This is a genomic window from Aedoeadaptatus ivorii (assembly GCF_900638585.1).
Taxonomy (GTDB): domain Bacteria; phylum Bacillota; class Clostridia; order Tissierellales; family Peptoniphilaceae; genus Aedoeadaptatus; species Aedoeadaptatus ivorii.
In genome coordinates, this window is the sequence record NZ_LR134523.1 from 1,380,235 (window position 1) to 1,437,905 (window position 57,671).

43 protein-coding genes and 1 pseudogene (2 of these 44 only partly in view) are annotated in these 57,671 nt (G+C 51.1%); 11 read left to right on the plus strand and 33 right to left on the minus strand.

The features are described from left to right. From EL294_RS06895 to EL294_RS06905, 3 genes are all read left to right on the plus strand, one after another. A protein-coding gene (locus tag EL294_RS06895) for a MetQ/NlpA family ABC transporter substrate-binding protein (protein WP_126466101.1) crosses the window boundary here: on the plus strand, positions 1-344 show its 3' portion. The gene continues 523 nt to the left of window position 1, outside the view; 344 of the gene's 867 nt are visible here — the last part of the coding sequence; the start codon falls outside the window, past its left edge; the stop codon is at positions 342-344. Between the two features lie 387 nt (positions 345-731). Then, entirely contained in the window at positions 732-1,574 is an 843-nt protein-coding gene (locus EL294_RS06900) for a hydrolase (protein WP_232006467.1), read from the plus strand. Next, the gene (locus EL294_RS06905) at positions 1,561-2,661 is read left to right on the plus strand and encodes an AI-2E family transporter (RefSeq protein ID WP_126466102.1); all 1,101 of its coding nucleotides are present in this window, start codon (positions 1,561-1,563) and stop codon (positions 2,659-2,661) included. Before EL294_RS06900 ends, EL294_RS06905 begins: the two co-directional genes overlap by 14 nt. 88 nt (positions 2,662-2,749) lie before the next feature. Here EL294_RS06905 and gltX read toward each other — a convergent pair whose 3' ends face one another. The 11 genes from gltX to EL294_RS06955 all read right to left on the minus strand — a co-directional run bounded on the left by gltX (position 2,750) and on the right by EL294_RS06955 (position 15,074). Continuing rightward, on the minus strand, positions 2,750-4,225 hold the full coding sequence (gene gltX / locus EL294_RS06910) for a glutamate--tRNA ligase (RefSeq protein ID WP_126466103.1): 1,476 nt from the start codon (positions 4,223-4,225) through the stop codon (positions 2,750-2,752). A gap of 9 nt (positions 4,226-4,234) precedes the next feature. Continuing rightward, positions 4,235-4,954 carry a PHP domain-containing protein gene (locus tag EL294_RS06915; RefSeq protein WP_126466104.1) on the minus strand — a complete coding sequence of 240 codons (720 nt, stop codon included), beginning with the start codon at positions 4,952-4,954 and terminating at the stop codon, positions 4,235-4,237. Between the two features lie 1,175 nt (positions 4,955-6,129). Further along, complete coding sequence (locus tag EL294_RS06920; RefSeq protein WP_126466105.1) at positions 6,130-7,677, minus strand: S-layer homology domain-containing protein; 1,548 nt, start codon at positions 7,675-7,677, stop codon at positions 6,130-6,132. A 113-nt stretch (positions 7,678-7,790) separates the two neighbouring features. Then, on the minus strand, positions 7,791-9,461 hold the full coding sequence (locus EL294_RS06925) for a proline--tRNA ligase (protein WP_126466106.1): 1,671 nt from the start codon (positions 9,459-9,461) through the stop codon (positions 7,791-7,793). 37 nt (positions 9,462-9,498) lie between these two features. Beyond that, on the minus strand, positions 9,499-9,903 hold the full coding sequence (locus EL294_RS06930; RefSeq protein WP_126466107.1) for an FMN-binding protein: 405 nt from the start codon (positions 9,901-9,903) through the stop codon (positions 9,499-9,501). 129 nt (positions 9,904-10,032) lie between these two features. Then, entirely contained in the window at positions 10,033-11,058 is a 1,026-nt protein-coding gene (locus EL294_RS06935) for a LacI family DNA-binding transcriptional regulator (protein ID WP_126466108.1), read from the minus strand. A gap of 11 nt (positions 11,059-11,069) precedes the next feature. Beyond that, positions 11,070-11,957 (minus strand): diacylglycerol/lipid kinase family protein, encoded by an 888-nt coding sequence (locus EL294_RS06940; protein ID WP_126466109.1) that lies wholly within the window; start codon positions 11,955-11,957, stop codon positions 11,070-11,072. Between the two features lie 356 nt (positions 11,958-12,313). Next, positions 12,314-13,660, minus strand: coding sequence for an S-layer homology domain-containing protein (locus tag EL294_RS06945; protein WP_126466110.1), 1,347 nt, complete (start codon positions 13,658-13,660; stop codon positions 12,314-12,316). A 14-nt stretch (positions 13,661-13,674) separates the two neighbouring features. Beyond that, on the minus strand, positions 13,675-13,830 hold the full coding sequence (locus tag EL294_RS07900) for a hypothetical protein (protein WP_164715254.1): 156 nt from the start codon (positions 13,828-13,830) through the stop codon (positions 13,675-13,677). 174 nt (positions 13,831-14,004) lie between these two features. Further along, positions 14,005-14,499, minus strand: a complete 495-nt coding sequence (locus tag EL294_RS06950; protein WP_126466111.1) for a hypothetical protein — start codon at positions 14,497-14,499, stop codon at positions 14,005-14,007. A 14-nt stretch (positions 14,500-14,513) separates the two neighbouring features. Continuing rightward, a complete protein-coding gene (locus EL294_RS06955; RefSeq protein WP_164715255.1) occupies positions 14,514-15,074 on the minus strand; it encodes a YtxH domain-containing protein in 561 nt (186 codons plus the stop codon). A 129-nt stretch (positions 15,075-15,203) separates the two neighbouring features. Between EL294_RS06955 and EL294_RS06960 the strand changes: the two genes are divergently transcribed. The 5 genes from EL294_RS06960 (at position 15,204) to EL294_RS06980 (ending at position 22,261) form a co-directional block, all read left to right on the plus strand. After that, positions 15,204-16,004 (plus strand): histidinol-phosphatase HisJ family protein, encoded by an 801-nt coding sequence (locus EL294_RS06960; RefSeq protein ID WP_126466113.1) that lies wholly within the window; start codon positions 15,204-15,206, stop codon positions 16,002-16,004. A gap of 124 nt (positions 16,005-16,128) precedes the next feature. Next, the gene (locus tag EL294_RS06965; protein ID WP_126466114.1) at positions 16,129-17,742 is read left to right on the plus strand and encodes an alkaline phosphatase; all 1,614 of its coding nucleotides are present in this window, start codon (positions 16,129-16,131) and stop codon (positions 17,740-17,742) included. A 235-nt stretch (positions 17,743-17,977) separates the two neighbouring features. Beyond that, positions 17,978-19,906: an aconitate hydratase gene (locus EL294_RS06970; protein ID WP_126466327.1), complete on the plus strand. Its 1,929-nt coding sequence runs from the start codon at positions 17,978-17,980 to the stop codon at positions 19,904-19,906. Then, complete coding sequence (locus EL294_RS06975) at positions 19,903-20,895, plus strand: isocitrate/isopropylmalate dehydrogenase family protein (RefSeq protein ID WP_126466115.1); 993 nt, start codon at positions 19,903-19,905, stop codon at positions 20,893-20,895. Before EL294_RS06970 ends, EL294_RS06975 begins: the two co-directional genes overlap by 4 nt. Before the next feature lie 7 nt (positions 20,896-20,902). Then, positions 20,903-22,261 (plus strand): citrate synthase, encoded by a 1,359-nt coding sequence (locus EL294_RS06980; RefSeq protein WP_126466116.1) that lies wholly within the window; start codon positions 20,903-20,905, stop codon positions 22,259-22,261. A 2,329-nt stretch (positions 22,262-24,590) separates the two neighbouring features. On the opposite strand, the gene EL294_RS06985 is transcribed toward EL294_RS06980, so the two are convergent. The 6 genes from EL294_RS06985 to EL294_RS07010 all read right to left on the minus strand — a co-directional run bounded on the left by EL294_RS06985 (position 24,591) and on the right by EL294_RS07010 (position 28,942). Then, positions 24,591-25,064, minus strand: a complete 474-nt coding sequence (locus tag EL294_RS06985) for a peptidoglycan recognition protein family protein (protein ID WP_126466117.1) — start codon at positions 25,062-25,064, stop codon at positions 24,591-24,593. 18 nt (positions 25,065-25,082) lie between these two features. Next, positions 25,083-25,610: a sigma-70 family RNA polymerase sigma factor gene (locus EL294_RS06990; RefSeq protein ID WP_126466118.1), complete on the minus strand. Its 528-nt coding sequence runs from the start codon at positions 25,608-25,610 to the stop codon at positions 25,083-25,085. 92 nt (positions 25,611-25,702) lie between these two features. Continuing rightward, positions 25,703-25,855 carry a YvrJ family protein gene (locus tag EL294_RS06995; protein WP_126466119.1) on the minus strand — a complete coding sequence of 51 codons (153 nt, stop codon included), beginning with the start codon at positions 25,853-25,855 and terminating at the stop codon, positions 25,703-25,705. 1 nt (position 25,856) lies between these two features. Then, complete coding sequence (locus EL294_RS07000) at positions 25,857-26,084, minus strand: DUF2922 domain-containing protein (protein WP_126466120.1); 228 nt, start codon at positions 26,082-26,084, stop codon at positions 25,857-25,859. Between the two features lie 11 nt (positions 26,085-26,095). Then, positions 26,096-26,302, minus strand: coding sequence for a DUF1659 domain-containing protein (locus tag EL294_RS07005; RefSeq protein WP_126466121.1), 207 nt, complete (start codon positions 26,300-26,302; stop codon positions 26,096-26,098). A 225-nt stretch (positions 26,303-26,527) separates the two neighbouring features. Beyond that, the gene (locus EL294_RS07010; RefSeq protein ID WP_126466122.1) at positions 26,528-28,942 is read right to left on the minus strand and encodes an S-layer homology domain-containing protein; all 2,415 of its coding nucleotides are present in this window, start codon (positions 28,940-28,942) and stop codon (positions 26,528-26,530) included. Positions 28,943-29,570: 628 nt separating this feature from the next. On the opposite strand from EL294_RS07010, the gene EL294_RS07015 reads away from it, so the two are divergent. Next, positions 29,571-29,858, plus strand: coding sequence for a GIY-YIG nuclease family protein (locus tag EL294_RS07015; RefSeq protein WP_126466123.1), 288 nt, complete (start codon positions 29,571-29,573; stop codon positions 29,856-29,858). 1,452 nt (positions 29,859-31,310) lie between these two features. On the opposite strand, the gene EL294_RS07020 is transcribed toward EL294_RS07015, so the two are convergent. The 16 genes and pseudogenes from EL294_RS07020 to rlmD form a co-directional block, all read right to left on the minus strand. After that, the gene (locus EL294_RS07020) at positions 31,311-31,793 is read right to left on the minus strand and encodes a shikimate kinase (RefSeq protein WP_126466124.1); all 483 of its coding nucleotides are present in this window, start codon (positions 31,791-31,793) and stop codon (positions 31,311-31,313) included. Beyond that, positions 31,790-32,758, minus strand: a complete 969-nt coding sequence (locus tag EL294_RS07025; RefSeq protein ID WP_197721089.1) for a chorismate synthase — start codon at positions 32,756-32,758, stop codon at positions 31,790-31,792. The genes EL294_RS07020 and EL294_RS07025 overlap by 4 nt, the downstream gene beginning before the upstream one ends. 8 nt (positions 32,759-32,766) lie before the next feature. Further along, complete coding sequence (locus EL294_RS07030) at positions 32,767-33,951, minus strand: 3-phosphoshikimate 1-carboxyvinyltransferase (RefSeq protein ID WP_164715256.1); 1,185 nt, start codon at positions 33,949-33,951, stop codon at positions 32,767-32,769. Between the two features lie 355 nt (positions 33,952-34,306). Beyond that, the gene (locus EL294_RS07035) at positions 34,307-34,777 is read right to left on the minus strand and encodes a DNA-deoxyinosine glycosylase (RefSeq protein ID WP_232006468.1); all 471 of its coding nucleotides are present in this window, start codon (positions 34,775-34,777) and stop codon (positions 34,307-34,309) included. Positions 34,778-34,875: 98 nt separating this feature from the next. Further along, on the minus strand, positions 34,876-36,048 hold the full coding sequence (gene chrA, locus EL294_RS07040) for a chromate efflux transporter (protein ID WP_126466128.1): 1,173 nt from the start codon (positions 36,046-36,048) through the stop codon (positions 34,876-34,878). A gap of 129 nt (positions 36,049-36,177) precedes the next feature. Next, positions 36,178-37,755, minus strand: coding sequence for a ribosomal protection-like ABC-F family protein (gene abc-f, locus EL294_RS07045; protein WP_126466129.1), 1,578 nt, complete (start codon positions 37,753-37,755; stop codon positions 36,178-36,180). A gap of 184 nt (positions 37,756-37,939) precedes the next feature. Continuing rightward, positions 37,940-38,227: a signal peptidase I gene (gene lepB, locus EL294_RS07050; RefSeq protein WP_126466130.1), complete on the minus strand. Its 288-nt coding sequence runs from the start codon at positions 38,225-38,227 to the stop codon at positions 37,940-37,942. Then, positions 38,218-38,487 (minus strand): signal peptidase I, encoded by a 270-nt coding sequence (lepB, locus tag EL294_RS08190; RefSeq protein ID WP_126466131.1) that lies wholly within the window; start codon positions 38,485-38,487, stop codon positions 38,218-38,220. Before lepB (EL294_RS08190) ends, lepB (EL294_RS07050) begins: the two co-directional genes overlap by 10 nt. A gap of 451 nt (positions 38,488-38,938) precedes the next feature. Further along, positions 38,939-39,364 carry a hypothetical protein gene (locus tag EL294_RS07060; RefSeq protein WP_232006469.1) on the minus strand — a complete coding sequence of 142 codons (426 nt, stop codon included), beginning with the start codon at positions 39,362-39,364 and terminating at the stop codon, positions 38,939-38,941. 106 nt (positions 39,365-39,470) lie between these two features. After that, positions 39,471-39,689: pseudogene (locus EL294_RS07065) on the minus strand (response regulator); the annotation flags it as partial. A 1,117-nt stretch (positions 39,690-40,806) separates the two neighbouring features. Continuing rightward, positions 40,807-49,707 (minus strand): MiiA motif-containing surface protein, encoded by an 8,901-nt coding sequence (locus EL294_RS07070; protein ID WP_126466132.1) that lies wholly within the window; start codon positions 49,705-49,707, stop codon positions 40,807-40,809. A gap of 325 nt (positions 49,708-50,032) precedes the next feature. Beyond that, entirely contained in the window at positions 50,033-50,689 is a 657-nt protein-coding gene (locus EL294_RS07075; protein ID WP_126466133.1) for an amino acid ABC transporter ATP-binding protein, read from the minus strand. Continuing rightward, on the minus strand, positions 50,686-51,018 hold the full coding sequence (locus EL294_RS07080) for an ABC transporter permease subunit (protein ID WP_126466328.1): 333 nt from the start codon (positions 51,016-51,018) through the stop codon (positions 50,686-50,688). Before EL294_RS07080 ends, EL294_RS07075 begins: the two co-directional genes overlap by 4 nt. A gap of 401 nt (positions 51,019-51,419) precedes the next feature. Beyond that, positions 51,420-52,025, minus strand: coding sequence for a CadD family cadmium resistance transporter (locus EL294_RS07085; RefSeq protein WP_126466134.1), 606 nt, complete (start codon positions 52,023-52,025; stop codon positions 51,420-51,422). Positions 52,026-52,310: 285 nt separating this feature from the next. Further along, positions 52,311-52,556, minus strand: a complete 246-nt coding sequence (locus EL294_RS08065) for a hypothetical protein (protein ID WP_232006471.1) — start codon at positions 52,554-52,556, stop codon at positions 52,311-52,313. Between the two features lie 431 nt (positions 52,557-52,987). Beyond that, the gene (gene rlmD / locus EL294_RS07095) at positions 52,988-54,316 is read right to left on the minus strand and encodes a 23S rRNA (uracil(1939)-C(5))-methyltransferase RlmD (RefSeq protein ID WP_126466135.1); all 1,329 of its coding nucleotides are present in this window, start codon (positions 54,314-54,316) and stop codon (positions 52,988-52,990) included. Between the two features lie 73 nt (positions 54,317-54,389). On the opposite strand from rlmD, the gene EL294_RS07100 reads away from it, so the two are divergent. Together EL294_RS07100 and EL294_RS07105 are read left to right on the plus strand one after the other, a co-directional pair. Then, entirely contained in the window at positions 54,390-55,796 is a 1,407-nt protein-coding gene (locus tag EL294_RS07100; RefSeq protein WP_126466136.1) for a protein adenylyltransferase SelO, read from the plus strand. Between the two features lie 349 nt (positions 55,797-56,145). Continuing rightward, on the plus strand, positions 56,146-57,671 hold the 5' portion of the coding sequence (locus tag EL294_RS07105) for a peptide ABC transporter substrate-binding protein (protein WP_126466137.1). It continues 154 nt past the right edge of the window; 1,526 of the gene's 1,680 nt are visible here — the first part of the coding sequence; the start codon lies at positions 56,146-56,148; the stop codon falls past the right edge of the window.

Consider the following 57,671-nt stretch of genomic DNA (forward strand, 5'->3'; position numbering starts at 1 on the left):
CCATCGACGAACTCGACGCCACCCAGGTGGCGCGCGCCCTCCCCGATGTGGATGCGGCGGTGATCAACACCAATCTCGCCATCGACGCGGGGCTTACTCCCAAAGACGACGCGATCTTTATGGAGCCCGCCGACGAAAAGTCCGCGCCCTATATCAACTACGTCGTCGCCCGGCCGGAAGACAGGGACAATGCACTCTACAAAAAAGTCGTCGGCTACTACCAAACCGAAGCAGTGGCGGAATTGAACGACGCCCTCTACGAAAAGAGCCAGCTTATGGCCTGGAAGCTCGACATCCCCGACGCAACGGACACCACCGACCCGAACTATCGGCCCGGACAGTGATTTTACAAAACGCAAAAATCCTCCCCATCGCGCATTGCGGCGGGGAGGATTTCTTCTTATTTTTTGGCGATCTTTGCCAAATAGTATACGACCAAGACCATAAAGACCAGCTTTGCGAGAATCCAAATCGTCGAAAACGCGCCGCCGAACATCACCGATTCCATGTGTTTCACCTCCCGCAGAATCGTATACCTATCTCGTCCTTGCCCTGTTTCTATAATAAAAATTATACCCATATAGACCGAAAATGCACGCGTTTTTTATAGAAAACCCGCGGACCTTCGCCGGAAAACTTCCCGCTCCCTTTGCCCGCGGGTGCAAAAGGCGGCGGTGCAGTGATATAATATAGGCGACTTTATACTATTTCACAGGAAAGTAGGAGATGCTATGTCGATCACGAAAAAATCGAAATTGCCCAAGGGCGAATTCAGAGTCATCAAAGAAAAATACGTTCCGGAAATCGAATCGGGGCTCCGGAAAAAACCGGTCCTTATGCCCCCGGCGATCTACAACTGTTCGGGGATCCGCATTCAGGGCATTCGCCTCAAGTCCCTGATTTTTTCCACGGACATCGCCATTATCCGAAACTGTAACGCCCAGGCGGTATTCGCCGTCTATCCCTTTACGCCGCAACTGGCGATCATTCAGTCTATCATTCAGGGCTGTTCGATCCCCGTATTCGCAGGCGTCGGCGGCGGCACCACCACCGGGGCGCGTTCGGTGTCCATCGCGCTGGAATCCGAACTCCTGGGCGCCTACGGCGTGGTCGTAAACGCCCCCATGGAAAACGAAGTGATCGCCGAAATGTATTCGGTGCTGGACATCCCCATTATCGCCACCGTGGTCTCCAAGCACGACGACTTCGTCGGAAAGATCAACGCCGGCGCGCGGATTCTCAATATCTCGGGCGGCAAGAAAACCGCCGAGTTGGTGCAGTACGTCCGCAGCATGGTGGGGAGCGAATTTCCCATTATCGCCACCGGCGGCGACAACGAGGACCACATTCGCGCCACCATCGACGCCGGCGCAAACTCCATCACCTACACGCCGCCGTCGAATTCCGAGCTGTTTAAGGCGATGATGGAAGACTACCGCAACAAGAGCGTGGACCACTCCTTCAAGAACGATCCCCGCGAACTCCACGTACGCGAATACCAGCAAGACCTCGTCTTCCCGCCGGGCACCTTCGAACTGTTGGACAAAGAGGCCGAAGACAATGGCGAAAAATAATGCCACGGGCATCCTGGTAAACATCGCGCTGGTGCTGTTGATTATCTATCTCTTCAGCATCACGCAAAAGTTCTTGGGGCCCGTCTACGATATTTTTATTTTTCTCGCCACGCCTTTGATCCTCTCGATCTACCTGTTCTACGCCTTTCGGCCCGTACGGGATTGGCTCGCCAAAAAAACCAAACGCCCCGATCTTTCGGCGGTGCTCACCTTTTTGCTCTTTATCGCCTGCACCATCGGCCTGTTTACCGTCACCATCAGCATGATCTACAACCAGGCGCAGAGTTTCGTCTCGAATCTCGATATGCAGGCGCTGATTCGCTACTCCGATACCGAGATCTTTCAACAGATCAACCGCTACGTGCCCCTAAACCGCTACATCGCCCAGTTCGAGAGCTGGCTGCAGAGCTCCGCCTCCAACATTCCCAATGTATTGGGGGGGCTCCTGAGCAATATCGGCACCTTCGGATCGCTGATCCTCTTGATCCTCTTGGGGCTGTTCTATCTCCTAAAGGACGAAGAACAAGCGGTCGCTACCATCCACTATCTCGCCCGCGGCAAATACTACAGCCGCATTATGGACATCCTGGGGCAGATTCACCGCACCCTCGAGACCTATATCTCGGGCCAGATTTTGGTGGCGGGGATTCTCGGCGTCCTCATGTTTATCGGCTATACCATCATCGGCCTGCCGTATAAATTGTCCCTCGCCGCCATCGCCCTGATCTTCAACTTTATCCCCTTTATCGGGCCCTTCTTGGGGGCGGCGCCGGCGGTATTGGTGGCGCTTACCATCGACTTCGCCATGGTGGTCAAAGTGATCGTGGTCAGCACCATCGTCCAACAGCTAGAGGGCAATGTCATCACCCCGAATATTATGGGGAGCCGACTGGACATCCACCCCTTTGTCGTCATCATCGCCGTCATGGTCTGCGCCAATCTATTCGGCGTCCTCGGCGCCTTGATCGCCTCTCCTCTCTATATGGTCTTAAAGATCATCATCCACGGCATCCGCGCGGAGCGCTACCACAAAGGCGCCCAGTGCCCCATCCCCGAAGAGGGCAGTCCGAATGCGAATGACCTCTAAAGTCACAAGATCCCCTGCGCCGGGGATCTTTTTTGTGCCGAAAATCGAATTTGCGCGCAAAAAAACCCCTCGCGAGGAGGGGATTCTCTTACATATATGCTTTTGCCTTCTCGAGGCGGTCGAGGATTTCGTCTTTGCCCAAAAGATAAATGATATTACTGAGTTCTGGGCCGTGTACGTTTCCGGTCATGGCCGCGCGGGCGGGCATATAGAGGTTCTTGCCCTTGACGCCGCTCGCCTTTTGGACCTTTTTCATCAGACCCTGCGCGTCTTCGAAGGTGATTTCGTCCATCCCCTCGAGGATCTCTTTCAGCGCGTCTACCACCGCGGGGGCGCTTTCGGATTTCAGCTGCTCCAGCGCCGCCTCTTCTTCTACTTTGTATTCGCCATAGAGGAAGTCGCAGGCTTCGGGCACTTGCTCCAGTCGGTCGAGCCCTTCCTGAATGGTATCCATCAGGATCAGATAGCGCTCGGGGTCTTTCTTCGCCTCTTCTTCGGTCAAAAGGCCCGCTTCCGCAAGATACGGCAGCGCCATCTCGAGCAGTTCCTCGCGAGAGAGCTCTTTCATATAGTGGCTGTTCACCCAGTCGAGTTTTTTGACGTCGAAGACGCCGCCAGTGCGGGCGATTCTCGAGGTGTCGAAGGCCTCGATCAGCTCGTCCATCGAAAAGATCTCCTGATTGTCCTCGGGGGACCAGCCCACCAGTGCCAGGTAGTTCACCAGACCCTCGGGCAAATAGCCGTGGCCGCGAAAGTCCTCGACGGACACGTCGCCTTGGCGCTTGGAGAGCTTTTTGTGGTCTTTGTTCAAAACGCCCGGCAGGTGGATATAGGTGGGCGGCTCCCAGCCAAACGCCTCGTAGAGATAGACGTGTTTGGGCGTAGAAGGCAGCCACTCTTCCCCGCGGATAACGTGGGTGATGTCCATCAAGTGGTCGTCCACCACCACCGCCAGGTGATAGGTGGGAAAGCCGTCGCTCTTCATGAGCACCTGGTCGTCCATTTCGTTGGTATTGATGGTAATGGTGCCCCGCGCCTCGTCTTCAAAACTGATGTCCCGGTCGTGGGGCAGCTTGAGGCGAATGACGTATTCTTCTCCGGCGTCGATGCGCTTTTGCGCCTCTTCGGGAGAAATCGAGCGGCACAGGCCGTCGTAGCGCGGCACCTGTCCCTTAATCTTTTGTTCTTCGCGCAGCGCGTCCAACCGCTCCTTGCTGCAGAAACAGTGGTAGGCGTGGCCGGATTCGATCAGTTGATCCACGTATTTGCGGTAGATCTCCAGCCGCTCGGACTGGATATAGGGCCCCTTATCGCCCACTTGCGCCACTTCGCCGTCTCGCAAAACGACCCCTTCGTCGATTTCGATCCCCGACCAGTTGAGCGAGCGGATCAGGTTTTCGATCGCCCCTTCCACAAAGCGGGTGCGGTCCGTATCCTCGATACGGAGCAAAAACTTGCCGTCGTGTTGTCTGGCGTAAAGATAGTTGTATACGGCGGTTCTGAGTCCCCCGATATGCAAATATCCCGTGGGAGACGGCGCAAACCGTACTCTTACGTCCTTCATGATTCCTCCTTATTTGTCCATCAGGGGAAATTCCGCGAGGATCGCTTCGGTATCCCAGGTGTTGACGATCAACTCTTCGGGATAGTCCATGCGGATCAGAAGCGATTCCGCCAAATCGAAATTTCCTACGTCCACGTCCATATGGGCGTCACTGCCCACGATCACGCGCATGCCCTTTTTCTTGCCGAACTTGAGCAAGGTCTCCAAATTCTTCTCGGCGCCCGATCGGGGGCCGTGGGGTTTTAACGAAGAATTGTTGACCTCGCAAAACAGACTCTTTCCGGTGATAAAATCCGACAAGCGCTCGTAATCCAGCGGATAGCGGTCGTCGTCGGGATGGCCGATAATCTTGATCGCCGGGTGGGTGCAAGCCTTGATCAGCGCGTCGGTATTGCCCTTTTCATCCGAGGGGGCGATACACTGCTTGTGCAAACTAACGATGGCATAATCCACCGGCCTGAGGTTCAGGTCTATATCGATTCTGCCGAAAACATCCCGTACATTGGCCTCAACGCCGCAGAGCACCGGTATGCCTTCGATAAAGCGCGGAATCCCCCGAAAGTTTGCAAAGGCGGCGTTGGTGCCCACGCCCTTCATATCCTTCGAGTGATCGCTGGTGCCGAAAATGCGCAGCCCGCGCTTTTTTGCTACGGTAATATTTTCCCGCAAGGTCGAGTATGCGTGACCGGAGGCGATTGTATGCGTGTGCAAATCTACATCTAAATGCATAAGTCCTCCTTTTCATCCTTTCCATTATAGCACATTCGTTCGAATGCGGAGAAAGGCGTGGAAAAAAAGAAGCCGATGCCGAAACGCACGGCAATCACTTCTGTGGCAGGCAATATGACGCGCAATAAGTACTATGCAAGCAGTCGACCCCCCTTTGTCATTCTGAGCGAGGAACTCCGTTCCGAGTCGAAGAATCTCGTTCCCTACATAACGTCAGCAAAGAAGCCCGTGCCGAAACGCACGACATACTCTTTTCTTGAACAACAAGACACGCAATAAGTACCGTGCAAGCAGTCAACCCGCAATAGCTAACTCGAGATCCTTCGACTCCGCTTCGCTCCGCTCAGGATGACAGGGTTGGGGGTGCAATAGCCAACGTAGCGGCCGACTCCGCTCACGATGACAAGGCAGAGAGTCGCAATAGCACCCGCCGGAACGCACAACCACCCCCTATTGTCATTTGAGCGAGGAATTTATTCCGAGTCGAAGAATCTCGTTCCCTATGTGAAGTCCGCGGAGAAGCCGATGCCGAAACTCACGACATACTCTTTTCTTGAACAACAAGACACGCAATAAGTACCGTGCAAGCAGTCAACCCGCAATAGCTAACTCGAGATCCTTCGACTCCGCTTCGCTCCGCTCAGGATGACAGGGTTGGGGGTGCAATAGCCAACGTAGCGGCCGACTCCGCTCACGATGACAAGGCAGAGAGTCGCAATAGCACCCGCCGGAGCGCGCGACCACCCCCTATTGTCATTCTGAGCGAGGAACTCGTTCCGAATCGAAGAATCTCGTTCCCTACATAACGTCAGCAAAGAAGCCGATGCCGAAACGCACGACCGCCCCTTCTGTGCCAGGCAATATGACACAGAATAGATACCGCGCAACCCTTCGACCTGCAATAGCATACGGAGATGCATTCATGACCTAACAGAAATCTTCGATTTCGTCGTAGGTCAGATGCCGCGCAGTCCAAATCTTCGATTTGGCTAACGGAGCGGCCGACTCCGCTGCGCTCCGCTCAGGATGACAGGGTTGGGGGTGCAATAGCCAACGGAGCGTCCCGAATCCGCTTCGCTCGGGATGACAATATTTTTATCACACCACCCCCTTCTGTGGCAGGCAAGCAGTCATTTTCCCCACAAAAAAAAGAAGCCCTCGAGCTTCCTTTTCGTCTATTTCGTCGGCTGTCCCGTGGCTTCTAAGATCTGGTAGTAGCTCCAGGCACTTGATTTTACGTCGCTAAAGGGATTTTTGGCGTAGGTGTCCAAAAAGGCCTTATCGGGCGTGCGCTGCATCGCCTTGTTCATCGCCGTCACCACTTCTTGGCGGGTGATTTCGGCGGTGGGGTCGAACTTGCCTTCGCGTCGTCCGCTCATATAGCCGCGATCGGCGACGACGGCGATATAGCCCTCCGCCCAGTGTCCGCCCTTTACGTCCGAAAACCGGGCGCTTCCGCCGGGGGTAAGGCCCGCGTAGCCGGCGAGGATCTTCGCAAATTCCGCCCGGGTGATGGATTTGTTAGGCTTAAAGCTGCCGTCGCTGTAACCGCCGATGATGCCGCGCTTTTCCATAAAGCCCACCGAAGCGGCGTACCACTTGCCTTCATCCACGTCTTTGAAAGACGAAAAGCCGCTTGCGGGCTTGCCGTGGTTTAAGATCTTGGTAAAGACCGCCGCCACTTCGCCGCGGGTCATGGGCTTTCGGGGGCCGAAGGTGTTGTTCGGGTACCCCGTCACATAGGCGGGCCGCGCCACGGCGAGGGCACCCTTTACATCGCCGAGTACCGCCTTCAGTTCCGAATCGGGCACATCGCTTTTGGCGAGGGTGTAGCGGGCGCGGGCGATGCCGGCGTCGATTTGGAGCTTTTGCACCTCGTCGAGATTGTCCCGGTTTGCCCCTTCCAAGACCCGCAGAAAGTCCGCCAGCTCCTTGTGCGCGGGGCTTGTCTCTCCCGTGCCTTCTGCCGCGCCGACGACGACCGCGATCTTCTTTTCGCCGCCGGATGTCGCAAAGCGAAACTCGAGCTTGGCGCCTTCCGGTTGGGGATTGATGACAATGGCAAAATTGCCCTTCGAATCGGCAGCGCCCGCCCCGATCCGCGTATTGCTCCGAAAGACCTGGATCTTGGTCCCCGGCGCCGCCTTGCCCTTTAAGGTATTTTCACCCACCATTACGGGCTCCACCGACTCCGTGCCGCCGGGGGCCGGCGTGGGAGCGGGAGCGGGGGCGGCGTTCTCGTCGCTCTTTACGGTCTTTTGTACCGTCTGCGCCTTGCCCGCAGAACTTATAGTACTCATTACATAAGTATTGGTGACGGCGCGCAAGTCCTTCACGCCGCTTTTGATCACTGTATCGATCGTAAGCGAAACATCCGGTCCCTTCAGCTTGCCCACATCGTCGATCAACAGCGTCACGATCTCGCGTCCCGATTCGGTCGACGAGTGCATCACCCGGTAGGCGCTCTTGTCGGCGGATGCGGTGACGCTCGATTTCTTGTACGACAGCGACCGATCCATTAAAAATGAGAGCGTAAAGCTCTTATACGTATTCCGGTACCCGCCGGGCAGCGCGAGTTTCAGCTCCATGGTATAGGGTGCGCCCGCCTTGAGCCCGGCTGTGGATCCTTGCACCAGGCTCGACTGTATGTCCTCTACGGCATAGACCCCCACAGATACACATACAAACAACAAGGTGAGCAGCACCAATACGCGTTTTCTCATGTTATTCCTCCTTACTTATATTATACGGAAAGGAAATCGTAACAATGATTACATCTTGATGACAGCCGGCGGGCACAAAAAAAGACCCGACATAATATCGAGCCTTACGCGTCTTATGCTTCTTTGCAGACAGAAATCGCACGCGATACGGCCGCCTCTGCGTCGATCTCTTCCATCTCGCCGCCGCGGCGCTTGTATTCCACCACGTCTTCCGCTGCGCGTTTGCCGACGCTGATCTGGAGCGGAATGCCGATCAGGTCGCGGTCGTTGAATTTCACGCCGGCGCGTTCCGCCCGGTCGTCCAAGAGCACGCGCACGCCTTCCGCCCGTAGTTTCTCGTAGAGGGCCTCGGCCAATTCGTTCTGCTCCGCTTTTTTGGTGTTCACCACCGTGATCACCGCGTCGTAGGCGCCCATCCCCACGGGAAAGGCGATGCCCTTTTCGTCGCTGTGGTTTTCGAGGAGTGCGGCAAACAGAGCGGTAGTGTCCCAGCAAATGCCCGAGGCGACAAAGGGCGCTTCTTTGCCGCTTTGGTCGATATAGCTCACGTTCATGGCCTGGCCATAGAACGAAGAGGGTTTGCGCACCGTAGCGATCAAAAAGCCCGTGCCGAAGGAAAGCGGCTCGCCACCGGGGGTCGCGTCGCCTTCTTCGACCGTAAGGAGGTCGTCGGCCACCTCGCCGCCGAAATCGCGGCCGTAGTTTACGTTTTGTATGTGGTGGTCGAATTTGTTCGCCCCCACCACCAGATTGGCGATGCCCGTCAACGAGCGATCGACGATGATCCGCGCTTCGTCGGAAAGGCCGATGGGCCCGGTAAAGCCGGGGAAGGATCCCATCTTTTCGATGGTCTCTTCGTCGAGCATGTCGATGTCCGCTTCGTCCACTTCGAGATAGCGCGCGAGCTTTTTCATATTGAGGCCGCGATCGCCAGGCACAAATGCGAACACGGGTTTTCCCGCCACCGAAAGGTCCACCGCCTTGGCACAGCGGGCGGGCTCGATGCCGATCATTTCGCTCAGATCCCGAATCGTCGCCGCGCCGGGGGTGTGGATCTCTTCCGCCTCCTGCGCGTCCTGCGCCGCGGGTGCGGGATATGTCACCGGCGCCAGCTCGCGAAAATAGGCGTCCTTCTCGGTCCAGGCGAGGGCCTCTTCGTAGCCCTCCGCCATGGCGTAGAACGAATACGCCTCGTCGGTTTCGATGCAATGGTAGCGAACGCCCTCTTCGGCGAGAAAGTCTTCGGCACGCGCGCGCATATCCTCGGAAAATGCCGCCGCCTCTTGGGCATCGGCGAAATAGCTGTATCCGTCCAGCACCCGGCGCTCCCGCGCATCGGCAAAGCCGTATTTGGGTTTTTTGACGTCTTGAAAGCGCTTTTCCTCCTCGTAAAAAAATGCCGGCAGCTGCTTATAGCTCTTCAATTCCCCCGAAACCAGGGCGAGAAACGCCTCTTCCGATTCGGCGGCGAGGACGGACTGGCGGTTGTAGCGATCGGCGACCTTAAACATATCCGATCCGTAGCGCGCCCAGCGCCCGCTCTGTTCCCAAATCGCGCGGTCCTGTAACGACGCCGCGGATACCTTCAGTCCTTCGGCAAAAAATTTCGCCTCCAGCTCCTCGGCAAGGCGCGATACCGTCTCCTCTCCCAAAGGCAGCAGGCTAAATACGCCCACCCCCGCGCTTCTCGCCATGGCGCTTCGTAACACCAGCGTATGGGCTTTGGTGACGGCTTCCGCCGGCGCTTCGCGGAGCGTCGGCAAATAATATTTCGACAGTTTCATACGTAACCCCTCTTATTCCTATGGCGAACGGTTCCCCTTATTCCGCCTGGCGCAGGCAATTTCTGACCGCCTCCAAATAGCCGTAGCTCGCTTCGGTGGCGCCGCTCACGACGTCGACTTCGGCGGATTGCTTGTCCAATACTTCCTGTTCCAATCGATCAAAGGCGTCTTCTACGACGCCGACATTTTCAACGTGTTCCAGTACGCGAACGGCGTCCACATAGCCGTCGCGCACCCGCACCTCTACGCGGATATCTCCCTGCATTCCCCGCCCTTCGGAGACGTAGATCCCGTCCGTATACAGACGCCTGCCGTCGGCGCGATCCCGAACCACCGCCGGCTTGTTGTCCTCGCGGACGGGCTCCTCTGCACTGTAGCTGACAGAGGACTGACATCCCGTCAGGGCGATACATGCACACAAGCCCAGTAGGAGTTTTTTCAATGCGTATGCTCCTTTATCTATGTGAAAATAATAAAAATCTACCTCATTAAATTATATACGAGACACAGGCGGGAATCAATGCTCCCGAAAAAAGAAAAGGGGGCTTTCGCCCCCTTTCAAATCGCCTGATTACTCGGTTTCCCGCCGATCGATGACACTCTGTCTTTTGATAATTTCTACCGGAAGGAGGATCATTTCCTCGCCCCGCTCGGGGGACTTTTCGTCGATAATCTTAAATAGCTTGCGGATGGCGACGGCGCCGATGTCGTAATAGGGCTCTTTGACCGTCGTCAGCTTGGGCCGGTAAATCTCCGATAAGAAACTGCCGCCAAAGCCCGCGAAGGACATATCCTCGGGGATCCGCATGCCGTGGTCGCGCATCACATTCATCAGGTGAATGGCGATGAGATCCTGGCTGCAAAACAGCACCGAGTACTTGCCGCTTCGAATGTCGTCCTCGTGGTCCTCGAATAGCTCCAGCGCGTCTTTTTCTGTGGCGCCTTCGGCATAGAGGATCTGCGGTTTTAAGCCGCCGCTCTTCATGGCGTCGCGATAGCCACGAATCTTAAACTTCTCGTTGGTGCGGTCCATATCCTTGCGCATGGCGACATAGCCGATGGACTTATGCCCCAACATCATAAGGTAATCGGTCATATTGAACGACGCCGCCTTGTTGTTGATCGTAACCGTGGGCGCATCGTCGATATTGTAGAAGCGGTTGATGACCACACAGGGAATCTTAAACTCGTCGAGCTTGTAGAGGAGCTTTTGATTCAAAATCTCCGAGATAATGATAATCCCCTCTACCTGCTTTTGGCTGAACAGCTTGGCAAACTTGATCTCGACCTCGGGATCGTCATAGGACGACGAGAGCAGAATGTCGTAATTATACATGCGCCCGATCTCCTCGACCCCGCGCAGTACCTGCGAAACATACTGGTTCCCCACATCGGACACGATGACGCCGATCAGATTGCTCTTTTTGGTCACCAGACTCCGCGCCACTTCGTTGGGCTTATAGTCCAGCACGTCGATGGCGTGGAGCACCCGGCGCCGCGCCTCGGGACTTACCGGTTTCGAATCGTTGATAACGCGCGATACGGTAGATATGGACACATCCGCCATTTTCGCCACGTCTTTAATCGTAGATGCCAATGCAATTCCTCCTAATTTATAATCATGGGAACGCCCCCCGCCACCACTTCCACGGTCTGGGGCAAGTGCGGTCCCGGTTCTCCGTCTATGTCGATTCTCAGCGCACGATCCGCCGAAATCGTCACCTTGTCGGTCTTAAAGTACAAAAAGTGTTCGTGTTCCGTATGTTTTCCCACGCCGATGGCGGTGATCAGCTCGATCATCTTGGGAAAGGGCATCTCTTCGATGGCGATGACCTCCAGCAGGCCGTCTTTGATACTCGCCGCGGGGCTGATCCTCGAAAAGCCGCCGATGCTCGAAGAATTCGAGACCATCACCAACATCACCTTTTTCTCGACGGTGCCGTCTGCGGTCTCGAGCCGCACGCGAAAATACTCCCGGGACAGATCCTTGACCCGAAAGGAGCGAATGCCCTCTAAATAGTATGCGAGCCTGCCCATAGAGCTCTTCGACGCATCCGAGACGCTGTATCCCAGTTCCGTAAAGAGCCCGGCGGCACACACATTGATAAATGCCCGGTCGCCGCACAACCCCAAATCCACCGGCACCACGTGGCCGCGTTCGACCATCGAGACAAACTCGATCGGATCCTTGGGGATCTTCAAATACTCCGCAAAGTCGTTTACCGTACCGGCCGGATACACCGCCAAGGGCACATTGCGCTTCTCTGCATAGAGGCCGTTTACCACCTGGTTTACCGTGCCGTCGCCGCCCATGGCGATAATGCAGTCCTCCCCGTCGTCGCGGGCGGCAAAGGCCTCGGCGTCTCCGTGATGGCGGGTAAATTCCAACAACAAAGACGCCCCCATGCGGGAAAAGGGCGCGATCAGCTTTTTCAGAATATCCACGGCCCCTTCTCGGCCGCTGGACGGATTGGCGATGATTTTTATGCGTTTCATACACACCTCCGGACGCTACTTTTATTATACGATAAGTACAACGATTCCACAAAAGAAAAATCGCGATTTTCCCGCTTCTCCGAAATTTTCGGGCAAGTCGGCGGGAAAACAACGGCTTCCTGTGCATTGCCGAGAATTTGTATATTCTCGGGTGCGTACAGAGCGACTCGGAAATTTGTATGTATAATTACGATCTTTATACAAAACTCACCGGTCCTTTTCCGGCCTTTTCCCGGTATATTTCTATATGAGTGTACCTTGTATGCAACCGTTCTATCGCCGTTTTCCCGCATTTTCCGCGCGATTTGATCCGCAATAAAAAACGCCCCCGCTATGCGGGGACGTCTTGTATTCCGTCAGTTCTTAAGGCGCGTCCATGCTTCCGAACCGTCGTTCAGGCGATTGTAGAAGTGTCCGTTGGCGGCCTCGGCGATGTCGTAGTAGTGCCATTGGCCGATGTGCACGTCGGTAAAGTTGCGCAGTCCGTATTCGCTTTCTCCGATAAAGTTTTTATCCGCCCGGCGATCGAGCATTTTATTCACGGCCGTAACCGCTTCGGCGCGGGTGATGGGGGCATCGGGGCGGAGGGTGCCGTCGCCGTAGCCGCTAAACCAGCCTTCTGCGATCACTTCTTCTATGCTGCCTCTCGCCCAGTGGTCGTTGGCGACGTCCGTAAAGCCGCCTACCCGCTTCTTGCCGGTGGTGAATTTGGAGGCCACGGCGGCAAATTCACCCCGCGTTACCGGCGCATTCGGGCGGAAGGTGCCGTCGGGATAGCCGGCGATCACGCCCAGCTGCGTCAGTCTGTGGATGTAGCCGGTGTACCAGTCGGCGGCGTATACGTCGCGAAATGCCGCGCCCGGCGCGCCGGTGTGGATGTGCTCGTCGAGCAGGCGTGCAAAGAGCGCGCTCATTTCGCCGCGGGTGATGGTAAAATTCGGGCGGAAGGTGCCGTCGGGATAGCCGATCATATAGGCAAAGTGGAAGCCCGTTTCTTTTTTGAGTTTGGGGGCATCGGGCGCTTTTTCTTCCGGTGCCGTAATGGTATTGGTGATGTAGTTGTTGATGATGGGCGCTACGTTTACATTCTGTTGCTGTTGTTGCGATTGTTGCGGTTGGACGGGTGCCTCCGGCTCTAGGGGGCAGGTGCCGTCGGGGCACTCCGTGGGCACGCAGTCGTTATAGACGGTAATGCCGCTTAAAACTTCGAGGATCGGCAAATCGAAGCGGGCGATATTGTCGGGACCGATATCCGCACAGAACTTGCCCTCGCCTATAGAGCCCGGACCGGGCGGCCCCGGCAAAAATTGTCCCACCGGCGGCGCAATAATCTCAGAAGAAGCGGAAAGCGCGGGCTCCGCCGTCTCTGTCTGCTTTTCTGCGGCATCAAACGAGTCGCCGTCGGGGAGGGATTCCGGCATGGCGCCGCTCACCAAAACGGGATAATCGTTGAGCGGGGCGGGTTGTCGCCATGTAGTAGGTTCAAAACATACGCGGCAGTGTTCTTTGCCGGTCAGGATTTCCTCCAATACATAGCGTTGCGGCGTCTCTACCATTACCGATGTCGACGGCACTGGAGAGTTAAGTGGATCCAGTTGCACCGTCTTTTTCTCGCCGTCTTTTAACTTGAAGCTCTTCACGATCGTATCGTCGGGTTTTCGTACGATCTGAAAATTATATACTCGGTCGGGGTCCTTTTTCATGCCCTCGCGCCAGATTACTTTTTTTCGATGATGATCTTTTGCGGTCCCGGTTGATACGAGGAGGCAAAGGCCTTCTCTTTACAGATCCCTTCGCCCAATGCAAAGCTCGCGGCGAGGACCAGTACAAATACGAGAACGCGCATCGTCGTTCTTTGAATTCGTCGTACCATAATTTCCTCCTTTTTCGGGCCACGCTGCCCTTATGTATTCCTTTACTATTGTATAGTGATATATAGCATTCTTTCACATAAAAATCGGATCGATTGTCCATTCTCTAACAAACCCTTTTGCGGCTTTTTCAAAAAAGCACAAAAAAAGACACGGTATGCCGTGCCTTTCTTCTCTTAGCGCGTGCGCAATACGTCCCGCAACGCTTCCAATACTTCCCGGAGGATGTAGAAATAGTCGACGATATTGTTAGCGTTGAAAGAAATCGTCTTCGCCGTGTCGGATATCGAATCCGATACCACATTGGCGGTATTGGAAAGCCGTATCGACGTCTCGTCGACGGTGCGCACCACATTGTCCACCGTGCCGGTTACGCCGCCTACGGTCACGGCGATCTTTTCCACCTCGGGCTTTACGATCTCGACCATCTCGGTGGCGTCGGTGGACAATCGAGACACATTGGTGGTAATCACCGTGGCGTTGTCGGTGATCGTCGGCAGCTTTTGGAAGGTGTCGTCGATCACCGCTTCGTGGGCGTCGAGTTTTCCCTTTACCAGCTTCAAGATGCCGGCGACGTTTTTAAGGACCAGCAGGAGATAGACCAGAGCGCCGATCCCCGCCAGATAGAGTAAAAATCGTAAGAGGTCGTGCAAGGTGATCATCGTATCCATCGAGACCTCCCGCCTTACGCCTGAGACTTCTTGTTTTTGTCGTTTTTCTTGGCGGCCTTTTCTGCCGCATCGGCGATCTTTTCGGAGCTTTCGGCGATTTGGTCCTTGGTGGATTCCGCCTGTTCCTTGACTTCGCCGCCGACTTCCTTGGCGGCATCGGCTACGGCGTCTTTGCTCTTGTCGAGCTCGCCCTTTACATTGGCGCCCTCTTCGCGCACGATGTCGCCGATGGCGCGTGCCTTTGCCTTGGCGATTTCGGCTTCGTCGCGCATTTCGTCGGCTTTGATGGCCGCGCGGAGCTTCAGGTCATCATAGGTGTTTTGTACCGCCTGTTGAGCTTCGTATGCCTTGTAGCTCAATTCATCGGCGGTTTCCAATGCGCCTTCCTTGGCGTTTTCGGCAAATTCGCGGGAGCGATCGGCGATTTCCTGGCGGGTTTCTTCGCCGCTTTTGGGGGCGAACAAAATACCTGCCGCCGCACCTACCAGCGCGCCCAGGGCAAACTTACGGGCTCTCTCTTCTCGCAAATATCTTTCTCTTTCCCGTCTGCGAATGTCGAACAAATCAAAAATCATACTCATACCTCCATTTTAGTTCGTTACCACCTGTATACCCGCTGATCGAAATTTTAATGCAAATAACTCAAATCTTTCACAAATTTCACATCGGAACGGTATACTTCATAGTGACACAAAGGAGGTCTTATGATCGACATACACACCCACTCCCGCTTTTCCATGGATTCCATCGCCGATCCCGAAAAGAACGTCGTAAACGCCATCGAAAGGGGCATCGAAGTCCTGGCCTTTACCGACCATATCGATCGCACGATAGAGAACGAATCCATCGACTATACCTTTAACTTTAACGAATATATAGAAGTCCTCGACTTTATCCGCCACCGTTATGCCGAGCGGATCGAAGTGCTGATCGGACTCGAAATCGGCTTGAATCTGAATGTCAAGACCATGATGGAAGAGCTGATGGAAAATTTGGACTTCGACTTTTTTATCGGCTCCATCCACTCCCTCGACGAGAAGGACATCGCCACGGTTCTGCGCCGCAGCACCCCCGATATCGAATCCTACTACACCCACTATTACGAGACCATGCTCGAAAATATCGAGACCACCCGGGGCTTTCAGGTCGTCGGGCATATCGACTATATCGACCGCTATATCGAAGACAAATCCGCCATTCCGCCCTTTTCGGCCTATCGCGATATCGTGGCGGCGATCCTCGAGGCGGCGATTCAAAAAGACCTCGCCATCGAATACAACACCGCCGGCCGGTATAAGGGCCTCGACCACGCCAACCCGAAGGACGAAATCCTTTCCTTATATAGGGACTTGGGCGGAGACAACGTCACGCTCTCCTCAGATGCGCACAAAAGCGTGCACATCGGCCGCGGCATCGCCGCCGGGGCGGCCCATCTCGAGGCCTTGGGATTTGAAGAGGTGGTCTATTACCGAAAGAAAAAACCCGTAAGGCGCAGATTAAGATAAGGGGAAGGTGTTTTTACACATTCTTTACACAATTTAATCAGATCCCCATCATAACTCTATATGAAAACGATAAAGCTTCGGTATACTCCCATTGCAATATAAAATATGATTGGGAGGAAAAGAAATGAAAAAAACTTTACGCGTAGCGGCCCTCGCCCTCGCCCTGACCACCACCTTGGCTAGTGCGATGCCCGCCCATGCGGCTCTGAAGGAAGACTACGGCAAGGCAAAGAATGTGATCGTCATGATCCCCGACGGATCCAGCGTAGAAGCTGTTACTTATGCCCGTTGGATCGACGAAGACAATACCCTGAATATCGACGATATGGCGACGGGCCTGATTCGCACCAACAACGCCCCCACCCCCATCGCCGACTCCGCACCGGCGGGAACGGCTATGGCCACCGGCGTAAAGTCAGAATCCCCCTTCGTCGGCAGCTACCCCTCCAAGGCGGGTATGCCCGGCAGCGAAGGCTTTGACGCAAAGCGCGCCAAGATGCCCATCGCAAACCACATCGAAGCGGCGGAACGCCAAGGCAAATCCACCGGTATCGTGTCCACCTCCAATGTGCAACACGCCACCCCGGCGGACTTCTCCGCACACCACCCCAACCGCAACAACTACGACGCTCTGGCGGAACAACAAGTATTCCAAGGCATGGAAGTCGTGCTCGGCGCCGGCTCCAAGAGCCTCGAAGCCGAAAACCGCGGCGACAAGGAAGACTTGATCACAGAAATCAAGGCACAAGGCTACGACTACTTCACCACCCCCGATGCCATGAAGGCGTCCACCGCCGATAAGATTTGGGGCATGTTCGATCCTTCCGCACTGGCAAACGACTGGGACAGAGACCCCGCCAAGGAACCTTCCCTCGCAGAAATGACCGACAAGGCGATCCAAGTGCTCTCTAAAAACGACAAGGGCTTCTTCCTCATGGTAGAAGGCTCCAAGCCCGACTGGTCCGCACATGCCAACGACCCGATGGGCATCGCTTCCGAAATCCTCGCCTTCGACAACGCCGTGGGCGTCGCCAAGAAGTTCGCGAAGGAACACCCCGGCACCGTCGTAATCTCCGCCACCGACCACGGCACCGGCGGTTTCACCATCGGCAACGACAAGACCACCAAGGGCTATGACCGCTTCGACATCGACCACTTTACCAAGATCGTTAAGAACTCCAAGCTCACCGGCGAAGGCGCGGCGGCCCTCTTAAACGAAGACCGCTCCAACGCGGCCGAAGTCGCCAAACAAGCTTTCGGCATCGACCTCACCGCCGAAGAAATCGAATACATCAAAAACACCAAGGCGGCAGACACCGCATTCGGCCATGTCGTCAGCAAGCGCAGCGGCCTGGGTTGGACTACCAACGGCCACGTGGGCGGCGATGTGGGACTGTATGTATACGCCAACGGCGCAGACGTCCTTTCCGGCACCGTACACAACCACGAAATCGGACGCTATATCGAAAAGATCATGGGCACCGACCTCGACGCGCTCACCGACCAACTCTTTATCTACTCCAGAGACGCGTTTACCGCCAAGGGCGCGGAAGTCAATTTTAACCGCAACGGCGGCAACCCGATCCTCGAAATCAAAAAAGACGGCAAGCTCTACCAATTCCCCACCTACCGCAACTACGCCATCGTTGACGGCGAAAAGGTAGACATCGGCGGACTCACCGTATTCAACGACGAAAAGATCTACGTGCCCCAAGGCGCTTTGGATCTCGTAAAATAACGACAGCCACTTCCTATACCTCTTTTATAAAGACGACGCTTCGGCGTCGTTTTTTGTTTGCGGTCGCAAATATTACCGCCGCTTTGCAAAAATATACAATCGAATTTTAGGAAAACCCTATCTTTTCTCGCCAAGAACTAGTATACTATGCCTTGTAAACGATCATATGAATTATATAACGATAATGTCGTTTTCTTTACCCGGCTATCGCCCTACTAAAGTCGACACAGGAGGTATTATGGCATCACTGGCATACAAACTGCTTCGTTCCCATCTCTTAGACGGAGAACTGAAGCGCGGCGAAGAAATCCGCATCAAGATCGACCAAACCCTGACCCAAGACTCCACCGGCACCATGGTCTATCTCCAGCTGGAGGCCATGGACATCGACGAGATTCAGACGGAGCTTTCGGTCGCCTATATCGACCACAATATGCTCCAAGCGAGCTTTGAAAATCCCGACGACCACCAGTTTATCCAATCCGCCGCCGAAAAATACGGCCTCATCTTCTCGAAGCCCGGCGGCGGCATCTGCCACCAAGTGCATTTGGAACAGTTCGCGCGCCCCGGAAAGACGCTGTTGGGCAGCGACTCCCACACCCCCACGGCGGGCGGTCTGGGTTCCCTCGCCATCGGCGCCGGCGGCCTGGATGTTGCGGTGGCGATGGCGGGCGGCTATTACTATCTAAAAGTGCCCAAGGTGCTGAATGTACGTCTTAGCGGCGCCCTCGCCCCCGGCGTAAACGCCAAGGACGTCATTCTCCGCATCCTAAAGGAAAAAACCGTAAAAGGCGGCACCGGCTATATCGTCGAGTATAGCGGCGAAGGCGTTCGCGCCCTGTCGGTCACCGACCGCGCCACCATCTGCAATATGGGCGCGGAACTGGGCGCCACCACCTCGATTTTCCCCTCCGACGAAAACACCCGCGACTTTCTGCGCCGGCACGGCAGAGAAGAACAATACGCCCCCCTCTCCGCCGACGACGACGCGGACTACGACGAGGTGCTGGAACTCGACCTCTCTACGGTGGTGCCCGCCGTGGCAAAACCCCACCTCCCCGACAAATTCGCCGAAGTCGACGAACTAGAACACACAAAGATCGACCAGGTCGCCATCGGCAGCTGCACCAACTCTTCCTATAAGGACATGATGAAAGTGGCGAAGATCCTCGAGGGCAAAAAGGTGCACGAAGACGTGAGCTTCGTCATCGCCCCGGGTAGCGCCACCATCCTCGAGGCCCTTTCGCGAAACGGAGCGCTCGCCATCATGATCGCAGCGGGGGCGCGCATCCTCGAAAGCGCCTGCGGCCCCTGCATCGGCATGGGCCAGGCGCCCAAATCCGGCGGCGTGAGTCTGCGCTCCTTTAACCGCAACTTTAAGGGCCGAAGCGGCACCAAGGACGCACAGGTATACTTGGCGGGCCCCGAAACCTGCGCCGCATCGGCGGTGCTGGGCTATATCGCCTCCCCCGACGATGTGGCGGCGCTTTCGGGCATCGAAGAACCCGAATCCTACGAACACGCCACCAACTACCTCATCTACCCCAAAGACAAGGCGGATCGGCCGAAGGAAACCGTCATGGGCCCCAATATCAAGCCCTTCCCCCCGAGTATGCCCCTCGCCGATGCCTTTACGAAAACGGTGCTCCTCAAGGCGCCGGACAATGTCACCACCGACGACATCTGCCCGTCGACGGCAAAACTCCTGCCCTACCGCTCGAATATCCCCGAACTTTCGAAATACGCCTTCTCCACCATCGACGAAGGATTTTACGAGCGCGCCAAAGAGCGCGGCGGCGGCATCGTCGTCGGCGGCGAAAACTACGGCCAGGGATCCAGCCGGGAACACGCGGCGCTCCTGCCCCTGTATTTGGGCGTAAAGGCGGTCGTCGCCAAGAGCTTTGCCCGCATCCACCGCTCCAATTTGGTGAACATGGGCATTTTACCCCTCACCTTTCGCAACCCCGAGGACTACGACCGCCTTCGCAAGGACGATGAGATCTCTATGGATTCCCTGCACGCGGCCGTAGAAACCGGCGACTTCGTCCTGCACACCCCCCACGGCGACATCGCCTTAGACGGCGAATTCAGCGCGCGGGAAAAAACGATGCTCCTCGAGGGCGGCTACCTGAACTACACCAAAAACCATAGGGGGAAACTATGAAAACCGTAACCTTAATCCCCGGCGACGGAATCGGCCCCGAGATCGCATCGGCGGTTCGCACCGTCTTCGATGCTCTCCAAGTGCCCGTCGCATTTGAAGAAGTCCACGCCGGCGCGGCGGTCTTCGAAAAAGAAGGCGCCTACATTCCCGAATCCGTGTACGAATCGTTGGAGGCAAACCGCATCGCCTTAAAGGGCCCCATCACCACCCCCATCGGCCACGGCTTTCGCAGCCTGAATGTGCAACTGCGCAAAAAATACGATCTATACCAAAACATCCGCCCCATCAAACCCGCGGCCAAACTGCCCCTCAAATTCGACGACGTGGACATGGTCCTCTTTCGGGAAAACACCGAGGACCTCTACGCCGGCGTAGAAGAGGTCATCAGCGACGACGAGGCCCATTCCATCAAAATCATCACCGCCGGCAAATCGCGCCGCATCGTAAAGGCCGCCTTCGACTACGCGACAAAATTCGGCCGCGAATCGGTCGCCGTCGTCACCAAGGCGAACATTATGAAGGCGACCGACGGCCTGTTTTTGCGCATCGCCCGCGAAGTGGCCGAGGACTACGACATCCCCCTCCGAGAAATCCTCGTCGACAACATGGCCATGCAGATGGTCATGCACCCCGCCCAATTCGACGTCGTCGTCACCGAAAACCTCTACGGCGACATCCTCTCCGACCTCGGCGCCGGCCTGATCGGCGGGTTGGGCATGATCCCCGGCGTGAACAAAGGGCACGATATGGCGATCTACGAAGCCGTGCACGGCTCCGCCCCCGACATCGCAAACAAAGGCATCGCCAATCCCACCGCCCTCCTCTTAAGCGCGTGCATGCTGCTCGAAGACATCGGCGAGCGCGACGCCGCCGAGCGCATTCGCACGGCAATCCACGACGTACTGTCCGATCCCGCCACCCGCACCCGCGACCTGGGCGGCACCCTTACGACCGTAGAATATATCGACGCACTGTTACAAAGATTGTAGGTGAATTATGTTAAATCAAAAAATGGACCACAGATTGGCGGAATACGCCGACAACATTACCAAACGCGACTACATCAACCGCCAGCTCTACGAAAAATACGACGTCAAACACGGCCTGCGCCATGCCGACGGCACCGGCGTACTGGTGGGCATCACCCGCATCGGCTACGTCAACGGCTACGAAAAAGTCGACGGCAAAAAGATCCCCGTCGAGGGCGATCTCCTCTACCGCGGCTACTCCGTGCGCGACATGGTCGACGACTTCAGGAGCAGCAATCGTTTCGGCTACGAAGAAGTCGCCTATACCCTGCTCTTCGGCAATCTCCCCACCAAAAAGGAACTCCAATTCTTTAAGGGCCTGCTGCGCGAAGAACAGGACCTGCCCCGCAACTACCTCGAAGACGTCATCCTCAAAGTGCCGGGCAAAAACGTCATGAACAAAATGATGCGCTCCGTATTGAGCCTCTACTCCTACGACGTCGACCCCGAGGGCACCTCCACCGCCAACGTACTTAGACAGTGCATCAGCCTCCTCGCCAAAATCCCCGTCATCATGGCGTACAACTACCAGGCGAAAAAACACTACATCGACGGCGAAAGCCTCGTCATCCACTATCCCGAGGGAGAACTCGCCACGGCGGAAAACATCCTACACCTGATTCGCAAAAATTCCGACTTCACCGAAGCGGAAGCGAAAATCCTGGACCTTATGCTCATCCTCCACGCCGAACACGGCGGCGGGAACAACTCCACCTTCGCCACCCACGTCGTCTCCTCCTCCGGCACCGACACCTATAGCACCATCGCCACCGCCTTGGGCAGCCTCAAAGGCCCCCGCCACGGCGGCGCCAACCTCATGTGCTCCGCCATGCTCGACGACATCGCCTCCAATGTGCGCGACATCCACAATCGCGACGACATCGAAGACTATCTGCGCCGCATCATGGGCGGGCAGGCCTTCGACGAAAAGGGCCTGATCTACGGCATCGGCCACGCCGTATACACCCTAAGCGACCCCCGCGCCATCATGCTCAAAGAACAGGCAAAAAAACTCGCCGACGAAAAGGGCTATGCCGATCAGTACGCCTTCGTCGAACTCGTCGAAGACATCGGCGGCAAACTCCTGCAGGAACGCAAAAAGACCGACTACCCCGTCGCCGCCAACATCGACCTCTACTCCGGACTCGTGTACCAAATGCTCGGCATCCCGAGAGATCTTTACACCCCCCTCTTCGCCACCGCCCGCATGGCCGGCTGGTGCGCCCACCGACTGGAGCAGGTACAGGACAAAAAAATCCTGCGTCCCGCTTACGTACACCTCAACTCGCATAAGAAATATCTGTCTATGGAGAATCGGTCTAAGTAAAAGTGTAAATAAAAAAGGAACCGTGCGGTTCCTTTTTTTGTGCGCAGTTTTTCGTTTGTTAGGTTGGTCGAGGAATCTCTTTCCCTACATTGGGTCTGAAAAGAAGCCGATGCCGAAACGCGCGACCCACCCCCACTTGTCATCTTGAGCAAGGGGCGAAGCCCCGCGCCGAAAGATCTCTTTCCCTACATAAAGTCCGCGAAGAAGCCCGCACCGAAACGCACAACCCTCCCCACTTGTCATCTTGAGCAAGGGGCGAAGCCCCGCGTCGAAAGATCTCGTTCCCTACATAAAGTCCGCAAAGAAGCCGATGCCGAAACGCGCGACCCACCCCACTTGTCATCTTGAGCAAGGGGCGAAGCCCCGCGTCGAAAGATCTCGTTCCCTACATAAAGTCCGCAAAGAAGCCGGTGCTGAAACGCGCGACCCACCCCCACTTGTCATCTTGAGCAAGGGGCGAAGCCCCGCGCCGAAAGATCTCGTTCCCTACATAAAGTCCGCAAAGAAGCCGATGCCGAAACGCGCGACCACCCCTTTTGTCTTAGGCAATATAACACGCAATAGGCCACTCGAGATCCTTCGACTCCGCTGCGCTCCGCTCAGGATGACAAGGATGGGGGTGGAAATAGCATCTGCCGGAACGCACAACCCTCCCCACCTGTCATCTTGAGCAAGGGGCGAAGCCCCGCGCCGAAAGATCTCTTTCCCTAAATACAGTCCGCAAAGAAGCCGATGCCGAAACGCGCGACCACCCCTTTTGTCTTAGGCAATACAACACGCAATAGGCACCGTGCAAACCTTCGACCCGCAGTAGGCTACGGAGATGCATTCATGACCTAACAGAAATCTTCGATTTCGTCGTAGGTCAGATGCCGCGCAGTCCAAATCTTCGATTTGGCTAACGGAGCGGCCGACTCCGCCTTCGGCGTCGCTCAGGATGACAAGGTTAGGGTTTCGCAATAGCTTCTGCCGGAACGCACGACCCACCCCCACTTGTCATCTTGAGTAAGGGGCGAAGCCCCGCGCCGAAAGATCTCGTTCCCTACATAAAGTCCGCAAAGAAGCCCGCACCGAAACGCACAACCCTCCCCACCTGTCATTCTGAGCGAGGAACTCCGTTCCGAGTCGAAGAATCTCTTTCCCTACATAAAGTCCGCGAAGAAGCCGATGCCGAAACGCGCGACCCACCCCCACTTGTCATCTTGAGCAAGGGGCGAAGCCCCGCGCCGAAAGATCTCGTTCCCTACATAAAGTCCGCAAAGAAGCCGATGCCGAAACGCGCGACCCACCCCACTTGTCATCTTGAGCAAGGGGCGAAGCCCCGCGTCGAAAGATCTCTTTCCCTACATAAAGTCCGCGAAGAAGCCTGTGCCGAAACGCGCGACCACCCCTTTTGTCTTAGGCAATATAACACGCAATAGGCCACTCGAGATCCTTCGACTCCGCTGCGCTCCGCTCAGGATGACAAGGATGGGGTTTCGCAATAGCTTCTGCCGGAACGCACGACCCACCCCCACTTGTCATCTTGAGCAAGGGGCGAAGCCCCGCGTCGAAAGATCTCTTTCCCTATGTAGGGTCCGCAAAGAAGCCGCTACCGAAACGCGCGACCCACCCCCACTTGTCATCTTGAGCAAGGGGCGAAGCCCCGCGCCGAAAGATCTCTTTCCCTATGTAGGGTCCGCAAAGAAGCCGATGCCGAAACGCACGACCCACCCCCACTTGTCATCTTGAGCAAGGGGCGAAGCCCCGCGTCGAAAGATCTCGTTCCCTACATAAAGTCCGCGAAGAAGCCGATGCCGAAACGCACGACCCACCCCCACTTGTCATCTTGAGCAAGGGGCGAAGCCCCGCGTCGAAAGATCTCGTTCCCTACATAAAGTCCGCGAAGAAGCCGATGCCGGAACGCACAACACCCCCTTCTTCGCCAGGCAATATAACACGCAATAGGCCACTCGAGATCCTTCGACTCCGCCTTCGGCGTCGCTCAGGATGACAAGGTTATGGTTTCGCAATAGCTTCTGCCGGAACGCACGACCCACCCCCACTTGTCATCTTGAGCAAGGGGCGAAGCCCCGCGTCGAAAGATCTCTTTCCCTACATAAAGTCCGCGAAGAAGCCGATGCCGGAACGCACAACACCCCCTTCTTCGCCAGGCAATATAACACGCAATAGGCCACTCGAGATCCTTCGACTCCGCTGCGCTCCGCTCAGGATGACAAGGATGGGGGTGGAAATAGCATCTGCCGGAACGCACAACACCCCCTTCTTCGCCAGGCAAGGTCCTTTTCCCCACAAAAAAAGCGGCGAGGTGCCGATCCTCGCCGCTTGTTCATAAGCTCTCCCAAAACCCATACCACTCGGCCCATCCGTTCGCCGCCATGGAACGGGGACAGGTTTTCCCGCTGGCGTCGTAATGTCGCACGACGCGGGCCTTGGGCACGCCGTAAAATGCCATGAGTTCCCGCACGAGGGTGCGCGCGTGTGCCAGGGTCTTTGCCCGATCATTCCCCCGGTGCACACAGAGTTCGATGCCGATGGAGTTGGTGTTGGTGATGCCGCGCTTCCCCCGGCCGTCGCCGCAATGCCACGAAGCGTAGGCATCCTCGATAATTTGCACCACGCCCGCATCGTCTACAAAGTAGTGCGCGCTCGCCCGCCGATTGCCGCCGCCGAAGTAGCGGTAGTGCGCCAGGGCATCGGCCCCGGGGTTTTCGTTCCCGGTATCGTGAATGACGATGTAGCGCACCTTCACGCCCCGCCGAGACATGTAGTTATAGTGAATCAGCCGCTTATCTATACGCATATTACCCTCCTACGCTTTCTAAAACAACAGACGCCGCAGTTTTTTGAGCGCGCGGCACTTGGTATTCGCCACGGTGGCGTATTGCAACCCCAAAAACCCCGCAATCTCAGAAATAGACAGATCCTCATAGTAAAACAGGCGAATTACGGTCTCCTCGCGCGGCGCCAGGCGCCCGATGGCACGGCGCACTTCCTCGCACGCCTCGTTGAGGGCCGCCTCTTCCTCTACGTCGTCGTCAGCGGGCGTCGCATCCGCCACTTCGCCTTCGAGGGGAATCGCCTTTTGCCGCAGCCGTTTTTTCAGATCGTCCTTTAAGAAATACTCCAACTGCGTCTTAAAGTACAGGTGAAAGGGAACGCCCTTTTCCTCGTCGTAGTCCTCGATACAACGGAGCAATATCAACGCCGCCTCTTGCTCCAAATCTTCCCAATCCGGCGCAAAGGGCTGTATGCGTCTAATACAGAAACGCACATAGGGCTTTGCCTCCGTCCACAAACCCGCGACGAACTCGGCGTCGGTCGCCGTTTCGGGTACTTCCCATTCCATGTCTCCACCCCTTTCATGCTATCAGTATAGCAAATTTAGAACATATGTTCAATAGATGGTAAAAAAAGAGAGCGGATGGTTCCGCCCTCCCTTTAGTTCACGCTCTTCTCGATCGAGTGGCTGAGCTCCAGAATGCTTTTGTTGAGCATTTCGAGTTTGTCTTCCATGCGGAGGATCATATAGCTTGCCACCACGATGGGAAAGCCGGTGTTGGCGATCAGCGAGAGGATTTGCTCTAAGGGCATTTTACGCTTCCTCTTGGTCCAGAATGACGCGAGAGCTCACGGTAAAGATTTCGGCCTTTTTGTGGCGCACCAGCGCCGCGCGGTCGCGAAACACCTCGCTTTGGATGATGGCATTGACCGCGGTCATGACGTCCTCGGCGGTGAGATCCGCCTTGGGGTCATCTACCCGCAAGGTCATAGACTTGTCGTCCGCGTCCGCAAAGCTCATATTCAGATACGTTTTTTCCATCCCTTACCTCCTTATGCCAATCGCTCGGTGGTGATCGCTTCGACGTAGATGACCTCTTTTTCAGAGAGCGTGTTCAGCGCTTCCGCCACCTGTTGCATGTTTTCGTTGGTCGCCTCGGCGCGCACGCCGTAATAGGTCTTGCTGCGCGTCTTTTGCTTGCCGTCTTCGCCTACGCCCGCGTCGTGGGTCAGGCGCAACGCTTTTTTTACACTTGCCATAATATTCTCCTTTTCTCATTCCGCGCCGCCGAAGGGAGGCGGCGCTGTGTCTTTCTTGCCCCTTCATACGAGTAATAGAATAAGGGCGCATTTTTTACCTATGGGAATGGGAAAAAGTTTGGGAGAATTTTTGGAGATGCGGTGGAGGCGGTCTGCAACGAATTCTGGGCAATAAAAAACCCGCGTTTTTCAACGCGAGTTTTTTGTTCTAGATGCTAACACAAGTTAAGCAATGGGTTCGAGGTCTTCGTCAGCTGCGTTGTTGTATTTTTCGATCTTTTCATTCAAGCTCGCAATAGCTGCCTTAACATCTTCTCTTTCCTTTTGTTCTGCATTCAGCTCATCGTAAGCTGTTTTTGCATCTTCGATTGCTTTCTTGGTGGGAGCATCTACATTGATATCATCTTTAGCCGTTACTTTTGCTTCAGCTGCGATGAAATCATAAACTGCAGGGTTTTTGGCTTTATCAACGATGTCGTTTACTTCAGCAAAGGTTGCTGCATCGTTGATTGCCTTTTCAATTGCATCCGTCAACAAATTAGCATCTTTCAGTTCTTTGATAGATGTTTCTTTGTGTTGTGCAAGAGCATCTTCGAAGGTAGCTCCGTGATTCTTGACATCAATGATTTCACCAACGATGTTGTCGTTGTTGATTCTCTTAATGGTCATTTCGAGCACGTCGCCTGCTGCGGGTCTAGAAGCTCCATCTACGCCAAATTTAGTAACTCCAAGTTTGGTAACGAAGGGAGTCTTGCGGGGGGAGTAGGTGTCTCCGTCTTTGAGGTAAACCAATACGTGGGACAGTTGTCCGTTTTCACCCGGGGTGAAGGAGATAAACTTACCGGTTACAACTTCAGGATCCTTAGCAACATCGCTATTGTCTACCATCTTGCCTCTGAGTTCGTCGGTCTCGGGAACGACGGAGATGATGGCAAGTTTGTTGCCGTTTTCAGCCAATTCGATTTGTACCTTTTCTCCCTTAACGAGTTGGTTACGGAAGAAGGTCTTGGTGTTGGCGGAAAGGTCGAAACTGTTGGTGAAGCCGTATTTATCCTTCAGCACGATGCTGTTGGCTTTTTCGATTTCCACGTTCTTGGTGGTCTTGTCAGGCTCTACCAATTGCAGATCCTTAATTTCGTAGATCGGATCCTTTTCGTAATCGATCAAGACGTTGCCGTTTCTAAGCTCACCATTGCGGTGTGCAAGGTCGATTACGTCATAGTTGGTGAAGTTGTAGTTATAGGGCCATACAGTGTCGATCTTGCGAAGGTCAACTTGCTCAATCGTTGTCGGGTTGTAGCCCGGTTTTTGGAAGCTGAGCATGAAGTCGGGGCGGGAAACTGCCTTTTCAACACGAACGATGTCGTTGGTGTCTTGGTTCTTAGCGTTGTTAAATACAACAACCTTAGCTTCCTTAACGCCGGACTTCGGCAGCACTTCGTAAGCGAGGTAAACTCGTTCCGTTTTGTCGCCGAGAAGCTTAGCTACGGCAGCCTTATCCTTCATTTGGGTAAGGATGTTTTGGTCGTAGTCTGCTACATAGTAAACAGTATCAGAAGTGGTTTGATATTTTTCGCCACCGAATCTGATGTTATCGAGTTTGTTTTCGCCATCTACCTTAAGGGTAACATCGTCCTTAGCGTCAACGGCGAAGCTACTTTGTGCTTGGTCGAGGGTCTTGTTGCCAAGGTCTACCCAAGCGGTGGTGCGGTTTTGCAAACCAACAACGGGGTTACCCATTTCGATAATGTGGCTTACGTTGCCGTCTTTGTCAGCGAGTACACGTACCAAGGAACCTACGAAGTAGCTGTTTCTGTCGAGGATGCTTTCCAACCAGAGTTGGGTGTCGCCCTTAGCGGAAACAAATACGGTTTCGTTGGTAACCTTGAATTTCTTTTCGAAATCGCCTTGGTTGAGAACCAAATCATAGTTTACGGATTTCTTGCTGATGATGCCGCGGGTTTCGTTGGTGGGAACCGGCTTAACAGTTCTCAGCTTGTAGAATGCATTGTAGATCATTGCAAATGCATCTTTACGGGGAGCCTTAGCGTGTTCGTCAGCAACGCTTACGCCGTCCAAGATACCTTCTTGTGCAGCCCATCTCATCCAGGTGGTTGCCCAGTCTCTGTTCGCCTTGTATGCCATGTCTTTGGTCAAGTCTTCCTTCACCAAAACTACGAGCATCTTAGCGAGTTCCGCATAGCTAACTTCTCTTTGGGGACGGAAGGTACCGTCTTCGTTGTAGCCTTCGATAAAGGGAAGACCGTTAGCGGGGGAGGACTTGCTTGCGCCTACGGAGATGTAGCCGTTTACGATAGAATCAACGGTTACGTCCGGGAAGGGGCGGTAAAGTCCTTGCAGTTTTGCTGCCAAGTCTTGTTCGCCGATAGCGTATACAAGCATCTTAGCGACTGCGTCTCTGCGGATCGGACTGTCAAGGTCCATGTTTCCGGTTTCTTTGCCTTCGTCGTCTGCCAAACCAATGACAATCTTGTTATCGATAAGCCATTGAACCTTTTGGTTGGTAGAAGTCAGTTTGGGAACTTCCTTCTTATCCGTAGCGGCAGCCGCAAAGACGTTTCCGAAGGTGCCGAGTACCATGACTAGTGCTAGTACAAGGCTAAGAAATTTCTTTTTCATCTTGTCTTACGACCTCCTTATGAATTTTCAGATTCTCCCAGGCATATTCCTGTGAATCTTACTACATTATACCATCGAGTACCTTCGCCTTCAAGTTCGAAGTCGATGGGGATCTCATAGTCGGGGCCCGAAATTTTCGGACTCTGTCCCGTCCTATGGTAATTTCATTATACACGATTGTATTATTTAGTAAAATTACAGTTTAATGACACCATTTTTGTCGCGCGGCGGTATTTTTACCGATTTTTGGCTTTTGTGGCGGTGGGGTTACGGAATGGGGTGGGGTTTTGGGGTGGATGCGGAGGGAGAGGATTGTCGTTCTGAGTGCGGGGCGAGGCCGAAACGCGCGACGGTATCTTCTGTATCGGGCACTAAGGCACGCAATAGGCACCGTGCAGGCAGTCGACCCGCAATAGCTTACGGAGATCCATTCGACTCGAAGCACAGCTTCTCGCTCAGGATGACAAGAATAAATTGGCAATAGCATTCAAAAGATCCGACTTCCCCGCAAAAGCTATGCTCAGGATGACAAGGTTTTTGTCTGCTCCATTGTCATTCTAAGTGCGGGCAAATGGGTACAATGGCATTGCCGGATAATTTTGCACTTTAACCCAAGAAAGAGGTGTATATGCGAGATTATTTTGTCTATATTCTAAGCAACAAAACGGACAGTACGTTATACATAGGGGTTACCAATGATTTGTTGCGACGGGTATGGGAACACAAGGAGAAGTCGGTTGCCGGGTTTACGGCGAAATATAATGTCAATAAGCTGGTGTATTACGAGGTGGCGGGGGATGTGGATGTGGCGATCGCTCGCGAAAAGCAGTTGAAAGGATGGAACCGGCGAAAGAAAGAGGCTTTGATTGATGCGATGAATCCGGAGCGTGAGGATTTATGGGAGAGTATTTTGTGAGGGAAAGAGGCGGTATAGGTATGGGTTATGTTTTAGGGTGGTACAACACGCAATAGGCACCGTGCAAGCAGTAGACCCGCAATAGCCAACTTGAGATCCGTTCGACTCCGCTGCGCTCCGCTCAAGATGACAAGGTTGGGTTTCGCAATAGCTTCTGCCGGAACGCACGACCCGCCCTATTGTCATTCTGAGCGAGGAACCCCGTTCCGAGTCGAAGAATCTCTTTCCCTATGCAAAGTCCGCAGAGAAGCCGGTGCCGGGACGCGCGGCGGTCCTTCTGTTTCTGGCAATACGTCACGCAATAGACACCGTGCAACCTTTCAACCCGCAATAGCTTACGGAGATCCGTTCGACCCGAAGCACAGCTTCTCGCTCAGGATGACAGGGATATTAAACGCAATAGCAGAGTGGGGTATCACGCCTTGTCGTGACCCTCCCCCACCTGTCATCTTGAGCAAGGGGCGAAGCCCCGCGTCGAAAGATCTCTTTCCCTATGTAAAGTCCGCTAAGAAGCCGGTGCCGGGACGCGCGGCGGTCCTTCTGTGTCAGGCAATACGTCACGCAATAGGCACCGTGCAACCTTTCAACCCGCAGTAGCTTACGGAGATCCATTCGACTCGAAGCATAGCTTCTCGCTCAGGATGACAGGGATATTAAACGCAATAGCAGAGTGGGGTATCACGCCTTGCCGTGACCCTCCCCCACCTGTCATCTTGAGCAAGGGGCGAAGCCCCGCGTCGAAAGATCTCTTTCCCTATGTAAAGTCCGCCAAGAAGCCGGTGCCGAAACGCGCGGCGGTATCTTCTGTATCGGGCGATATGTCACGAAGTATGTACCATGCAAGCAGTCAACCCGCAATAGCAGGCTCGAGATCCATTCGACTCGAAGCATAGCTTCTCGCTCAGGATGACAGGGATATTAAACGCAATAGCAGAGTGGGGTATCACGCCTTGCCGTGACCCTCCCCCACCTGTCATCTTGAGCAAGGGGCGAAGCCCCGCGTCGAAAGATCTCTTTCCCCATGTAAAGTCCACAGAGAATCCGATGCCGAAACGCACGACGACTCCTTCTGTTTCTGGCACTAAGACACGCAATAGGCACCGTGCAAGCAGTCAACCCGCAATAGCAGGCTCGAGATCCGTTCGACTCCGCTGCGCTCCGCTCAGGATGACAAAAATACTAAACGCAATAGCAGAGTGGGGTATCACGCCTTGCCGTGACCCTCCCCCACCTGTCATCTTGAGCAAGGGGCGAAGCCCCGCGTCGAAAGATCTCTTTCCCTATGTAAAGTCCGCTAAGAAGCCGGTGCCAAAACGCGCGGCGGTCCTTCTGTGTCAGGCAATACGTCACGCAATAGGCACCGTGCAACCTTTCAACCCGCAATAGCTTACGGAGATCCGTTCAACTTCGCTGCGCTACGCTCAGGATGACAAGGTTTTGTTACGCCACCCCCTATTCCTCCCGAAAGTCCCGCACGATCTCTTCTGCCGCATCGCGTATGCGCACGTTGTGCACGATGACGTCTTTAGAGGCGTCGTAGATGTGTTTTCTCTCTTGCCAGAGTTTTTCGACGGCTTGGAGCCCGCCGGCGGAAAGGGGCCGCCCGTCGGAGGAAAGTTCTTCCAGGGGCCGGCGCAGCCAGTAGACTTTGCCCCCTTCTCGCAGGGCTTCTACGTTTTCGGGATCGAGTACGCTGCCGCCGCCGGTGGCGATGACGACGCCCCACGCCTTGGCGGCGATGTGCACTTTTTCTTTTTCGATGGCGCGAAATCCCGCTTCGCCCCGTTCGGCGAAGATGGCAGGAATATCGCCATGGGTTTTTACGATTTCCTCGTCGATGTCGATGACGGGTATGTGATACAGGCGTCCGATTTCGCGGGCGATGGTGGTTTTGCCCACGCCGGGCATGCCGATGATGACGATGTTTTGTTTCATAGTTCTCCTCTTACCAATGCGATTTCGTCCAAGATCACGAGGGCACTCATCGCTTCGAGTGCGACGGGTATGCGCAGGACGATGGCGGTGTCGTGGCGGCCTGTGGCGGCGAATGAGATTTCTTTGCCGCTTCGGTCGACGGTGTTCTGTTCTTTTCCGATGGTGGGGGTGGGTTTTACGGCGATGTGGGCGACGATGTCGGATCCGGTGGCGATGCCGCCGAGGATGCCGCCGGCGTGGTTGGTTTCGGTGACAACGGCGCCGCCTTTGATCCGAAAGGGGTCGTTGTTCTCGGATCCCTTTTTATTGGCCGCGTCGAATCCCGCGCCGAAGGAAACGCCTTTTACGGCGCCCAAGGCAAAGTAGGCGGCCGATAAGCCAGATTCGAGTCCGCGAAAACGCGGGCCGCCGATGCCGGCGGGAACGCCCGCTATACAGAGGTCGACGATGCCGCCGAGGGAGTCTTTTTCGGCTTTAGCGCGCGCCAGGGCCGCTTGTATTTCTTTGGGATCGGATTTTCCACCGACTGCGGCGACGTTCGATGTGACGGTAACGCCGAGGGGCTTCAAGATGTCTTTCAATATGGCGCCCGCCGCGACGAGGGGGGCGGTCAGCCGGCCGGAAAAATGGCCGCCGCCCCGGGGGTCTTCTGCCCCTCGGTATTTGATGTGGGCGGTGTAGTCGGCATGACCCGGGCGAAAGGGCATGTCTGTATAGTCGTCGGGCCGGGGATCGAGATTGGGCACCCAAATGGCGAGGGGCATGCCGGTGGTGTGCCCCCGATAGATGCCGGAGAGGATTTCCCACGAGTCGGGTTCTTTTCTGGGGGTGCCGTAGGCGCCGGGTTTTCGGCGCGCCATTTCGCGGTCTATGGCGGCGGGATTTATGCGATGGCCCGGGGGCAGGCCGGTTATGAGGGCGCCCACGCCTTTGCCATGGCTCTCGCCGAAAACGGTGAGTTGCATTTTTCTTCCTATATAGTACATGGTTTTCCTCCCAATCGGCGTACGGCATCGAAGAAGCCGGGCCAGCTTTTGTCTACGGCTTCGGCGCCGCGTATGACGACGGCGCCATCTGCGGCGGTAGAGGCCATGGCGGCGGAAAAGGCGATGCGGTGATCGCCCCGCGCATCGACGGTGCCGCCTTGCAACCTGCCCGGGCGGACGGTAAATATGCCGTCTGTGTAGTCGCAGTCGATGCCCAATGCGCCGAGGAGATCGGCGGTGGCGCGAATGCGGTCGCTCTCTTTTTTTCGCAGTCGCTCTATGCCATAAAATTTGCCCCCGAAGCGCGATGCGACGACGGCCAGCGGCGGAAAGAGGTCGGGGTGGTCGGTCAGATCGATGGCGCCGCCCGTGCGGAGGGTTTCGATATATTCGCCCACGGCGCGGTCGCCCTGCAGGCTGTCTGGCTGTATGTTTTGTACCCGCACGGAGGAGCCGAGGGCGTTGGCGCCGTAAAAGTATGCCGCCTGGGACCAATCGCCTTCTATTTTTGCCTCGATTTTTTGTAGGGGCGCATCGCCCACGATATAGCCGCCGGGGACAGTTTGTATGGCGCCGCCCGCGCGGCGGATCATTTCGGCGGTCATGGCGATATAGGGACGGGATACGGGCCGCTTTATTTCTACCGCGACCTCCCCCGGCATGGCGAGTGCGGCCAATAGGAAGCCGCTCGCAAACTGCGCGGTTTTTGATGCGTCGACGGTGATTTTTCGAAGGCGCAAGGGGCCGCGGGCGGTGAGGGGAAGGCCTGTGCCTTCTACCGCTACGCCCGCTTCGGCGAGGGTGCGGAGGCCGGCTTCCCCGAGCCTTTGGCCGAGGCGCGCACTTCCCGTAAACACGGCGGTCTGTGCCAGGGCCGGGGCGATGGCGAGGAAAAAGCGAAGGGTGGTGGCGCTTTCGTCGGCGTCGATGACGGCGGTCTTTACGGTGCGGGCGGCGCCGATATGTATGCGGTTGCGGTCTTTGTGTATGTTCGCCCCCAATGCCGTTACGGCGCGAATGGTGGCGGCGACATCGCGCGAGATTTCGTCGAGTTCGACCACGCCCCCTTGCGGCGAGAGCGCGGCGAGGGCGATGTGGCGGTGCGCCAGGGATTTTGACGGCGGCACGGATACGGCGCCCTGCCACCGCCGGGGTGCAAGGTGTATGTTCACGGCTTTCCTCCTCTCTGGATATTGTATCGGAAATGGCGTCTGTAGGTATAGGGTTTTGCGAAGCGCGCAACACGTTCTCATGTTTCGGGCAAAAGGACGCGCAATCAGCATTGTGCAAGCGGTCAACCCGCAATAGCTTACGGAGATCCGTTCGACTCCGCTGCGCTCCGCTCAGGGTGACAAAGTTAGGGTTTCGCAATAGCCCGTGCCGGAACGCATTACCGCCCCCATTGTCATCCTGAGCAAGGGGCGACAGCCCCGCGTCGAAGGATCTCTTTCGCTAGAAAAGGGTAAGCGACGATGCCGATGCAGAAACGCGCGACGATCTCTTTTGCTCCGGACACGCCCTTCCCCGCTACTCCACATACGCGCGTATCGCGCTCCACGCTTTCTCCAGGTCATCCAGTCGATACCGCGCATTGGCGGGGCTGGTAGAGGGGAGTTTTACGCCGGGGATGTCGCTTTTGTCGGCATGGTATTTTTTGTAATATTTGTACGATGTTGCGCCGTTACAAAATACCCGGCGGATGTCGGCGGTCTCGAAGATTTGTCGGAGATCGGACGGCACGACGTTTTTGATGCTCGCATCTCCCGAGCCGATGATGTCGCATTGGTATATGGAATCGAAGACGGCGATATGGTGCGCGAGCAAGAATGCGCGCCGCTCGGCGATTTCTGTGCTGAGTCGCTCGTAGAAGAGTGCCTCCATCAGCGGCCAGAACCGGTTTTGAGGATGGCCGTAGAAGAATCCGTATTCCCGCGTTTTTACCGAGGGGAAGGAGCCGAGGATGAGGATTTTTGAATCCTCGCGATACAAGGGTTCCAAAGGATGAACGATGGTTTCGTGTCTGTTTTCTGTTGATTTTGGCCATGTTTTACTCCTGTACTTAAAATCTTTCTTCTATTATATATCTATATAAATGTTCATAGTATTATGCCCGCCAAAAGGGCACCGAGGACGATCAGGGGCGCGGGCACTTTTTTGGAAAATAGCAAGGCGGCACTCGCGACGACGGCGAGATAGAGGTCGATTTTTACGGGAAGGGCGGCGATTTGGGTGATGGCGGTCATGGCGATGAGGCTCGCGGCGGTGATGCTTACGCCTTCTAGGAAGTGGCGTACGCGGGTGAGTTCTCGGAGGGCGCGCCACAGGGGGAAGATGAAGAACACGAGTAGGATGCCCGGCAAGAAGATGCCGAAGCCGCCCAAAAGTCCCGCCAAGAAGGCGAAGTCGCTCCCTTCCATGGCGCGGGCGGATACAAAGGCGGCAAAGCTGAACAGCGGCCCGGGCACCGCTTGGTCGATGGCATAGCCCGAAAGGAAGTCCGCCAGCGAGATGGCGGATTGAGAATGCACCAAATCTTGAATCATAAGGGGGATGACGATTTGTCCGCCGCCGATGACGGAATAGCCGTAGCGATAAAAGGAGGTGTAGAGCATAACCCAGGGCGATTGGACCTGCGCCCGCAGCACCTCATTGACGAGGGCGATGGCTACCACCGCCGCCAAAATCCACCACTTGGGCCGGTAGCGAATGCGCTCGCCCGCGCCCTCTTTGCGGTATTCCCACAAGATGGCGAGACCGCCCGCGATCAAAAGAAGGGGCACGACCCACATGGATCGGCCCACCAAAAGGAGACTTAAGGCGAGCATCACGGCAAAGAGCGCGAAGTCGCGCCGGGTTTTGAGCACCTTTCGCGACAGGGTGACGGCGGCATATACGATAAAGGCCACCGCCACCGCGGGCAGATAGGTGAGGAGGGGCTTCAGGTCGCCGCTTCCGTCGATATGGGTAAAGAACACGCCGACGCCGCCCATAATGAGGATCGCCGGCAGCGCCCATACCAAGAAGGTGAGAAGCGCCAAGATCGGCCCGCCCATATAATAGCCCACCGCGGTGATGGTCTGCGTGCTACCGGGACCCGGCACCAGGGCAAACAATCCGATCATTTCGGTGAGTTCTTCCTCGGTGATGTATTTCTTTTGCTCTACCAATCGCGACGAAAATACGCCGTAATGCGCCTCGGGACCGCCGTAGGACCCTAAGGCGCAGATAAACACATCTTTCAAAAACGTGCTCCACTTGACCGCTTTCATTGCTTCTCCTTTGCCGTTGGTTTGTAGAATGGGCCTTCCTGTAAAGCATACCCCTTTTGTGGGAATACACGCCTACAAAGCGCGCATTCAACAAAAACAGCCCCTCAGCGGGGCCGTTTGTACGATGCATTAGGAGCGTTCTCTTTTGCGTTGTAACAATTCTTGAAATTCTCGCTCCAGTTCTTCGCGCTCGCCCTTCGGCGGGTTCGAAGAGAGGGCGGCGTTGATGGCACTCAGCCGAAAATCGATCCGCATCCTTTCTTCGTCCTCCGATGCCTTTCGATCGGATCGATGGCGATAGTCGCTGAAATTTCCTTGAAACGCGCGGATCTTTCGGTCTTCTATAAGAAGCAGCGCATCGGCCACGGCGTCGATAAACGAAACGTCGTGGGTGATCATAAGAAGCGGGCGGTCGTAGGCGATCAACAGCTGTTCCAGCGCCTCTATGGTCGCAATGTCCAAAAAGTTGGTCGGCTCGTCGAGTATCAGAAAATGAAACTCCGAAGTCATGAGCTTTGCGAGTTTTGTCTTTGCCTGCTCGCCGTCGCTCAAACGCTCTACGGTTTTGTGCACATCGGCGCCTTCGAGTCCCAGGCGCGCCAAGACGATCCGCGTCATGCTCTCGTCGTATATCGAGGTGGGCACGACGTTGTCGAGTATGCTTTCCTCTTCCGTAAGAATTTCCCCCATTTGGCTGTAATAGCCGATTTTCAGTTTCGGATGTACCCATATCCCTTCCCCGCGCAGGATCATGCTTACCAAGGTGGTCTTGCCCGCGCCGTTGTCGCCCAACAAGGCGGCTTTGGTGCCGTTTTCTATGGTAAATTCGGCATCTTGAAAGAGGACGCAGTCTTCGAACTGCTTGTTCAAATGCTCTGCGCGGATCAGAATTTTGCTGTGGATTTTTTCCGATGCGGGCGCCGACAAGCGAATCTCGGCTGCCTCTTTCGGCTTTTCCTTTTTCTCCAAGTGCTCGATTCTGGATTGAACCGATTTTACCTGTCGGTCCAGCTTTTTCTTGTTGCCCTGCCCGCCCATTTTGTGGAGGCGCGCCTCGGAATTTCCCATGCGCTTGGGCGTAGACCGCACCCTACCGGACTGCTTTTTGAGTCGATCGCCGACGCCCAGTAGCCGCTTCTTTTCTTTTACATAGTTATTGTATTCCCGCTGTGCAAACTTTTTGCGCCTCTCCCTTTCTTCTACATAAAATCGGTACCCGCCATTGTAGACTTCGACGGTCGTATCGTCGAGTTCGAAGATACAGTCACAGGTGCGTTCAATAAAGTCCCGGTCGTGGGAAACCACCATATAGCCGCCCTCTCGTCGGCACAGACTCTCTTCGAGGGCCTGAATTTGGCGGATATCCAAATGCGATGTGGGTTCGTCGATAAGCAAAAATGTGTCATTTTGTGCCAAAAATTCCTCGAGCCGCGCCCTTTGTCGCTGGCCGGGGCTCCGGGGATCGCGTGTGTTCGTTCGGGACCCGTCGCCTTTTCCCACGGCGGGCATGTACAACACCGGAAGCGTCGCTTGTATTTCGCCGGCAAAGTCGTCGTCCCGGCCGGCGAGCAGCTTTAAGAAGGTGGTCTTGCCGGCGCCATTGTCTCCGATCAGACCGATGCGCCGGTTTTCGTCGATTGTCAAATGGTCGATTTGTAGGATGGTTTGTGTGCCTATGGTTTTCACAAGATGATCGATTCGTATCATATATCCTCCATTCTGCCAGAGGACTTCGCCTCTTTATGCGCCTGTCGGTATTGGATTTAGAATCATTTCACACCTCCTTCTTCCTATCGACCACTCGAAAAAAAAGGAACTAATATAGTAGTGTGGCCTTATTTATGGGACGTAATGATTATGTCCCATCTTTGTAGCTATATTAATTAAACTGTCATATTTTTGTTAAGGGAAAAATTCTATAGCTGACTTTACCCACTACATTCTTAAAAGGAACTTCTCCAAAAGTCCTACTGTCAACACTTTCTCCAGGATACCTATTATCGCCAACTACAAAAAGTTCACCTTCCAAAATGGTATGCGGCTTAGCTGAATAAATTGGGTCAGTGTATAAACCATTTTCTATGTATGGTTCATTTAAAAGTTCACCATTAATGTATATCTTACCTCCTTCTATACTTATCTTGTCGCCTGGCAAACCCATAACTCTTTTTATATACATTTTTTATTATTTTTTATTGGGGGAGAAAAAATTATAATATCTCCCCTGGTGTATTTTTGGGGGTTGATGATATTCTCATATTTGTTGACTATTAATAAGTCCCCGTCTTCAAAGGTGGGATACATGGAACTTCCTTCAACATAAGAAGTCTGAAAAATAAAAGTTCTTATAAATAGGGCCAACAAGAAAGCTACTCCTATACTCAAAACCCACTCCCTTATATTTCTTGCTTTATTGGTATTTTTAGTGATATGAAACATTTTATTTTTAGCCTCCCTGCTATAGATATTTGATATTTATTATATATCAATCTACATAAAGCATGTTATAAAGTCAAACCCATTTGTAATATAGCTTTCTTTATTTTTAACTGTCAAGAAATGTGTAGACTAACAGAGGTCATTAGAACCTTAGTATATTATCATTTTCAAGTTGTTCAATTATTTTCCTTAACTCAATAAATTCCTTCTCTTAGTTTGTCATATTACCTTTTTTAGCTTACCATCTTATTTTCCTTGACATCAATACTATCGTCTCTCACAGTCGCTTGTTCCATCACATTCACTTCGTTCGCACTCTTGGATAGACTTTACACGAACCCCACCGTTTCCCCCCCTATTTCGCCAACAATGCTATCGCTTCGGCGTGGCTCGAGTGGTCAGTATGGATAAATTTTAATTTTTTAGGAAAGCCTCGTATGTGGGAACATATTTATTCTGCACTATTTCTAAATTCTTCTAGCATTTTATTGAGAACTAATGCATTTTCATATTCCTCAACAAATGCCCCCTCTTTGTACTGAGGAAAATTCGGAATATTTGGCATATGTACATGTTTTAAATATTCGTTTCTCTTACACCAATTATTCCTAATAAATTCTTTAAATTCCATACGTTCTTCTTCCGATTTAAATAATAGTATTACTTCAAAGAATTCCTGTCTTGAGAACTTATCACTGAAGGTTTCTTGAAAAAAGAAAAACTGATTTAATTTGTAAAGAAAAGTACCCTTAGTAAAATATCTATAAGAAAAATCCCAACTAAAGCTTTTGTTTTTGTCTAATGTAATTCCATCTATTTCAGGGCAAGACGTGAAGTACCTACCTCCATCTAAAGCAACCCCACCTAATTCTTTCAATAATGTCTGATAATATTTAAATTTTATATCATACCAATGTGGTCTTGAATCTGTTTGAGAAAAAAGATAATATTCATACCCATCTCTTTCATCTCTAGCACTCTTAAACTCTTATGTCCTTATCTTTTAATCTTTCTATCAAATGTTGACCGTCTTTATCTGGTAGATTTATGTCCAATAGTGCCACATCCATGTCTACATTCATCTTATAGCTTGCTTCGTAAAAAGATGATGCAATCTCTACTTCATAACCATTATTAACTAAATACTTTTCCATTTGTGATGAAATTTCTTTATTATCCTCTATAATCAAAACACTCTTCATTTTAATCCTCTCATGTATCAACTTTAAAACCTATAAAAATTTTTGTTTTATAGCATCCATCTATAAGCAAATTTAGACTATAAACCATTAATTACACTTATAGTATACTAATATAAAATATATTAAAAACAGACCCTTCACGGATCTGCTTGCTATTAAATATTTATATCCTCTCAAGAAGGGGCGAGCCTGCTCGCCCGTCAAACGTGAGCGAAAATTAAGGACCAATTCAGCGAATTGCATTTCGCAACACGCCCAATATAATATAGTACGTATCCATTCCTTACGCACCTGTAGGGGCGAGCCTGCTCGCCCGTTAAATGTGGGCGGCAATAAAAAAACAATTCATAAACCATATACCTCTTTGAAAAATCTACATCAACCTAAAAATCTCTTCGCGGGGAAGGGGAAAGGGCTCGGAGGCAAAGGCCGCATTTCCCCTTCCCCGCGGACCCCAACCCCATTCTGGCCGGCTTCTTGATCAGAAGAAAATGCCTGCGGCATTTTCCGCATCATATGGGATCCATACGGAAGAAATGTATTTCAGTTGTATAAACATCTTCGCACATCCCTTGCGGGCGGGTAGGACCCGCCCCTACAATGTGAAACTCGCCTTACGCTCCCGTAGGGGAGAGCCTGCTCGCCCGACAGACGAAGGCGACAATTAATAATCCAATTAGAAAACATCTTTTCGCAACACGGCCCAATACAAATCGAAGCCCGTTAGGGCTTCGCACATCTAAAAAGCGTTAGGGTGGAAAGGATTGGGGTTTCAGGGGAAAGGAAAGAGGGCGAATCGCAACGCCCTATTCCTTTCCCCTGAAAAAGAATGAATGGTTTGTTTCTGTTAGATAGGTTCTTTTGCAAAAATACAATTATCTTCACATACCCCTTGCGGGCGTGCAAGGCACGCCCCTACATTGGGCTTCATCCGCAATTTTTGATTCTGTTTCGGATTAATACCTTCCTCTTCCACGATAAAAACATAGTCGCAATAATCATTCCTTTCGCAACCGTAAGGGCGAGCCTGCACGCTCGCCACACATCATCAAACACAGCCCCCCTTCTTCTGCGCACAAAAAAAGAACCGAGCCTAAGCTCAGTTCTTTTTTTAATTCTAGCGTGTTTCTAAAGCTCGCTTCCAAGTTTGAAGAAGCTTAACCCACGTTTCATCTACTTTACCTTGTTCGGTGCGGTAGAATTCGTGTGTGTTGGATGCTTCGACGATTTCGTTGTAAGCCCATTGGTTTGCCGTTACGTCTACAAACGGTACGATATCTGCGCGAACAGCGGCGAGGCCGTTTTCGTTCACACTGCGATCGAAGAGTTTGTTGAGAACAGTAACCGCTTCAGCACGCGTAATGTTGTTGTTCGGACGGAAAGTGTTGTCCGGGTAACCTGCAATGCGTCCGTTGCCGTATGCTTGCGCAATGGCAGCTTCAGCCCAGTGGCCCTTCACATCGGCGAAAGGTACTACGGCGCCGTTTGCCTTATCGATGGCCATAATCATTTGTGCAAATTCAGCACGAGTGATCTTGCCATTGGGAGCAAAGGTTCCGTCAGGATAACCCTTCATATAACCTGCACTTACAACAGCATTAATGCTTGCGTTGTACCAGGAGCTCTTAACATCGCTGAAGTTGGGTCTAGCGTTGTTGGACATATCGAGGCCCTTGAGGCGTGCAATCATAGCGGCCGCTTCGGCACGAGTCATATTACCTTCGGGACGGAAAGTATCGTCCTTGTAGCCGTAGATATACAACTTGTGAATAGCGGTTTCGTGTTTATCCTTGCCACCCTTATTGTCGTCAACCTTGTTGTTGTCGGAGGGGTTAACAGGTTTCAGCCAGATACCGCCGTCGTCCTTGCCGGAATTGTTTCCGTTGTCGTCTCTGCCCTTTTCGTGACCGTTGACAGGTACTTCGACTTTAACTTTGCCATCCGGTAGATCTTTGTCTTCAATTACTACCGTGATGGGTCCGTCCACATCTTCGCCCGGTGTTACGATGACTTTACCGTCTTCGTCGATTTCAACAGGTACATCTTTACCGTCTTCATCTTTAGCAGAAATCTTCGTATCGCCGTCTTTGTTCTTGACGATAATGCCCGTATCTTGAGCGTCATCCGTCGGATTGACGGGTTTAACCTTACTGTCATCGACAGAGGTTGTTTTGTCATCCGGTTTTGTGACCTTTTCAGTTACTGTTTGATCCGGTGTCAAGGTGTTCGTAGTTCCATCAGGATAGGTTAATGTTGCTTTTCCATCGTCTGCTACTGTTACGTCTTTAGCTTCCGGGTTTGCTTTCTTAACTGCTTCTACTACTTTAGCTTTTTCGTCATCAGTTAACTTATCTTTGTTTGCAACTTCTGTTGTAGCTGGATCAACTACCGGATTCTTTTCAGCATCTGTTTTTGATTTTTCAGTTACTGTCTTTTCTCCAGGAATTTCATTTGTTGTTCCGTCTGCGTAAGTTAAGGTTGCATTACCCTTATCATCAACTGTTACGTCTTTAGCTTCCGGGTTTGCTTTCTTAACTGCTTCTACTACTTTAGCTTTTTCGTCATCAGTTAACTTATCTTTGTTTGCAACTTCTGTTGTAGCTGGATCAACTGCCGGATTCTTTTCAGCATCTGTTTTTGATTTTTCAGTTACTGTCTTTTCTCCAGGAATTTCATTTGTTGTTCCGTCTGCGTAAGTTAAGGTTGCATTACCCTTATCATCAACTGTTACGTCTTTAGCTTCCGGGTTTGCTTTCTTAACTGCTTCTACTACTTTAGCTTTTTCGTCATCAGTTAACTTATCTTTGTTTGCAACTTCTGTCTTAGCTGGATCAACTACCGGATTCTTTTCAGCATCTGTTTTTGATTTTTCAGTTACTGTCTTTTCTCCAGGAATTTCATTTGTTGTTCCGTCTGCGTAAGTTAAGGTTGCATTACCCTTATCATCAACTGTTACGTCTTTAGCTTCCGGGTTTGCTTTCTTAACTGCTTCTACTACTTTAGCTTTTTCGTCATCAGTTAACTTATCTTTGTTTGCAACTTCTGTCTTAGCTGGATCAACTACCGGATTCTTTTCAGCATCTGTTTTTGCTTTTTCAGTTACTGTCTTTTCTCCAGGAATTTCATTTGTTGTTCCGTCTGCGTAAGTTAAGGTTGCATTACCCTTATCATCAACTGTTACGTCTTTAGCTTCCGGGTTTGCTTTCTTAACTGCTTCTACTACTTTAGCTTTTTCGTCATCAGTTAACTTATCTTTGTTTGCAACTTCTGTCTTAGCTGGATCAACTACCGGATTCTTTTCAGCATCTGTTTTTGATTTTTCAGTTACTGTCTTTTCTCCAGGAATTTCATTTGTTGTTCCGTCTGCGTAAGTTAAGGTTGCATTACCCTTATCATCAACTGTTACGTCTTTAGCTTCCGGGTTTGCTTTCTTAACTGCTTCTACTACTTTAGCTTTTTCGTCATCAGTTAACTTATCTTTGTTTGCAACTTCTGTTGTAGCTGGATCAACTGCCGGATTCTTTTCAGCATCTGTTTTTGCTTTTTCAGTTACTGTCTTTTCTCCAGGAATTTCATTTGTTGTTCCGTCTGCGTAAGTTAAGGTTGCATTACCCTTATCATCAACTGTTACGTCTTTAGCTTCCGGGTTTGCTTTCTTAACTGCTTCTACTACTTTAGCTTTTTCGTCATCAGTTAACTTATCTTTGTTTGCAACTTCTGTTGTAGCTGGATCAACTACCGGATTCTTTTCAGCATCTGTTTTTGATTTTTCAGTTACTGTCTTTTCTCCAGGAATTTCATTTGTTGTTCCGTCTGCGTAAGTTAAGGTTGCATTACCCTTATCATCAACTGTTACGTCTTTAGCTTCCGGGTTTGCTTTCTTAACTGCTTCTACTACTTTAGCTTTTTCGTCATCAGTTAACTTATCTTTGTTTGCAACTTCTGTTGTAGCTGGATCAACTACCGGATTCTTTTCAGCATCTGTTTTTGCTTTTTCAGTTACTGTCTTTTCTCCAGGAATTTCATTTGTTGTTCCGTCTGCGTAAGTTAAGGTTGCATTACCCTTATCATCAACTGTTACGTCTTTAGCTTCCGGGTTTGCTTTCTTAACTGCTTCTACTACTTTAGCTTTTTCGTCATCAGTTAACTTATCTTTGTTTGCAACTTCTGTCTTAGCTGGATCAACTACCGGATTCTTTTCAGCATCTGTTTTTGCTTTTTCAGTTACTGTCTTTTCTCCAGGAATTTCATTTGTTGTTCCGTCTGCGTAAGTTAAGGTTGCATTACCCTTATCATCAACTGTTACGTCTTTAGCTTCCGGGTTTGCTTTCTTAACTGCTTCTACTACTTTAGCTTTTTCGTCATCAGTTAACTTATCTTTGTTTGCAACTTCTGTTGTAGCTGGATCAACTACCGGATTCTTTTCAGCATCTGTTTTTGCTTTTTCAGTTACTGTCTTTTCTCCAGGAATTTCATTTGTTGTTCCGTCTGCGTAAGTTAAGGTTGCATTACCCTTATCATCAACTGTTACGTCTTTAGCTTCCGGGTTTGCTTTCTTAACTGCTTCTACTACTTTAGCTTTTTCGTCATCAGTTAACTTATCTTTGTTTGCAACTTCTGTCTTAGCTGGATCAACTGCCGGATTCTTTTCAGCATCTGTTTTTGCTTTTTCAGTTACTGTCTTTTCTCCAGGAATTTCATTTGTTGTTCCGTCTGCGTAAGTTAAGGTTGCATTACCCTTATCATCAACTGTTACGTCTTTAGCTTCCGGGTTTGCTTTCTTAACTGCTTCTACTACTTTAGCTTTTTCGTCATCAGTTAACTTATCTTTGTTTGCAACTTCTGTTGTAGCTGGATCAACTACCGGATTCTTTTCAGCATCTGTTTTTGCTTTTTCAGTTACTGTCTTTTCTCCAGGAATTTCATTTGTTGTTCCGTCTGCGTAAGTTAAGGTTGCATTACCCTTATCATCAACTGTTACGTCTTTAGCTTCCGGGTTTGCTTTCTTAACTGCTTCTACTACTTTAGCTTTTTCGTCATCAGTTAACTTATCTTTGTTTGCAACTTCTGTCTTAGCTGGATCAACTACCGGATTCTTTTCAGCATCTGTTTTTGCTTTTTCAGTTACTGTCTTTTCTCCAGGAATTTCATTTGTTGTTCCGTCTGCGTAAGTTAAGGTTGCATTACCCTTATCATCAACTGTTACGTCTTTAGCTTCCGGGTTTGCTTTCTTAACTGCTTCTACTACTTTAGCTTTTTCGTCATCAGTTAACTTATCTTTGTTTGCAACTTCTGTCTTAGCTGGATCAACTGCCGGATTCTTTTCAGCATCTGTTTTTGCTTTTTCAGTTACTGTCTTTTCTCCAGGAATTTCATTTGTTGTTCCGTCTGCGTAAGTTAAGGTTGCATTACCCTTATCATCAACTGTTACGTCTTTAGCTTCCGGGTTTGCTTTCTTAACTGCTTCTACTACTTTAGCTTTTTCGTCATCAGTTAACTTATCTTTGTTTGCAACTTCTGTCTTAGCTGGATCAACTGCCGGATTCTTTTCAGCATCTGTTTTTGCTTTTTCAGTTACTGTCTTTTCTCCAGGAATTTCATTTGTTGTTCCGTCTGCGTAAGTTAAGGTTGCATTACCCTTATCATCAACTGTTACGTCTTTAGCTTCCGGGTTTGCTTTCTTAACTGCTTCTACTACTTTAGCTTTTTCGTCATCAGTTAACTTATCTTTGTTTGCAACTTCTGTCTTAGCTGGATCAACTGCCGGATTCTTTTCAGCATCTGTTTTTGCTTTTTCAGTTACTGTCTTTTCTCCAGGAATTTCATTTGTTGTTCCGTCTGCGTAAGTTAAGGTTGCATTACCCTTATCATCAACTGTTACGTCTTTAGCTTCCGGGTTTGCTTTCTTAACTGCTTCTACTACTTTAGCTTTTTCGTCATCAGTTAACTTATCTTTGTTTGCAACTTCTGTCTTAGCTGGATCAACTGCCGGATTCTTTTCAGCATCTGTTTTTGCTTTTTCAGTTACTGTTGCTTCTACTGGATCGGACACAGATTTGCCATCTTCTTTTTGTGTAGCTACAACTGCGTCATTTTCTGTTAAGAGTATCCCAGCTGGAACGTCGGCTGTCCAAGTTCCATCCTCTTTAACTGCTACGTCATTAGCAATTGGTGTGTCTTCAGATCCTTTTTCACCTTTTAACGCCAGATTTACTCTTGCGCCTGGAGTTCCTGTTCCTGAGATTGTTTGATCTCCTGCTGTTGGTGCTGCAACTTCAGGTTGTGCACTTTTTTCTGCTACTGGAACTTTAATGTCTTTGCTTCCTCCATCAAGGTCGCTGTCTGTTACGGTTACAGTGATTGGATCAGTTGCATCTGTTCCCGGAGTAACTTCGATTTCGCCAGTTACTTTATTGATTTCTGCCGGTACGTTGTTTCCATTCTTATCTTTTGCAGTGACTGTTGTTCCGTCAGGATTTGTAACTACTATACCAGTTCCTTGTTTTTGACCTGTTGGGTCTACTGTTTTTATGTTTGTATCGTCAACAGTTGTTTTCTTAGAAGCACTTTCTGTTACAGTTACTGGAACTTCTACAAAGTCTACAGTTCCGTCTGGGTAAGTTACCTTAACTGTTCCAGTTGTCTCACCAGGTGTATTTACCTTTGGTACTGCTTCCCAAATATAGGTTGTTCCTTCTGGAGGATTATTATCAATCACAACCCCATCTTCTGCATTTGGCACGATTCCTTGGTCAGTTGTTAGCTGTTTAGCTTTTGGATCATAGAAGTTTGCATCAGATTGAACGTCGATTTTTGCCTTTATGCTTTCCTTTGATCCATCTGCGTAAGTTACTATTACCGGTACTTCAATGACAGTGTTCTTATCGGCATCTACGGCTTTATAAGTGATTGCACCTGTTTTAGCATCAATAGCAAGACCTGTTCTTACATCTTCTTCAGTGCCGTCTTCTTTAGCAACTTTTCCGAACTCATATTTTGTAACTGCCGGCTTAGGATCAGCTATATTTCCGTCCTTATCGTGGAATTCTGGAGACTCAATGATAACTTTGTGTCCAACTTGAGCTACGACAGGTTTATATTCCGGTTCGTAGTTTAAGTTATCTCCTTGTGCAACCTTAATAGGCGCTTTCACTTCATCTGTTGAGCCGTCTTTATAAGTTGCAACTACAGGAATATTTACTATAGTACCTGCATCATCTATTGATGGTGTGTATTTAACTTCACCAGTTGTTTTATCAACTGTTGCACCTGTTGGAGCATCTTTACCTAGAGTAAATTCAACACCTTCTGGTTTTGCAGTAGCTTGACCATCAGCATCCTTAAATGCTGGGGTTGAAGTTGCTTCTTTTGCTGGTTCTCCAGCTACCTCAGTATATTCTGGTTGGTAAGAATCAGATTGTGCTTGTCCAACCTTGATTTTAGCAAGAGTTTCATCAATAGTTCCGTCAGAATAAGTTACCTTAACCGGAATATCTACAGTCGTGTTGGCATCTCTTGCAGTTGGTGTGTAAGTTACCTTACCAGTATTTTCATCAATAGTCGCACCTTGTGGAGCTCCATCGCCTAAAGCAAATTTCTCACCGGTTGGTTGTGGTTTGGCTTCTGGTTTTGGATCAGCTTCACTCTTTTGGTCTAGGAACTTAGGATCTTTTGTTGTTACTTCAGTTCCTGGTGTTCCTTCCACATCAGTATATGCTGGTTCATATTTTGGTGCTTGAGATTCTGCCTTGGTAATTTCTAAAGGTACTAAATCCTTGTGACCTTTTTTTATAAGGGCTTCTTCGCCCTTAGAATTTAGCTTGTAGATATCATAGGTTACTTCTACATTTGGACCTTCTTGAGTAGCTGCAACTTCTGTTTTTGGGGTTCCTGTAATTTGATCTCCCGTAATTGTTAGGCCTTCGATAGCTTTGCCATCTATGAATTTGGAAGTAACATTTTTAAATACATAACCTTCAACTTCTGCTGGTTTTACAGTCTTATTGTATTCAACACCAACTTCTCCATGTTCTAGTGGCGAGTCTGTAACAAGGGCTGGGTAGTTAGATGTTCCTTCCATTGTTTCGCCAGAATCTTCATCAAGAATAGAGATTGTAACAGTTACAGTGTACTTTCCAGGAACTTTTGCATTTCCTGATACTGTACCTGTGTTTTTATCTATTGTAAGTCCTTCTGGAAGACCTTCTGCTAAATATGCTGCACCCTTCATAGATTCATCATTAGCTGCAGGGTTTGCAATATTTACATCATCATAGGCAGACACTACAATCCTACCTATCTTAACAGTAAAGGCATCTTGGGCTAAAGCTGGCCCTAGATTTCCTTTTGAGTCAACATAGTGAAGTTTTGCTATAAAGGTTTTTGTTTCAGTAACACCTGTTGTATCATAAGTTGCTTTTGCTAATGCACCTGTTGATGTTGGTTGTTGTGTTTTTTCTTCCTTTATCTTCTTTCCATCTTGATCATACCATACGATTTTAAATGAATCATTTGTATTCTTGTAAGGAAGACCTGCAGTCTTAGTTACTGCTACATCTCCTGGTATTGCAGTATTTGTTTGGGTATCAAAGTTTGTGATGTTGAACTTAATTTCTGCTGGTGCAAGGTTAAAGTCAGCTCTTGTTGAGTTAGCAGCTTGGACTGTAGATACACCAAAAGCTGATTGAGCCCAACCACCATGGATACCCCAGCCATTGTCAGAGCCTGTGTACCAGTTGTAGTTCCATGGAGTCCTCTTTACCACATCATCTGTATCTTTAGTAGAAATAAATAACCAGTCAGAGTTGACGTGTTTTTCATTCCAGTCAAGTGCACCTGTTAAGAATGATCCATCTTTAGCATTTCCTGCAACTGTACCAAGGCGGTTTACTTCTTCTGCAGTCCATTTATGGGCATCGCCTGCATAATATTTTCCTGATTCTCTTGTATATTCAGCTACTGCAGAAGTATTTCTATGAGGTCCCCAAGTTCCCTTAAATTGAATCTTGTAATCCCCTTCAGCATTTGTAACTGCACTCACTGTTTCTGCTATCCATTTATCTTTCTCTTTAGCTACTTGCTTTGCAATCCATTCTTGTAATTGGGTTTCAAGTTTGAAAGTCCAACCTGATCCACGAATATCACTTGGTTTGGAAAGCCCTAGCATTTTAGCTGTATCAGCACTGTATATTTGTTTTAGAGCATAGTCAGATAGGTAGGATGCTGTTACTGTTACTCCTCCAGCTGGTGATGTAGGAGTTGATACAATACCCCATTGGATACCGCCTGAAGATTCATAGTCCCATGATACCTTACCACGAACAGCTCCTTGACCAATTGATCCGCCATAAATTTGTTCTCCTGTTGGCGTTGCTTCCTTGTGCATCTTAGCTTCATCTTGTTTTTTCATTAGAAGGACTCTGTAGTTTACAAGAGTATTTGGAGCTAGGTTATATCCACCCCCTGCTACACTTCTGTCTGTAAATTCTACCCCTTCACCTGTGGAGTATTGAAGTTGGTAGCCTTCTGGAATAGTAGATTCATCTACCCACATCTTATAGGATTCATCACCTGCAGATACAGTTGTATCGGCATCGAATTTTACTAATTTTCGATCTCGGCCGATGTATGATTTTACCTTAATATGGAACTGTCCGTCGGCTCCTGAAACTGCATAGTAGGTTGGTGAAGTTCTATTTCCTTTTGCTTCATACCATTGGAAGTAGACTTTAACACCTTCTATTGGCTTAAATCTTTGGCCTGTTTCCTTTGCTAAATCAGCGTTAATGTCGCCACCAACTAAGACTCCTACAAAACCGTGGACTGCATTTTTTGCATCGGCACTAGTAGATGTGTCTTCCGGTGCTGCTGCATCCCTAACTTGACTTGGGGCTTCAGGGGGGGATACTTCTAGCTCATCTTCTGCAAATGCTCTGAACGGCACAATGGTAAGCACCATTACAAATGCAAGTAGCCACGCGATACCGCGGGTCAAAAAACCTTTTTTCAAGTTCTGCATAGTTTCTCCTTTTATAAATATTCTGTTGCTTTTTCGCTATAAGAGAAACCTTTTCCCTCTATAGCACTCGTTGCTCCCAAATATAGCACTGTGCATTCGGTTCTTTTATAGTTTTCAGCATCACTCCCTTTTCGGTTTTTGTCTTACTATTTCCTTAACCCACTCGCTAAAGGATAGATTGATAATTATATGTTATCAATTCATTTAGTAAAAGTCTATGTTTCCAGTGCTTTTCTCTAATGAAATTTGTTTTACTTATAAGGAGTCTTTTACTTCTCCACACAAAAAACGCCCTCTTTCGAGAGCGTTTTCCTTTAGGAGTTGTTTAAATAGCTTTCAGGTTTTCTTCCCGCAGGTTCCCCTCTTCGAAGTGGAGGATGCGGTCGCTTACTCTCTCGGCGAAGGCTCTGTCGTGGGTAACGACGATCATGCCCATGCCTTTTTCTTTCAGTTTTTCCATAATCTGGGCGAGTTTGTCGATGGTGTCGCTATCGAGGGCCGATGTGGGCTCGTCGAAACAGAGGATGTCCGGCTCGAGCATACAGGCTCGCACAATGGCCACCCGCTGTTGTTGGCCGCCGGAAAGGTTGCGGGGGTATTTGTCTTTTTCGTCTTCGATGTCCAGGTCTTTTAAAAGTTGGAGGGCCCGCTTTTCCGCCACACTTTTTTCTACGCCGTGGTAAAGGGGCGCGAGGAGGATGTTTTCCCAAACGGTGAGTTTCGGGAAGAGGTGGTATCCCTGGAACACCATGCCGATTTTTTCCGCATCGGTTTTACCCACGGGCATGAGCTCGTCGTCGAAAGTGATGGTGCCTTCGTCGTAGGTTTCTAAGCCGTTTAGGCAACGGAGGAAGGTGGTTTTGCCTTGGCCGCTTTTCCCCGCAATGGAAATGATGGAATCGGAGGTGAAATCGTAATCGATTCCCTTCCAGATTTCCCGATCGCCGAAGCTTTTCGCTAAGTTTCTTACGCTGATTTTCATGACGCTTGAATCTTCCTTTCCATTTTGTTGAGGATAACGGTTAAGATGCCCACGATAATAAGGTACACGATGCCTACGTAAACGTAGGGCAAGATGGAGGACATGGTATTGGATACGGATTTCGCCGCTTTCAATATGTCCATAACACCTAAGATGTAAACGAGGGAGGTATCTTTTACTAGTGTAATGACTTCGTTGGAGTAGGCGGGGAAGCTTCTTTGGATGACCACGGGAAGGATCACTTTAAAGAAGGTGTAGGGCCGGGAGAGGCCCAGCACTTTTCCCGCTTCCCATTGGCTTGATTGGTCAGTATGGATAAAACTTGATATTTCTCAAAAGCCTCGTATGTGAGAATATATCCATAAGTATATTTTTTATGTTTTATATTATCCCTATATCTAAATTTACTTATAATATATAGTTATTACTTGTATATCTAAAATACCATAAATATAGTCGACGAGATTTATCGAAATTTATTTATTATTTTTGGTTTTGCTAATACATAGTCTTTTGAGTATTCTTAAAATATAACTTCTTCTTTCTTGTTCAGTCTTTCTATTCGTATAATTTACCTGCCATATCACAGGTAAGAATTTAACATTTACTTTTAACATCCTACACAATTATTGCTTTTCATACCCCTAGGGACAGATATGAGAATTTAATGTAAATAAAAAAGACCTACTAAAGATTTCCCTTAATAGGTCTAAAATATAAAAATAGATTATTAACTTGCAATTAGGGATATGAAATAATTAATCGTTCCATTTTCAATCAATATATAGAGACCGAGCCCAATAAACACGACTGGTACAATTATTTTTTCGTACTTTTCTACAATCTCTCCGATAGCAGAAATTGAGGCAAGATTTTGAGATAATTTGCATAGTATCAAAATTCCTAACGCAAATATAACTAAAGTTATACCAATCTCAATCAAACTCTTTCCTGTAAAATAGGGAATATAAATTCCTAAATTATCCCCACCCATTGCCACTGTTAAACTTGTAAATGCTAAAATTTTTGATCCATCTCCGGTAATTTTTCCCTCGATGTCTTCTTCATCAATATCTTCATCCACAAAAATTGCTTTTATACCAAGACCTAGTGGAATTAGACCAAGGAGTCCGATAATCCAATCTTGTGGAATAAAATTTAAAAAGTAAGCGGCAATAAGACTAGCCAGTACAAGCAGCCCGGTACCTAAATACTGTCCTGCATAAATTGATTTCAAACCTTCCTTGCCTTGACTGGCGAATAAAATAGTCAAAACAACTAAGTAGTCAATTGATGTAGAGACAAAAACTAATAAAGCGGATACTATTGTTTCCATTATTTCTCCTTTCAAAATGTTTAATTTTTATAACCAATCAAAAATTGACTGCAAACACATTGTGCCTTGGCAGTTGCCAAAGGAGACAATTGAAGAAATAACTTCACAATTTTCCCACCTTTTCTTTTAATATTGGCTAAAGTATACTAAAATAGTCGGATTTTGTCAAGTATGCTGATAGATATCCACGCAAACTATAGAGATTGAAATTATATAAAATTAGATATACCAAACATTATTTATCTAATATTTAATCATCTCATTCACTCTTTTCTGAACTGTGTACTAATCATTTCCATCTTGTAGATTAAGTCCATGACCAGCAGATTCTGGATGGGTAATGGGTACAGGAATTTTACCTTGATTCCATTCTTTAAAGTCTTCATTTGTTTTAAGTTCTCTTACATCAAATTTATCTTTTATTCTTCTTAAATATGACTTATACCAATAAGCTATCAGAACAGGTTTTCCATTGGCACCTTCTATTAAATCTTCTAAAGCATCAAGTTTAATATCATGGATACGAATCATATCTTTATCTTCATCTTAAACAAAACTGTATGCCATTTGAAGTAACTTATTAGAAAAGGTTGCAGCATTAACTGCATCTATATCATTATCCTTAATACTAACTACCAAAACTTTTTTAAGGTCTCATAGATATCTCTTTCTTTATCTGATAGACTTACAAAGACTTCAATGTTTACCTTCTCTGGCATTTTTATGTAATCTTCAGCTTTCATAAAAGCTGCGATATCTAATATTTTACTGATTATTTCACTTGTCAAGTCCTGGTTCATCCTGTTCACTCCCCCCTAAAACATCTATAGTGCCAACATACTCTGTTATAATCTACACTCAAACTGTTCCCACAAGGTGTTTTTCTAATTGAAAAATAGCTTTTAAGATTTCTTCTAAAATCCTAAAAGCCATTGATTTCAACACTTTTATAGTCTATTATCTTAATTCCTTGACATCAATACTACCGTCTCCACATGTACGGTGCGCGGAAACTGGTCGACGGCCTCCAGGTGTTCGACGGCATAACCCGCCGCGGCGAAGATGTCGATGTCGCGCTTTTGGGTGACGGGGTTGCAGCTGATGTAGAGGATGCGGGGGGCGTCGAGTTGTTTGAGTTTTTCGATGGCTTTGGGGTGTATGCCGTCGCGGGGCGGATCGACGACGAGGAGATCGGGCCGATCGGATAGGGTGTCGACGAGGGCGAGGACGTCGCCGGCGAGGAATTGCGCGTTGTCGATGCCGTTTTCTTTTGCCGAACAATTGGCGTCGTCGACGGCTTCGGGTACGAGTTCGATGCCGATGACTTTTTTCGCCTCTTTGGCGAGGATTTGGCCGATGGTGCCGGTGCCGGAATAGAGGTCGTAGACGACGCCCTTTTCCCGGCCTGCCAGTTCGCGCGCCTTTTGGTAAAGGATGGCGGCGGTATCGGGATTGGGTTGAAAGAAGGAAAAGGGGCCGATCTGAAAGTCCAAATCGAGCATGCGCTCGCGAATGCTCGTATCGCCGTAGAGATGGCGCACGACTTCGGGTTTTATGGCATCTGCCCAATCGTCGGATATGGTGTGGTAGATGCTTTTGATTTCGCCCTGCAAGGGCAGATGCAGGAGCATGTCGACAAAGGCGTCTTCGTCGACGGCTTCGGATGTGGTGACGAGGTTTACGAGATAGCTGTCCGTATGTCTTGCGTGGCGCACGACGAGAAAGCGCAGGGTGCCTTCGTGGCGCATGCGGTGGTATTTGTCGACGCCCAGGGCGCGGAAGTGGGCTTCGGTTGCGGCGCGAATTTTTTCCATATCTGCGGGCACCAAAAGACAACCGTCGGTGGAGACGATGTCGTAAAATCCGCGCTTGTGGTGCAGACCCAGGGTGAGGGGGCCGTCTTTTTCTTCGTCGCCGAAGGTGTACTCCATTTTGTTGCGGTAGTGGTAGGTACGGGGCGACGGGGTGTAGGGAACGGCGCGGCCGTAGAGTGTTTCGAGCATGGACTGTTTCATGCGGGATTCCTCTTCGTAGGAGAGGGTCTGGTAGGTGCAACCGCCGCAGACGGGCGCGTGGGGACAATCCGGCGCCTGTTCCACGGGGGCGGGGGCGAGGACGTCTGTGATTTTTCCTTTTTTGTGATCTCTGCGATTTCGGGTGATGCGCACGGCGACTTTCTGCCCGGGGATGCCGCCTTTAACGAGGGCGACGGTGCCGTCTTCGAGCCGCACTTTGCCGCGATTGGGGAATGTTCTTTCTTCTACGATGCCTTGTGTGTTCTTTTTTGCCATGGGTCTCCTCCTCCTTGAAAGGGTATTATACCATTAAAGACAGCCATTTTTTCCGAGAAACGGACGGTGCAATATGAACTTTCATTTCGACAATAGTTACGAACGACTGCCCTCGGATTTTTATAGAACGGTGGCGCCCACCCCCGCTCCGGCGCCCGCGCTTTTGATCGGAAATCGCGATTTGGCGCGGGATCTGGGCCTTTCGGATGCGCTTTTTTCGGACGAGGGGATCCGCTATCTTTCGGGCAATGCCATGCCTGTGGGGGCGTCTTCGATCGCGATGGCGTATATGGGCCACCAGTTCGGCTACCAGACGATGCTCGGCGACGGGCGGGCGCTCCTTTTGGGCGAGCAGATTACGCCGTCCGGGGATCGCTACGATTTGCAGCTCAAGGGCGCGGGCAAGACGCCCTTTTCGCGCGGCGGCGACGGGCGCGCGGCGCTGGGGCCGATGCTACGGGAATATATTTTGGGAGAGGGGATGCACGGGCTCGGCATTCCCACCACCCGGGCGCTGGCGGTGGTGACGACGGGGCAGTATATTCAGCGCACCCGCCGGGAAGACGGGGCGGTGCTTACGCGCGTGGCAAAGAGCCATTTGCGGGTGGGCACCTTTGAATGGGCGGCGTCGCGGGACGCTCAGCACGTAGAAACGCTGTGGCGCTACGCGGCTCTGCGCCACGATCCCGATTTGGCCGATGCTGAGGACGGCCCCGCCCGGTGGCTGGTGCGGGTATGCGAGCGCCAGGCGAAGCTGATCGCGAAGTGGATGGCGGCGGGCTTTGTGCACGGGGTGATGAACACCGACAATATGACGATCTCGGGCGAGACGATCGACTACGGGCCCTGCGCCTTTCTCGACGTGTTCGACCCGGCGGCGAAGTTCAGCTCGATCGACCACTTCGGCCGCTATCGCTACGAAAACCAGGGGCAGATCGGGGTCTATAATCTCGATATTTTGGGCGATGCCGTCGCCCCGCTCTTGGACGACGATCCGGAGGCGGCAAAGGAAAAGAAGACCCGCGCGCTCGAAGCCTATGCCCACGGCTTTCAAGCGGCGTATTACGAGGAGATGGCGAAGAAGCTCGGTTTTCAGGAAGACACCGATACGGCGCGAAAGTATGTGTCGGATTTTCTCGCCCTCTTGCAGCGAGAAACCATGGACTACGGCGAGGCGTTTTTGCGGCTCACCCACAACGACCGCCGAGACCTCTCCTCCGAGGCCTTTCTCGCCTTGGCCGATGCGATCTTTGCCGAAACGGGTGCCGAGGGCGAGGCGATACGCCGGCGCCACAACCCGGCGATTTGGCCGCGCAACTATTTGGTGGAGCGGGCGATTCGCGAGGCGGAGATCGGCGATACGGATTTTCTCTTCGAATTCGTTGAACTCTTACAAGACCCCTATGCCCATAGCGAAGCGCAGTTGGCGTACCGAGACGCGCCGACGATCCCGGGGTATACGACATTTTGCGGCACCTGATGCCGATCCTCCCTGCGGGAGGATTTTTTTGTGCCGATTTTCGAAGGGCGAATCGTTTTCTCATTTTAAGATATTTAATCTTTTCCGCGGCAATAGGGGCGGTGCGCCGCTATATTTTTTTACAGAACCCCTGCTTTGTTTGCAATTTTTATTATCCAACCGCAATCGGTGCCCCGGAAGGGGAAAATTTCACCACTCAAAAATTACCATCTTCTAAAATTTAGAACGACAATGTCGTTATTTTGGTTTACTAAAGTAATGTATTATATTATAATATGAAGCAGTATACACGGGTTTGTAAAATCTGTGTATAGACAATATTGCCAGGCAATATTAGAAGGAGGAGAATATGAGAAATCACAAAGTACGTTTACTGTCTATTGTCCTTGCAAGCGTTTTATTGCTCGCTGCTTGTGGCGGCGGCGGAAAGAATGCGACCGCAAACAATACAGGAAACACCAAAACCACCGAAGGTGCATCGTCCGCCGGCGGCGAAAAGATTTTGCGCACCAACAATAAATCGGAACCCGGCAGCTTAGACCCGGCCATCGCCAAGGGTACGCACGAATCGTTTGTGCTGCAACACGCGTTCTCGGGCCTGATGCGCTACAACGAAAAGGACGAATTGGTCCCCGCGCAGGCGGAATCCTATGACATCAGCGAAGACGGCAAGACGATCACCTTTACCTTAAAGGACGGCCTCAAATGGTCTAACGGCGATCCCTTAACCGCCAAGGATTTCGAATTCGCCTGGAAGCGCGTCATCGACCCCGAACTGGCTTCGGACTATTCCTTCCAAATTACTACTTATGTAAAGGGTGCGGAAGAATACTTTAACGGCGAAGGCTCTATCGACGATGTCGGCATTAAGGCATTGGACGACAAGACCCTGCAAGTGGAACTGAAGAGCCCCACCCCCTATTTCTTGGACATTACCGCGTTCTACACCCTCTACCCCGTAAACGAAAAGGTCGTCTCCGAAAATCCCGACTGGGCAAAGAACCCCCAAGGTACGGAATTCGTCTCCAACGGCGCTTTTAAGATTACCGAGTGGAACCACAACGAAAACATTCAGCTCGTCAAGAACGAAAACTTCTTCGACGCGGACAATGTAAAGCTCGACGGCATTTACTTCGACATCCTCGAAGACGACAACACCGCTTACTCCAAATACGAAGGCGGCGAGTACGACGTATTGATCAAACCCGCGCCCGCAGTCACCGCCAAAGCGGTACAGGGCAAGGATCCCGAACTACAACTCGCCAAGGAAATCGGGCTCTACTACTACGAATTCAACACGACCAAAAAACCCTTCAACAACCCCAATGTCCGCAAGGCGCTTTCCCTCGCACTGGACAGAAAGACCCTCGTCGAAAACATCACCCAAGGCGGCGAGATTCCCGCAGAAGGCATTGTGCCCTTCGGCTTGGACGACGATGCGGGCAAGGACTTCCGCGAAGCCAACGGCAATCTGATTACGGAAGATGTGGCTAAGGCAAAGGAACTCCTCGAAAAGGGTCTGAAGGAAGAAAATATGACGGTCGAGGACCTAAAGAACGTCACCCTTTCCTACAATACGGACGAAGGTCACAAGAAGATCGCCCAAGCCGTACAGGCCATGTGGAAGAAGAATCTCGGCGTAGAGATCAATGTGGAAAATATGGAGTTCCAAGTTCTGTTGGACAACCGTTCTTCCGGCAACTTCGAGATCGCACGTGCCGGTTGGTCGGGAGACTACAAGGACCCGAACACCATGCTCGATACCTTTGTTTCGGACAATCCCCAAAACGACTCCAAATACGCCAACACCGAATTCGATGAAAATCTGAAGAAGGCGGCGGAAACCGGAGACCAAAAGGTGCGCATGGACAGCAT

Excerpts from the sequence above, each read along its gene's own strand:
- EL294_RS06900 (WP_232006467.1), top strand. The coding sequence starts at position 732 with ATGTCGATCACGAAAAAATCGAAATTGCCCAAGGGCGAATTCAGAGTC.
- EL294_RS06905 (WP_126466102.1), top strand. The coding sequence starts at position 1,561 with ATGGCGAAAAATAATGCCACGGGCATCCTGGTAAACATCGCGCTGGTG.
- gltX (WP_126466103.1), bottom strand. The coding sequence starts at position 4,225 with ATGAAGGACGTAAGAGTACGGTTTGCGCCGTCTCCCACGGGATATTTG.
- EL294_RS06915 (WP_126466104.1), bottom strand. The coding sequence starts at position 4,954 with ATGCATTTAGATGTAGATTTGCACACGCATACAATCGCCTCCGGTCAC.
- EL294_RS06920 (WP_126466105.1), bottom strand. The coding sequence starts at position 7,677 with ATGAGAAAACGCGTATTGGTGCTGCTCACCTTGTTGTTTGTATGTGTA.
- EL294_RS06925 (WP_126466106.1), bottom strand. The coding sequence starts at position 9,461 with ATGAAACTGTCGAAATATTATTTGCCGACGCTCCGCGAAGCGCCGGCG.
- EL294_RS06940 (WP_126466109.1), bottom strand. The coding sequence starts at position 11,957 with ATGAAACGCATAAAAATCATCGCCAATCCGTCCAGCGGCCGAGAAGGG.
- EL294_RS06945 (WP_126466110.1), bottom strand. The coding sequence starts at position 13,660 with ATGAAAAAGGACCCCGACCGAGTATATAATTTTCAGATCGTACGAAAA.
- EL294_RS07900 (WP_164715254.1), bottom strand. The coding sequence starts at position 13,830 with ATGGTACGACGAATTCAAAGAACGACGATGCGCGTTCTCGTATTTGTA.
- EL294_RS06950 (WP_126466111.1), bottom strand. The coding sequence starts at position 14,499 with ATGGATACGATGATCACCTTGCACGACCTCTTACGATTTTTACTCTAT.
- EL294_RS06955 (WP_164715255.1), bottom strand. The coding sequence starts at position 15,074 with ATGATTTTTGATTTGTTCGACATTCGCAGACGGGAAAGAGAAAGATAT.
- EL294_RS06960 (WP_126466113.1), top strand. The coding sequence starts at position 15,204 with ATGATCGACATACACACCCACTCCCGCTTTTCCATGGATTCCATCGCC.
- EL294_RS06965 (WP_126466114.1), top strand. The coding sequence starts at position 16,129 with ATGAAAAAAACTTTACGCGTAGCGGCCCTCGCCCTCGCCCTGACCACC.
- EL294_RS06975 (WP_126466115.1), top strand. The coding sequence starts at position 19,903 with ATGAAAACCGTAACCTTAATCCCCGGCGACGGAATCGGCCCCGAGATC.
- EL294_RS06980 (WP_126466116.1), top strand. The coding sequence starts at position 20,903 with ATGTTAAATCAAAAAATGGACCACAGATTGGCGGAATACGCCGACAAC.
- EL294_RS06985 (WP_126466117.1), bottom strand. The coding sequence starts at position 25,064 with ATGCGTATAGATAAGCGGCTGATTCACTATAACTACATGTCTCGGCGG.
- EL294_RS06990 (WP_126466118.1), bottom strand. The coding sequence starts at position 25,610 with ATGGAATGGGAAGTACCCGAAACGGCGACCGACGCCGAGTTCGTCGCG.
- EL294_RS06995 (WP_126466119.1), bottom strand. The coding sequence starts at position 25,855 with ATGCCCTTAGAGCAAATCCTCTCGCTGATCGCCAACACCGGCTTTCCC.
- EL294_RS07000 (WP_126466120.1), bottom strand. The coding sequence starts at position 26,084 with ATGGAAAAAACGTATCTGAATATGAGCTTTGCGGACGCGGACGACAAG.
- EL294_RS07005 (WP_126466121.1), bottom strand. The coding sequence starts at position 26,302 with ATGGCAAGTGTAAAAAAAGCGTTGCGCCTGACCCACGACGCGGGCGTA.
- EL294_RS07010 (WP_126466122.1), bottom strand. The coding sequence starts at position 28,942 with ATGAAAAAGAAATTTCTTAGCCTTGTACTAGCACTAGTCATGGTACTC.
- EL294_RS07015 (WP_126466123.1), top strand. The coding sequence starts at position 29,571 with ATGCGAGATTATTTTGTCTATATTCTAAGCAACAAAACGGACAGTACG.
- EL294_RS07020 (WP_126466124.1), bottom strand. The coding sequence starts at position 31,793 with ATGAAACAAAACATCGTCATCATCGGCATGCCCGGCGTGGGCAAAACC.
- EL294_RS07025 (WP_197721089.1), bottom strand. The coding sequence starts at position 32,758 with ATGCAACTCACCGTTTTCGGCGAGAGCCATGGCAAAGGCGTGGGCGCC.
- chrA (WP_126466128.1), bottom strand. The coding sequence starts at position 36,048 with ATGAAAGCGGTCAAGTGGAGCACGTTTTTGAAAGATGTGTTTATCTGC.
- abc-f (WP_126466129.1), bottom strand. The coding sequence starts at position 37,755 with ATGATACGAATCGATCATCTTGTGAAAACCATAGGCACACAAACCATC.
- lepB (WP_126466130.1), bottom strand. The coding sequence starts at position 38,227 with ATGTATATAAAAAGAGTTATGGGTTTGCCAGGCGACAAGATAAGTATA.
- lepB (WP_126466131.1), bottom strand. The coding sequence starts at position 38,487 with ATGTTTCATATCACTAAAAATACCAATAAAGCAAGAAATATAAGGGAG.
- EL294_RS07070 (WP_126466132.1), bottom strand. The coding sequence starts at position 49,707 with ATGCAGAACTTGAAAAAAGGTTTTTTGACCCGCGGTATCGCGTGGCTA.
- EL294_RS07075 (WP_126466133.1), bottom strand. The coding sequence starts at position 50,689 with ATGAAAATCAGCGTAAGAAACTTAGCGAAAAGCTTCGGCGATCGGGAA.
- EL294_RS07085 (WP_126466134.1), bottom strand. The coding sequence starts at position 52,025 with ATGGAAACAATAGTATCCGCTTTATTAGTTTTTGTCTCTACATCAATT.
- EL294_RS08065 (WP_232006471.1), bottom strand. The coding sequence starts at position 52,556 with ATGATTCGTATCCATGATATTAAACTTGATGCTTTAGAAGATTTAATA.
- rlmD (WP_126466135.1), bottom strand. The coding sequence starts at position 54,316 with ATGGCAAAAAAGAACACACAAGGCATCGTAGAAGAAAGAACATTCCCC.
- EL294_RS07100 (WP_126466136.1), top strand. The coding sequence starts at position 54,390 with ATGAACTTTCATTTCGACAATAGTTACGAACGACTGCCCTCGGATTTT.